The following is a 57,671-nucleotide window of genomic DNA, read 5'->3' on the forward strand; positions in this document are numbered from 1 at the left end:
GTTATCCATCTGAACCAGATATAAAAGGTTTGTTTGCCGATTTTGATACTACAAGCACACGACTGGGAAACACTGTTGAAAGCAAAAACAACACCTTGGCTAAAGTTTTAAAAGGAATTGCTGAACTAGATTTTGGCAATTTTGAAGACAATCAAATAGACCTTTTTGGTGATGCCTATGAGTTTTTGATTTCCAATTATGCCGCCAATGCAGGGAAATCGGGAGGTGAGTTTTTTACGCCACAACACGTTTCAAAACTCATTGCACAATTGGCAATGCACAAGCAAGACAAGGTAAACAAGATTTATGACCCAGCCGCAGGTTCAGGCTCTTTATTGTTACAAGCCAAAAAGCATTTCGACAATCATATTATTGAAGAAGGTTTTTATGGGCAGGAAGTAAACCACACCACTTATAACCTTGCTCGTATGAACATGTTTTTGCACAACATCAATTACGACAAGTTTAATATTGCCCTTGGCAATACACTTCGCAACCCACACTATGGCGATGAAAAACCATTTGATGCCATTGTTTCTAATCCTCCATACTCAATAAATTGGATTGGTGACGATGACCCAACACTAATTAATGACGACCGTTTTGCACCTGCTGGTGTATTGGCTCCTAAATCAAAAGCAGATTTTGCTTTTGTATTACATGCCCTAAGTTATCTATCAAGTAAAGGCAGGGCAGCTATTGTTTGTTTCCTGGTATCTTTTACCGTGGCGGTGCTGAACAGAAAATCAGAAAGTATTTAGTGGATAATAATTTTGTAGAAACCATAATCTCCGTAGCACCCAATTTGTTTTATGGCACTTCCATAGCTGTTACACTCTTGGTACTTTCCAAGCATAAAACTGAAAACAAAACCCAATTTATTGATGCTAGTGGTGAGGACTTCTTTAAAAAAGTAACCAACAATAATTTGCTTGAAGACAAACACATAGAGCGAATTATGGAAATTTTTGATAGCAAAGTCGATGTAGCACATATAGCTGCTTCAATAGACAATGCAAAAATTGCTGAAAATGATTATAACCTATCCGTTAGCTCATATGTAGCAGCCAAAGACAACAGAGAAAAAGTAGATATAAAAACCCTGAACGAAGAGATTGCTACAACAGTGAAAAAAATAAGTTTGCTTCGTGCTGATATTGATACTATCATAAAAGAAATTGAAGCATGAGCAATATAGAAAAACTATTAGAAGGTGTGGAGGTGGAGTGGAAGACTTTGGGGGAGGTGACAAATGTACTTCGTGGACGAAGATTGACTAGAGAACAACTTTCAGTTGATATGAAGTTTCCTGTTTTTCACGGAGGTTTAGAACCTCTGGGTTATTATGGGAAAAATAATAGACCAGCAAATTCAGTTATGATAATTAATGTAGGTGCATCTGCTGGAACTGTAGGATATAGTGATGTTGATTTTTGGTCTTCTGATGGATGCTATTGTCTTGAACATTCTGAATTGTTAAACAATAAATTTCTTTATTACTATTTAATTGGGAAACAAAATTTCTTACAATCCAGAGTTAGAAAGGCTGGCATACCAACTCTAGATGGTCTTGTAGTTGAAAAACTCCAAATCGCCATCCCACCACTTTCTATTCAAAATGAAATTGTTCGCATTTTAGATTCATTTACAGAGCTTACAGCGGAGCTTACAGCGGAGCTTACAGCTCGGAAGCAACAATATAATTATTATCGAGATAAATTATTACGCTTTGAAGATGGTGAAGTGGAATTAGTAGCATTGCAATATTTAGCTGAAAATTTGGACTCAATGCGAAAACCCGTTACAAGTGGATTAAGAGATGCAGGCGATATTCCATATTATGGAGCTTCCGGCATTGTGGATTACGTAAAAGATTACATATTCGATGGTGAGTTTTTATTAATTTCTGAAGATGGTGCAAATTTAATTGCAAGAAATACTCCTATTGCATTTAGTGTAAGTGGAAAGAGTTGGGTTAACAATCATGCTCATGTATTGAAATTCAACACATATGCAGAAAGAAGATTTGTAGAATATTATTTGAATAGTATTGATTTAACGTCATTTATTTCAGGTGCTGCTCAACCAAAATTAAATCAAAAAAATTTAAACAGTATTAAAATACCAAACCCATCTCCAAAGGAACAAGTACGCATCGTTTCTATCCTCGATACATTTGATACCTTAACCAACTCCATTACCGAGGGTTTGCCTAAAGAGATATCATTGAGGAAACAGCAGTATGAGTATTATAGAGATAAATTGCTAACATTTCCAAAGAACAATATAGAATTATAATATGGGACAATCCTTAACAGAAATAGCACAATCTCTTTTAGATGCCAATAAAAAAATACAGTTAATCTATGCTTTCAATGGCTCTGGCAAAACACGTTTATCACGTGAATTTAAAGAGTTGATAGCCCCTAAAAATCCTCATACCGAAGAAGAGGAAACAAAAATCAAAATAATGTACTACAATGCATTTACAGAAGATTTGTTTTATTGGAATAATGATTTGGTTTACGATACTGATAGAAAATTAATAATCCAACCGAATAATTATACCGATTGGGTACTTGTAGATGAAGGTCAAGAACCTAATATAACAAAGCATTTTCAACGTTATACAAACGATAAATTAACGCCTGAATTTAATTCAGAATATACGATTAAGGATAAGGATAATAATGATGTTACTATTCCTGCTTATTCTGAAGTTCGATTTTCTTTTCAACGTGGAAATGATGAGGTACCTGAGTTTGTTAAAATCTCAAAGGGAGAAGAAAGCAGTTTTATATGGAGTGTTTTTTACAGCTTATTAGAGCAAACTATTAGCGTAATAAATAAGGCAGAAGTAACAGAAAGAGATACGGACCAATTTAACGATTTGCAATATGTTTTTATAGATGACCCAGTTAGCTCATTAGATGATAATCATTTGATTGAACTAGCTGTGAATATTGCTGAATTGATAAAATCAAGCACTTCCGATTTGAAGTTCATAATCACTACACATAATCCATTATTCTACAATATACTTTTCAATGAATTTAATAGGGTTAAAAAAACTAAGAAGTGGATTTTGGAAAAGTTGAATGATGGTACTTTTTCAATGAATGAATTAGAAAGTGACTCTCCTTTCTCATATCACTTATTTTTATTATCAGAATTGGAGAAAGCAACACAGCCAACAGGTGAGATAAAAAAGTTTCATTTCAATTTTCTTCGGAATCTATTAGAAAAGACTTCCACTTTTTTGGGGTATAATAAATGGGAAGACCTTTTGCCTCAAGAATCACGTGAAGCTTATTACAGGCGGATTATAAATCTATCAAGTCATTCAAAACACAACGGAGAAGAAATTGCAATCGTTGAAGAAAATGACAAGAGAGTATTGGGCTTCCTAGTAAATGAAATCAAAAGAATGTACGGCTTCAAGCCAATTAATAACACAAGCACAACTGAAGAGAATGTCGCAATATAAAACCATAGCAGAATCAAATAACTTCATTGTACTTGATAAATTCACCAAGTATTTTGAAGTGAATGAGGCTCCTGCTGTTTATCAAACAGAGGCAGCACTGGAGAAGGAATTTATTCAAGACCTAATTAATCAAGGTTATGAAAATCCTACAAACTTAAATACGCTAGAAGCAATGCTGGCGAATGTAAGAGTACAAATTCAATCGCTAAATAATGTGGAATTTTTGGATGGAGAATGGACACGTTTTGTAGAAGAGTATTTAGACAAGCCAAGTGACAACCTTGTTGAGAAAACAAGAAAGATACACGACAATTATATTTACGATTTCGTTTTTGATGATGGTCATATTCAAAACATCTACTTAGTAGATAAAATAAATATTACACGTAATAAAATACAGGTAATTTCACAATTTGAGCAAACCGGAACAAATGCTAATCGCTATGATGTAACCATTCTAGTCAATGGATTGCCATTGGTTCAGGTTGAGTTAAAAAAACGTGGTGTTGCTATACGTGAAGCGTTTAACCAAGTTCACAGATACTCAAAGGAAAGTTTTAACAGTAAGAACTCCCTTTATAAATACATTCAAATTTTTGTCATCTCAAACGGTACTGACAGCCGATATTTTGCAAACACCGTTCAGAGAAACAAAAACAGTTTTGACTTTACAATGAATTGGGCAAAGGCCGACAATACATTGATTAAAGACCTTAAAGATTTTACAACTACCTTTTTTCAGAAAAAGACTCTCTTAGAAGTATTACTAAAGTATTCTGTTTTTGATACAAGTGATACGTTGCTTGTTATGAGACCGTATCAGATTGCAGCAACTGAAAGAATTTTATGGAAAATCGAAAGTTCTTTTAATTCAAAAAAATGGTCAACACAGAAGGAGGCGGTTATATTTGGCACACCACAGGTTCAGGAAAAACACTTACCAGTTTTAAAGCGGCACGTTTAGCAACTCAACTTGATTTTATTGATAAAGTATTCTTTGTAGTTGACCGTAAAGACCTGGACTTTCAAACGATGAAAGAATATCAGCGTTTCTCTCCCGATAGTGTTAATGGCTCTGACAGCACAGCAGGATTAAAGAGAAACATTGAGAAGGATGATAATAAAATTATTGTAACAACAATACAAAAACTAAATAACCTCATGAAAACTGAGGGTGATTTAGCTATATATCAAAAGCAAGTCGTTTTCATTTTTGATGAAGCACACCGTTCTCAATTTGGTGAAGCACAAAAGAATCTGATTAAGAAGTTTAAAAAATTCTATCAATTTGGTTTTACAGGAACGCCCATCTTTCCACAAAATGCTTTAGGTGCAGAAACAACTGCAAGTGTATTTGGTCGTGAGTTGCATTCATATGTAATTACGGATGCTATTAGAGATGAAAAAGTTCTAAAATTTAAAGTTGATTATAATGATGTTCGACCACAGTTTAAGAGTATTGAAACAGAAATTGATGAGAAAAAGTTAAGTGCAGCAGAAAACAAAAAAGCTTTGCTTCATCCAGAACGCATCAAAGAAATATCTCAATACATCTTACAGAATTTCAGGTTAAAAACCCATAGAAATCAAGGAAGCAACAAAGGCTTTAATGCCATGTTTGCAGTAAGTAGTGTTGATGCAGCCAAATGCTATTATGAGGAATTAAACAACTTACAAAAAGATAGTGATAAACCTTTGAAGATTGCAACAATCTTCTCTTTCGCAGCTAATGAAGAACAAAGTGCAATAGGTGAAATAGTTGATGAAAGTTTTGAACCTTCTGCAATGGATGTTAGTGCTAAAGAGTTTTTAACCAAAGCAATTAGTGACTATAACTCAATGTTCAAAACCAGTTATGGCGTTGATAGCAATGAGTTTCAGAATTACTATCGTGACCTTGCAAAACGTGTAAAGAACAAAGAGATTGACCTAGTAATTGTTGTCGGAATGTTCCTTACTGGTTTTGATGCTCCGACACTCAATACAATTTTTGTTGACAAGAATTTGCGTTATCATGGCTTAATACAAGCCTTCTCACGAACCAACCGTATTTATGATGCGACAAAAACTTTTGGCAATATTGTTACATTCAGAGATTTAGAAAAAGCAACGATAGATGCTATTACCCTTTTCGGTGACAGCAATACTAAAAATGTAGTTCTTGAAAAGAGCTACAAAGAATATTTAGAAGGCTTTACAGACATTGTTACAGGTGAAGCACGCAGAGGTTATGTTGAAGTAGTAAATGAGTTAAATGAGAAATTCCCTAAACCTGACGAAATTGTAAAAGAGAAAGACAAAAAGGAATTCGCAAAACTATTCGGAGAATATTTACGAGTTGAAAATATCCTCCAAAATTACGATGAATTTAACCACCTTAAAGCATTTCAGACGTTAGACAAAAATAACCCAGACGCCATTGAAGAATTTAAAAAAGCTCATTTTGTAACAGATGAGGATATTGCAGCAATGCAAAAAATTGAATTGCTCAAAGAAAGGACAGTTCAGGATTACCGTTCAACTTATAATGATATACGAGATTGGTTAAGACGTGAAAAAAGCGGAAAGGAAACAGAAGAATCCACAATTGATTGGGATGATGTAGTATTTGAAGTTGACTTGCTTAAATCACAAGAGATAAATCTTGACTACATTCTTGAATTAATTTTTGAGCATAACAAGAAGACAAAAGATAAGGAAACTTTAATTGCTGAAATACGCAGGGTTATTCGTGCAAGTGTTGGGAATAGAGCAAAAGAAAGTTTAGTTGTTGATTTCATAAATGAAACTAACCTTGATACTCTTCAGGACAAAGCAAATGTGATAGATTCATTCTTTGCATTTGCCCAAAGAAAGCAAAAAGAGGAAGCATTGGAATTAATCACAGAAGAAAATCTAAACGAAGAAGAAGCAAAGCGTTACATAACAACTTCTTTAAAGCGAGAATATGCAAGTGAAAACGGAACAGAATTGAATGCCCTTTTACCGAAAATGAGTCCTTTAAATCCTCATTATTTAACAAAGAAACAAAGTGTTTTTCAAAAGCTAGTTTCGTTCGTAGAGAAGTTTAAAGGAGTTGGTGGACAACTATAAATATTTACAAAAAGAAAAATGAATAGCCAGCCCAACAGCCACACACATTGCCAAGCCGCACAAGCCAACGCACAGACCAAAGCTTGGCAAAGAGTGTGTCTGTCCCACCCTGACAAAATTGAATTAAAAAAAATCTCCTCCCCTTCTGAAAATAAAAAATACCCAACCGCACAACCCGACACGACAACGACAGAGAAACGTAGTATTGACAATGGTTTGCAAGGACGGTGGACAGAAGGCCAGCTTATAACAGCACCTACAAAAAATTGGCGGTTCAGTGCTTCGTATGACAGTTTTGTGGTTAATCAAACATTCGTTCTTCGTATGAACATTTGTGGTAAAAATCGCCAACTTCTTGTAGCCGCAACACCGTTACCACAATTTGAAAAAAATCTTAAATCAATGAAAGTAAATTTATTAATCACTATTCTATTTTGTTCGACGATTTTTGCTTGCAGAAAAGAAACCGATGACCGATTTATTTTTTTCCTGCACAACAGATTTTTGGAAGAACACAAATTAAGTGAATTACACCCTGAATATGGACGCACTGAATATCATGAAATTATTGCCGAATTTGAAAATAGCGGATTTAAAGTAATTAGTGAAAAGCGAAACGGAAATGTTAACGCTAGAGATTACGCAGTCGGAATTGTAAATCAAATTGACAGTTTGTTAAAAACTGGAATTGAACCTCAAAAAATAACTATAGTCGGAACTTCAAAAGGTGGATATATCGCTCAATATGTTTCGACTTTGGCAAATAAACAAGATCTGAATTTTGTTTTTATTGCAAGTTTTAGGAATAGCGACATTCAAAATATACCTGATATCCATTATTGCGGAAATATTTTGACAATTTACGAGAAGTCCGACTCCTTTGGAGTTTCTTCATTGGAACGAAAGAAAACCTCGAATTGCGAAATAAAAAACTTTAAAGAAATCGAACTGAATACAGGAATGGGACACGGATTTTTATTCAAACCTTTAAAAGAATGGATTGAACCAACAATAAAATGGGCGCACGGAAACTACAATTTTGAATAAAAACTGTTGTTGACATCCTATTAACCTGTTGATTGGCATTTGCTGATTGTTAAAGTTACGATTTTCCCAAAGTTAGTTTATATTTGAGTCGCTTCATGCCAAAAGACTACAAATCTCATTTAAACCCAACGTTCAGCTTTCATAGTTACGCATCATACGGAAAAAGCCTTCAATATTTAGAATATTCCAATTTTAAATAATCCTAACTTAAATTAAACATCATTAGGAGTGCCCATAATAAAATCAAACAAAAATAAATTGTAACCATTTCATTTTTTATTTACTCTAAGGTAGTATAAGACAATTATTATTATCAATTTAAAGTAACAAAAAAATGAACACAAATTTAAGTTTTTCGAACAGTGTAAAAAGTATGTTTTTACTATTATTTATTGCAATTTCAACTATGTTGACCTTTTCAAGTTGCTCAAAGGATGACGACAACTTCAATTCATTAACTACAGAGAAGTATGTTAAGTATGATAATGCCATGCATAAGTTATGGGCAGATCACATGCAATGGACTTATGCAACCGTTGATGCTTATTTTAATAATCCTAATGCGCTAAATGCTCAATTAACAAGATTATTGAAAAACCAAGAAGATATTGGAGCAGCTATTGTACCTTATTATGGGCAAGCAGCAGGTGATCAATTGGCTGTATTACTAAAAGGCCACATCAATGGAGCGGTTCCTGTCTTAGAAGCAGCAAAGAATAATGACCAAGCAGCACTAGGTGTCGCGGTGACTAACTGGCGAGCTAACGCAAAAGAAATTGCAGACTTTCTCTCAGGAGCTAACCCACAATATTGGGAGCAATCTCATATGCGCGAACATATGGATTCACATATAACTCAAACTATAGCTTATTCGGTTGACCTACTTCAACAAAATTATAGCCAAGCCGTAATTGATTATGATGTAGCTTTTAATCATATGATGCACCAAGCTACCTATTTAGCTGAAGGAATAGCAAAACAATATCCAAATAAATTCTAAAATTGCTTTTAATTAGAATACAATACTGAGTTAATAAATTAATAATTTATTAACTCAGTATTGTATTTCTAAAAAACAAAAGGAATGGATATAAAAAACAATTCAACGAGTAAGCAATTGCTGCTTGGTAGCATTATGGAATTATGCATTTAATGAATGGTATGAAAGTCAGTCCGATAAATGTTTTCAATTACTTTTAGTTCCTTGAAATATTGACTGAAAATCTAGATTTTGGAAAAGAATATGTGATTATGATCGAGAATATCTGGGGATATAATACGAAACGGAATTATATAATAGACCGATATTTTGCCGTATAATACCGAGCTTTACAATACCGAGCTGCCTTCGTTTTGGGCTGCCATAGCAGGCCCATTAGGAAACCCTATTCGGTATGAAAGTCGTTTGACTAAATTTATTTGGGCTATTACGAATTTCCATTCGGTATAAATCGCAAGAACAAATCATATTGTTCAGAAAGATTGAGAAAGAAGAAATTGAAATAGTAAGAATACTTCACGTTCTGCTGGATTTATAGAGCAAGAGCTTCTGACAACAAAACTCGTTTTAATTTAATTAGCCTAGTACTTTACGAAACAAATTTGTTGAATTAAAAACGTTAAGAAACATTGAAGTCACGCTTTTAAATGCAATAAGTTAGTGGCAAAAGAAAAGCAGAATAAAGCAAAATATTATTTAGATTTTGTATTTTTGATAAAAAAGTAAATCATGAGAACGATTCATTTAAATATACCGGATTCTGTTGATTTGAAAGATTACGATTTTTCGATGATAATTGCGTCAAAACTATATGAAGATGCAAAATTAACGGCTGGACAATCTGCAGAAATTGTTGGGCTCTCTAAAAGAGCCTTTTTAGAAGTACTTGGAAAATACGGTGTTTCAGTCTTTAGTAATTCTATCGATGACTTACATTCAGAAATTGAAAATGCCTAGAATTGTAATTTCAGATACAAGTACATTAATTCTTCTTGATAAAATAGGCGAACTCAATCTACTTCAGAAAGTTTATGGCGAACTAGTTACTACTCCAGAAATTGCTGAAGAGTATGGGGTAACTTTACCTATCTGGATAAAGGTGCAGCCAGTTGGCGATAAAAAGTATAAAACATTCCTAGAAACACAGGTGGACTCTGGTGAGGCAAGCGCAATAGCATTAGCTACAGAATTCGAGCATGCAATATTAATATTGGACGACTTAAAAGCTCGGAAATTGGCTGTAAAATTAAAAATTCAAACAACAGGAACACTAGGAGTTATTCATAAAGCAAAACAGATGTCAATTATCCCAGAAGTAAAACCTTTAATTAATAAGTTATTATTGACAAATTTTCGAATATCAAATCATATTATTGTCGAACTTCTGAAGTTAAATAACGAATAATCTCTCAACCACTTTTCGTACTTTCACCCAATATATATACCAACAATGAAATCTAAACAAAAAGATTATTTTTCTGAAAAAGCAGCAGGTTTTGATGCAGAATCATCCATAACTCAAAATGTAGAAAGTATCGGATCGCATATATTACAGCAAATAAGCTTTACTAAGGACATGCATATCATGGATTTTGGTTCAGGTACCGGACTATTGTTATGTCAAATAGCACCATTTGTCGGCAAAATAACAGCGGTCGATATTTCAGCATCTATGAATGACGTTTTACAAACAAAACTGGCTGCAATAGATTGCACGGTTGAATTATTGGAGATGGATCTAACAAAAGAAACCTTGGATACAAAATTCGATGGCATTATTTCGTCTATGACCATCCATCATATAGAGTATGTGCAGGAATTATTCATCAAATTTTATTCCTTGCTTAAAGATAAAGGAATCATAGCCATCGCCGATCTGGATGAAGAGGACGGCTCTTTTCACACTGAAGATACCGGAGTATTTCATAATGGTTTTGATAGAAATGAATTGTTAAATTTTGCAAAAAATGCCGGATTTAAAAACCTGAAAATTCAAACTGCCAGCACAGTAATTAAGCCAACAGGTAATTATCCCGTTTTCTTATTAACAGGTGAAAAGTAACGATCAATAAAAAATCTTCTCTTGGCTGTTAAGATAAAAGAATTCAATACCCCTACGATAGTTCCATGCTATTCTGACTTACATGGAATTTTCCAATAATAGTGGGGTGGGGAAGTCTTTTTTCTCGATGAATTGCCCTCAGTCTAATATTTGAAATACTCTCTAAACCCATTGCGAAATCGCTGCTACAGCCTTATTTGATTCACTTTTGCAAATTTGTTAAATGTTGGATAAAAAATATTTTCACTAAAACATTAAAAATATTTAAGATAAAATTGTCCGATTAGGTTTTTTTATTAACTTCGTTCGAAATATTAACAATCCGTTTACAAAACCTATATATATGGATTAAAACTTACCATTCAACTACTGTTCAGACCGAACGCACAAAACCTATTAATTTTATAATCAAATAAAATAAACGATATGTTATCAAAAAGCATGGCTCGCGCATTTTTCTTAGGAGGTACGATTGTAACTTTTGCAATTTTCCTGGGACTTTCATGGAATACCTTAAGTAATGAAATTCCAAAAAACACACACCCAGAAAATATTACAAAAGAAGTTATTGCCGGAAAGCATTTGTGGGAGAAAAACAATTGTATGGGCTGCCATACTATAATGGGTGAAGGTGGCTATTACGCACCAGAATTGACAAAAGTAGTTGAGCGCAGAGGCGAAGGTTATATCAAAGCAGTATTGATGTCTAAAGCTCCTTGGCAGCCACGTGGCAGAAAAATGGTCGCCTATGGTTTTTCTGATAAAGAGGCCACAGACCTTTATGAATTTATGAAATGGGTAGGTAATACAGATTTAAATGGCTTTCCCAAAAAACCAGAATATAACACAACTATAAACCCTAAATAATATAAAAAATGAAATATAAAACACAAAAACTTGCATATTGGTTTTTTGCATTATCGATGTTGCTGCTTACATTACAGTTGGTTTATGGCTTTATAATGGGATTCGCCAGGATCGATATGCAAGGATTGCATGACATTATACCTTTTAACGTGGCCAGAGCTGTGCACACAAATTTATTAGTGATGTGGTTGCTTTCAGGGTTTATGGGTGCAGCCTATTATATTATTCCGGAAGAAGCAGAACATGAATTAGTTGCTGAGAAGTTAGGTTACATTCAACTCATTTCTTTTGCATTAGTTGGAGTTGCTGCTATTGTTGGATTTCATTTCAATATTTGGGAGGGAAGAAAATTTTTAGAAATTCCTAGACCATTAGATTGGCTGGTAGTAGTGAATGTGTTGACTTTCTTAGGCATTATTTTAACAACGCTATATAAAGGTAAGAAAAGGACTACCACTGCATTGGTACTCACTATGGGGCTGGTTTTCGCTGCGTTATTATATTTACCGGGAATGATTTGGTTCGACAATCAATCTATTGATTCATTCTTCAGATGGTGGGTTGTTCATCTTTGGGTTGAAGGCGTTTGGGAATTGATCATGGGTGGTATTTTGGCATTTCTACTTATAAAAATTACAGGAGTAGATAGAGAAGTAATTGAAAAATGGCTGTACGTAATTGTCGGTTTGACATTTATATCTGGAATTTTAGGAACCGGGCACCACTATTACTATATAGGTGCAGGTAAGATTTGGTTGATCGTCGGTGGTGTATTCTCTGCTTTAGAGCCGTTGGCATTTTTGGGAATGGCGCTATTTGCTGTTGCAATGTATAGAAAAGGCGAAAAAAGACATCCAAATAAAATAGCCTTAAGTTGGACATTAGGTACAGCAATTGTTTCATTTGTAGGTGCAGGGCTTTTAGGCTTTGCTCATACTATTCCGCAAGTAAATATGTACACACATGGCACATTAGTTACAGCGATGCATGGTCACCTGGCTTTCTGGGGAGCTTATGCAATGATAGTTCTGGCCATCATTAGTTATGCTATGCCTAATTTAACAGGTAGAAAACTATATGATACAAAAACGGGTGTTTTTGCTTTTTGGCTTTCAAATATTGGTATGGTCGGTATGACAGTTGCATTCGGTGTCGCCGGTGTTGCTCAGGTCTATTTGGAAAGAAAGATGGGTATGGAATTTGGAATAGTTCAACAAGAGATCAAACCTCACTTTGTTGTCCTATTGCTTTGTGCTACCATGTTTGCTTCAGGTATTTGTCTTTACCTATACGAGTTTATTCAATACGGCAGACCAAATGATGAAGCATTAGAAGTTAATACTGTTCATTAAGTATGTAGAGGATAAATTTTAGATTTTAGATTTTAGATAGTAAATAGTAAATGGCTGATTTTAGATGGTAGATTTTAGATGGTCGTTAGTTAATAGAATCTTCGTTTTTCTATAAATAGATATTAAAGAAAATATTTTATTGACATTTATCCATTTATAATTAAATATTCAAATAATAAAGGACTGACAGATCTGCGCTTCCCCTCTGGCAGATGCTTGCCCGCGAAAAAAGGCGGGGGTGCCGACAGGCGGGGTGTTGATTTACTCGAATAAGGCTACATTTATTCTAATATCCATAGACAAAAAAATAGAAAATTAATATATCTATTCTTTAACTTCTGTTAACCAAAACTATCTCTCAAAGCGCTTAGTTATGTCATTTAGTCCTACCTTAGACAAATGACTTAACTAAGCCTTTTTAATGAAGCTTAAATTATTTATCAAAATTGAAAATGAATTTTATTTTAAAAAATTATGAATGAATATTAGTCCATATTATCAGGCAACAGGTAAAGAAATTGAAGTATTTGAAAAGGCATATGAAAACAAACTTCCTGTGCTTTTAAAAGGTCCAACCGGAACCGGCAAAAGTAGATTTGTTGAATTTATAGCATACCATTTAAAGAAAGATTTAATTACGATTAGTTGTCATGAGGAAACGTCTTCTACAGATTTAATCGGTCGTTTTATTATTAAAGGTGCGGAAACTATTTGGTTGGATGGCCCTCTGATCACTGCCATGAAAGGTGGATCAATTATTTATTTGGATGAAATCGCCGAAGCAAGACCGGATGTTATTGTGGCGATACATCCCTTGACTGATCACCGCAGAGAATTGTACATTGACAAACTAGGTGAGACCATCAAAGCGCATGAAGATTTTATGTTGGTAGCATCTTTTAACCCCGGATATCAAAAAGGATTTAAGGAATTAAAGCCATCTACAAGACAAAGATTTGTTGCAATGAGCTTTGTGTATCCGGATGCAAAATTGGAAGCTGAGATATTGGTAAAAGAAACCATGGTGGAAGAATCAATCGCAAAACAGTTAGTTAGTATTGCGACAAAGATCAGAAATCTGAAGGAACTTGGGCTTACTGAAACTGCATCGACAAGATTATTGGTGGATGCAGCGAAATTAATTCGAAGTGGATTACCCAAACGATTGGCAGTGAAAGTGGCAATAATAGAGCCTTTGACAGACGATGAAGAAATCATTACAGCCTTAACAGATATGGCCAATTTGATGATATAATATGGCATTAGACGAATACTTATTTGGCAAAGTAGCTTCTTTTTTCAAGCAAAGAAATTTGAAAAACAATGAAGCCAGAGACAGGAAGGTTACTTTAGATGAACATAGACAGCGTTTCACGATTTTAGCGAGGGCTATTACTGGTCATTCTATTGAGTTATTTGCTGCCGAGAGAGAAGGAGGATATAAAGGAAATAGCTTTTTTTTGCCTAATTCTTTTGCTCAATTTCCGACTTTCGAGCAAAATTTAAGCTACTATTTCTTTCGTATTATTTATTTGTCTGTCCAAAAGAATTTGAAATTAAATTGGTTCCAGTCCGATGATATTCAAAATGATACTGCACAACAAATAGCCATTCAGAATGCGCCTATAGTCCTGCAAGGTATACGAGAAGAATTCCCTTTTGCAATTCAGATTCATGATGACTGTAGAGTTTTTTATCAGGATAATTTGCTACCAAAAAAAGCAGTAGATTATAGTTGGCTTTATGGCAAAGTGATGAAAGATAATCTTGAGGATGCTGCTTCCCAAAATCTTAAAAATTTTAACGATAAGTTTAAAACTATAGAAGATTCAGCACCTAAAACTACTCTAAAGTCAAAGCCTGTTGAGGAAATTGTGAGTATAGCGATTGATGAAAAGCAGCAGGAAGATTATGTCTTAAATCATAATTTTGAGAAAGTCGATACTGCGGAAGAATTTAGTGGTTCATGGCGAGATTTTGATGGGGATGACGAACTGGAAGATCATCAGGAAGCACTAGACGAGCTGAATATGAAATTTACAGTGAGAGTGGATGATGTGGCTCACAGTGTGTATCAATCTGACTTTATTGAGAATGCAACTGTTGCAGAAAGTGATGAACAAACAATGCTTGGGACACCAATCGCTTATCCTGAGTGGGATTATAAAAAACATCATTATAAAATAGATTTCTGCAAACTTTATCCGACGACTCAAGTAAAATCTGATGTTGATTATTACAAAAAAACCCTTTCAGAAAATGCTTCTACCTTGCTTGGTTTGCGAAAAATGTTGACCAATGTCAATAATAAAATGTTGCAACAAAGAAGGCAAACTCAAGGTGATACTTTTGATATCGATGCTTTGACCGATTTATTTGTAGATGTCCACACAGGCCATACGCCTTCCGAAAATATCTATATATCAAACAGGAAAAAGGAAAAGGATATTTCTATTTTATTACTATTGGACATTAGTCTTTCAAGCGATAGTTATGCAGCGGGCAATAGGGTATTAGATGTTGAAAAGCAAACAGCTATTTTATTTGGGGAGATCTTAAATGAATTTAATATTGATTTTTCGATCGATTGTTTTTATTCCAAAACCCGTAATTATTCCACTTATATGACGCTTAAAGGATTTGATGAAAGTTGGCAAAAAGCGAAGTATAAAGTTGGTTCTCCCGATCCAAGTGGTTATACGCGAATAGGTGTTGCTTTACGGCACTCCGGTTCAATAATTGAAACCCGAAAAACTAAAAATAAATGGATCATTTTATTGTCTGACGGCAAGCCAAATGATTTTGATAGATATGAAGGAAAGTATGGCATTCAAGATGTGAAGCAAGCGATTAGAGAATTGGGTGAAAAGCAGATCAACTCTTATGCATTGGCTATTGAAGCAAATGCTAAATATTATTTGCCACAGATGTTTGGGCAAAATCATTATCAGATTTTGTCGTCACCAAAAGAATTAATTACTTCGTTGGTGAAATTGTATGAAAAAATAAAAAATTGAAAATAATAAAAAGCCTGGAAGGAAAATGAATTTAGAGTTGATACAAAATAAAGAAATAGATAACCCTCCCGGAGGTATTCTAATGTGGATAGTTATATTTTTAGAACTCTTGACATTCGGCATAGCGCTGGTATTTATGATCATATTGAGCAAAGAAGAATCAGCAGTTTTTCACTCGAGTCGATTGATGTTAAATCCTGTGCTGGGTGCCACTAACTCTGTTGTGCTATTAACGAGTGGATATTTTATGGCGGAGTCGGTTCGGTATTTCAGAGCTAAAAATAATAGGAAAGCCAATACAACAATTAACATAGCCATGCTTTTAGGTGTGTTGTTTTTAATTATAAAGGGTGTTGAATATTATTTAAAGATAACTAGTGGTATTAGCCTTAGTACCAATACTTTCTTTTCATTTTATTGGTTGCTTACAGGATTTCATTATATACATGTTATCGTCGGTTTGATCATTTTACTTGTTATTAAAAGATATAATCAACAAGAATCAACAGAAATCAAATTTAGAATTTTACAGTGCAGGAGCCACCTTTTGGCACATGTGCGATTTGATATGGATCATCATTTTTCCAATTCTCTATCTACTTTTTTAATATGAAAAACAGCAATTTAATTACGATAATAGTGCTAATCATTTTAAGTGCATTAGTAGCTATATTTTCACAGAACGAGGCATTGAAATCTTTTCTATTAATAGTATTTGTTATTAAATTTTTTTTAGTGGTATTTAACTTTATGGAAATGAAATATGCGCATACCTTCTGGAAAGTTCTTATTATAATTTTCATTACAGGACTTTTTTCAACCATAATGATCATGAAAGGTGCTAACTAAAATTATTGATTTTCAGCAGACTGGACACCTTATAGAAATCCAATTTTGGAAAGAGTGAAAGAATTAAGTTGACAGACTTATTAAACTTAAAATATCCTCTTGCTTCACCTTCCTAATACTTTTTGGTACATCTATTCTTATATTTCTCCTCCTGCTTATACGTATACTATTACACATTGGTTCTTATGGCCTAATAAGTAGGTTGAAAATATTTCACCTTTTATGATATAAGTGCTGAATGAAAAGTATATTTTTATGTCCCGTTTATTTGGTTTTGATTTGACGCTAAGTGATGGAGAAGCTGGATGAACGTTTTTAACCTAGTTCTATTCTATTCTTCCAAAATTAAAATCAAATCAAATGAAAAGATTATTGAAAATTCTAACTTGGGTGATTATAATCTTTTTGATTGTAGTTGTTTCATCATTATCTTACATCAAGTTTATTTTACCGAATGTCAGTGAAGCTCCGGATTTAAAAGTGGAAATGACAACTAATCGTATTGCTCGAGGTGAATACCTAGCCAATCATGTCACAGTATGTATGGATTGTCATTCTGTGCGAGATTGGACAAGATTTTCAGGACCACCAACTGATGGAACCTTAGGGATGGGAGGAGATGTTTTTGATCAAAAATTCGGATTCCCCGGAAAATATTATGCAAAAAATATCACGCCTTATGGAATTGGCCGTTATTCTGATGGAGAGCTTTTTAGAGTTATAACTACCGGAGTCACCAAAGAAGACAAAGCATTATTTCCTATCATGCCATTTCATTATTATGGCCAAATGGATGAAGAAGATATCAAATCTATCATCTCCTATATTCGAACTTTGAAACCTATAAAGAATGATGTGCCAATTTCTTCCTCAGATTTCCCTATGAATTTTATTATTAACACCATTCCGCACGAGGCTAATTTTACCAAATTACCTCCAAAAAGTGATGTAGTGAATTATGGAAAATATTTGACGAATGCAGCTGGTTGTGTTGAATGCCATACAAAATTTGAAAAGGGAGGTTTAGTTGCCGGAACAGAATTCGGTGGTGGAAGAGAATTTACTTTTCCCAATGGTTCAATTGTTCGCTCAAGTAATATTTCTTCATACAACACAACTGGGTTAGGGGCATTATCAGAAGAAGAGTTTGTACATTTTTTTCGTTCCCGCACTGATTCTACATTGGTAAACAAAAAACTTAATCCAGGAGACTTTAACTCTGTGATGCCTTGGACCATGTATGGAAGCATGCATGAAGAAGATTTGAAAGCAATTTATGCATATTTAAAAACGGTTGTACCAATCAATAATTCGGTAGAGAAATTTACTTCTGCCCCTGAATGAAAGGAAGTTATTTAAAAAAGAATTGTTTAGTTCACTATTATTTATTTCCGTAATACTGAAATGATTGCCCTTTTGCAAGTACCTTATGGTTTATGAAGGTTCTTTGTCGTTTAATTTATTTCCACCAAACAATTACTTTAGGACTATGCATTTCATAGAAGTGTAAGGGGGGGGGGGGGGGGGGGGGGGGGGGGGGGGGGGGGGGGGGGGGGGGGGGGGGGGGGGGGGGGGGGGGGGGGGGGGGGTGGGCTTTCAACAAATTTTATGAGATATGCTTATGATTTTGTCTTGTTGGATAAGGAAAATAGAAAATATACCGGTGATGGAGCATCCGAATTGGACTATTACGGATTTAATAAAGACGTATATGCTGCAGGAAATGGAAAAGTAGTATATGCTTCTAATGATCATAAAGATGACAAAAGTTTCGATGTCACTAAACTTAAAAAAAATCCGCTTGAACTATATGGGAATTGTATAGGAATTCAACACAAAAATGGAGCAATAAGTATCTATGGACATCTTAAGCAAAATAGTTTAATGGTTAAAATGGGCGACAGCGTTGTTTCCGGTCAAAAGATCGCAGCTATTGGTGTGTCCGGAAGTTCGTTTTTCCCGCATTTGCATTTTGAAGTTCGCACATCCATTATGAACGCAGCTGAGGGTCTTCCATCTTATTTTTCTAATATATATGCGCTTGAGTCCAATATGAAAATTAAGTCGGGTTTTGTTGAAACAGGGAGTATAATGTTGACTAAATAAAGTTTGATAAACAATATTTTGACTTCCCTTATTCAAGTTTCGATTGTAAAGTTACTGGTATTTTGATATAAGGAATATTACAGAAGAATAAAATATAATGTTGTGATAATCGAAGCTTTTAATTAAATAAGGATTGACAACTGTAATTTTTTGTAGTTAATACCCAAAAAAGGGGCAATTACATTAATCGCCCCTTTTCAAAATTATTTTACTTCTTCAAATTCAACTAATTGACTTTGCTTGTTGTCTGTATTTTTGGATTCAACCTTACAGCCCCCTGCTGCGCAGCCGAAATTGAATAGGCCCATGGATGCGAAATAACCACCAAACATTATACCAAACCATTGTAAGTTTATAATTGAATCAATTATAAATACAAGTCCGATAACTAAATATATTGCACGGGTTAGTGTCCATCCAGTTAGCATTTTTTGTATCATATTAATTAATTTTGTTTTGCAAACTCATCCATCCACCACCATTATGTACTTCATTAAAACCCTTAGAGATTAAGATACTCTTTGCACTTGAAGACCGCATTCCTGATGCGCAGCAAGTTATGATAGCTTTATCTTTCTTCAATTTAGAAAGATTTCTTTCCAAAGTGTCCAATGGTATGTTGATTGAATTCTTCAGATGTCCACCCTTAAATTCTCCCGGACTGCGCACATCAATGATTTGTGCTCCATTATTTAATAACTCTTTAAAGTCAACTTTAGGGCCGAAGCCGAAAATATTTTTTAATAATTGTATCATTTGATTAATTTTTAATTTTTTTGAAAGTTGTAATTTACGTCCATCCAGCTGCCACCATTGTCGCAATCTATTCCGCAGCTTCTTAGATAATTCGTGGCTTGTCCGCTGCGTCCGCCACTGGCACAACAAAGAATTAGTTTTGGTCCCAATGATTTAATTTCTTCAAGCCTTTGTTCTATTTCCTGAAGTGGTATATTGATGCTGCCTGCTACATTACCACCCATGAACTCACCTGGAGTTCTAACATCTACTACTATAGTTTTGTTATTGTTCATTGTTTTTATTATTATTTAATTTTGAATTGTTTTCCTTTTTAAAGCTTCCTGAAAATAAGCCTCCCATCATTGCACCATATAAGGTGCTATTTAAAGGTTTTGAGGTAATAGCGCATGTTCCGCTTGAACAACCTACAAAATAATAGTAAGCATATCCCGCTAACGCACCTAATAAAATGCCTATGATGGTAAATTTATGGTTAATTAATATATTCATCTTATAACATGGTTGTTGGACATACGTAATCGGTAATTTTAAACTTTCCTGATACTTTAATAGCTTCGAAGCCTCCATCTACATCAATAAGATTGTCGTATCCTCTTGCTTTAAGTATAGATGCGAAAATCATGGAACGGTTGCCCCCGGCGCAATGCACATAGTATGTTTTACTTTTATCAATCATGCTCATACTACTGTTGATATAATCTAATGGCGCATTTTCTGCATTAGTTATATGTTCAGAATCATATTCACTTTTTTTGCGTACATCGAGAATATTGATTTCTGGATCATTGCTTTCAGCCTGCGCAAACTCTTCTGCAGTAATAGATTTGATTGCATCTACTTCCTTACCTGAAGATTTCCATGCATCAAAACCACCTTTCAAATATCCTATTGCATGATCATAGCCTACTCTTGCCAATCTGGTTATCACTTCTTCCTCCCGACCGAGCTCAGTGACAAGTAGTATTTCTTGTTTGATATCCGGAATTAATGTACCTACCCACACAGCGAAACTTCCATCTATGCTGATATTAATAGAGTTTGGAATAAATCCTTCTCCAAATATCCTGGGACTTCGTGTGTCTATCACTAATGCATTTGTTTCGTTGGCGATCAAATCAAATTCATTGGGAGATAATGAACGTGTACCGCGCTCGATTACATTATCAATACCATCATAGCCATTGATATTCATCAAAACATTCTTAGGAAAATATGCAGGAGGTGGCATTAAGCCAGTAAGTACCTCTTTTATAAATGCTTCCTTATCCAGATCAGGTCTCAATGCATAATTTGTCTTCTTTTGATTTCCAAGAGTGTCAGAAGTTTCTTTGCTGATGTTTTTGCCACAAGCACTTCCAGCACCATGAGCGGGGTAAACTATCAAATCATCGTTTAGCGGTAGAATCTTATTGTGTAAAGACTCGTATAGGTGGCCTGCTAATTTCTCTTCAGTTAAATCAGAAATTACATGCTGAGCCAGGTCTGGTCGACCTACATCCCCAATAAGAAGGGTATCACCTGTAAATATAGCGTGCTCCTTTCCAGATTCATCAATTAGCAGATAGCAACTACTTTCCATAGTATGTCCTGGCGTGTGAATCAATTTTATTTTGACTTGGCCCAATTCGAAAACTTGTCCGTCTGTGCCGACTATGATGTCAAAACCTGTTTTCATCGTCGTTGGACCATATATAATTGGAGCGCCGGTTTTCTTTGATAGATCAACATGACCAGACACGAAGTCAGCATGAAAGTGTGTTTCAAAAATGTATTTGATTTTTGCACCACGCTCTTCGGCCATTGAGATATATGGTTGGACTTCACGCAATGGATCGATTATGGCAGCTTCGCCATTACTTTCGATATAGTAAGCACCTTGGGCTAGACAACCGGTATAAATTTGTTCTACTTTCATTGTTGTTTGTTTATTATTTAATAGAACAAAGGTGAGGTCTTTAATTAACTTGGTGTGTGACTATTGTTACAATTTCTAATTTACTATTTTATGGGGGTTAAAGTTGAAAATGTGAAAAGTGAAATAAACGCAAAGCGTGTTGAGTAGATTTCTCCTTTTTGATAGCAGGATCAGTCACTTATATTTTTGGTTATGTGTATCGTATTGAATATCAATACATTAAAAAATAAGAAGAAAAAAGTCGCCCCTTACCGTCTGGCAGCTATGGCTTATACACATCTTTTTTGTTTTTTTCAAAGTAAACTTTGGTGACACCCCGACGTAGGTTAACCTACGCCGAGCCTCAAGATCTAAGTTTTAACTTTAAATTTTATGCTTCATTAGCTATGAAGTGCTGATCGTAGGTTAACCTACGTTCTGGTGTCTGCAAAATTAATTTTGCTTATAAGTACCTCAATAACAAACAATTATATTAATATTCTAATTAAGCCTTTTATTTAAAAAATACTTATCTATAAACCTTTGCTCTGGCAGAGGGAGTCTGCAAAGTGTATTTATTTATTGAGTTAAATAGTTCAACCCAATTCAGGGTTGTTTAAACGCCCTACTTCACCCCGGGTTTCACCCATGGCTATTATTATTCAACCCTTATCAGTGTTTTTGTGTTTTTTCATGGAAGAAAAAAATAACTGAATTGATAAGTTGTATGAAATAAAATTTTTCGATTAACAAGATGACATCTCCTAAAGTTTTTTAAGCAGCTTTATTTGATTGCGATAGAGTAAAAGCTTATCATCATTCTCTAATTTTTTTAGCAAACGAGAGATCACCACTCTGGATGTTCCCAATTCATTAGCGATTTGCTCGTGAGATAAGTTGATAAGGGTCGAATCAGTAACTTTTGATTTTTCTTTTAGATAATGAACTAAGCGCTCATCTAATTTTTGAAAAGCTATCTGATCAATTGTTTTCAATAGTTCATTAAATCGGAAATGAATAGTTTTCATTACAAAATTTTTCCATGTAGGAAATTTTACCATCCAATCATCCATCACAGAGATCGGAATGGTTATTAATTCAACATCTTCCTCCGCCACTGCTTTTATTTCACTTGGAAACTGTTGCATGCAGCATGTAAATGTCATCGCACAACTTTCATTTGGATTTACATAATAGAGTAATAGTTCTCTGCCTTCATCATCCATCCTGGTTATTTTGACAGATCCGGATAGCACCATAGGCATTACCCTGACCACCTGACCAAAATCTAGAATTGTTTCATTTGCTTTCACTGAAGTGTGTGTAGCTAACGCCTCCATTTCCTTTATGAGCTCCGGCTCAAATATATGTTTGTATTGTTCAGTTATATTCATGGATCGGATTCTATTTATTTCAGGGATGGTAAGACTTTCTTTTTAACGGCTAAATATAGACTCTATTTGAAAACAGTTGTTTAAAAGTTTATATTCTTTTTGAAAATTTAAGTGCAGTTATGGAATAATAGGTCTATTGACCATTAACATAATAAAAGTAAATTTAACATTTTTTATTCAAATTATTTCCATATTTGCTTTGGCAAGACTTGGAAGAAATTAATTAATTTCTCGGATATAGATTTTACTTTAACAGAAGGAAGGTAATTACCATCATTAAATTGGCAAAATTGATTAATAGTTATCGTTTTTAGCTGAATTATAAACTCAAAAGTATATCCTGATATGAATATAGAACACATAAGATCACTATTTCCTGTAACAAATAATGCTATTTATTTAAATAATGCTTCCCAATCTCCTCTTAATTTAAGAGTATTTGATAGATTGCAGAATCACTTAAATAGAGAATTAAATCCTGTTGATAAAAAGGGGTTTAATCGGGATTCCATACGTGTTCTACTTTCAAAAATACTGGGAGGCTCACCTGATGAGTATGCCCTCGTAACCAGCACTGGGTCAGGTATTGGGCTGGTGGCTCAAGGTGTAAATTTAAAAAAAGGCGACAATATTGTAGTTCCTGAACATGAACATTGGAATAATTCTTTTCCCTGGGTGCAATTAAAAATGAAGGGGGTTGAGATTAGATTCGCCAGACTTAATGAAGATAATAGCATTGATCTTGAAGCAATGGAGCATCTTATTGATCATAATACGCGTGTGTTGGCGATAGCTGCAGTAAGATTTAACAGTGGTTTTCGGCCGGATCTGGCTACAATCGGCAGAATGGCGCATGAGAAAGGAGCATTATTTGTTGTGGATGCAGCTCAGGCCGCTGGAATGATACCGATTGATGTTGAAAAAGATCAAATAGATGTTTTGGCAGGATGTGGCTTCAAATGGTTGCTGGGTATGCATGGAACAGGTTTCTTATATGTCAGTAAACGCGCAATAGGAATGATTGATCCTATATTACCGGGCATGTTTGCCGCAGAACATCGATATGATGAGTTGTCCTTGCATCATGATTCAAGAAAATTTGAGACTGGCACCATTGCATATGCGCTATTTGATGCATGGTCAGAGGGGTTGGAGCTTATACTAGAAGTTGGAGTAAATAATATTTATGAGAAAGCTCTTGCTAATACTGATATGTTGATCGATGGGCTCAGTGAAAAAGGTTATAAAATAGTTTCTCCGACTAAAAATAAACAAGAAAGATCAGCAATCCTTCATTTTACTACACCTTCCTTAGAAACTACTAAGCAGCTATACAAAAAACTTACAAAGGAAAAAGTTCTTGTTACTCAGCAGGCAGAGAATATCAGAGTTAGCCCTAATTTTTTTAATACAAAAGATGAAATAAGTACATTTCTTAGTTTAATATAAATTTGGTTTCTGAATTATGATAAATATAGTTTGATAATATATCTCCCCCTTGGCGCCTTCAGACGAGCGGGATACTCGTTTTACTGCAGACTTATTGTATTATTGTTGAGTGGTTACAGTATTGTTTGAAAAACCTAAAAATGAAATCATACGGATATCCCCTTCTGCAAGAGGGGGCCAAGGGGGAGTCTCTGGCAATGAAATTTTTTCAAATTCAGACCTCGGGTTTAAAGCTATTATTTTATATAAGTTATTTAGGATTTTTCTCCCCCTTGGCCCTCTTAAACGAGCGGGATACTCGTTTTACTGCAGACTTATTGTATTATTGTTGAGTGGTTTGGATGATGTTTGAAACCTCTAAAAATTATGTCAAACGGATATCTCCTCTGCAAGACGACATATTCATCATTAGTTTATAAAACAGATTTTACCGTATAAAGCTTATCATAATTCTAATTTAAGAATCTTGAAACGATGAAGGACTTATAGTGTTATATTATTAGAGTTATGATAATACTAATCCCCAAAAAACAATCTAATATTTTAGTAGTGAGTTCGTAAATTCTAAAAGCTATATTATTTATCTTCATCACTTATAAAGTATTATCTTGCTTAAAGTACGGATGGTTATGAGACAATGATGCTAAAATATTAAATGATGGGTAATTTAATAAAGAGCGAATGGAACTGCTAATATTTGAGTACGAATCAAAACAAAATTAACTTTTAAGCTTATGAATATTAAATCTATAATCTTATATTCTATTTTAATTACTTTAATAGTGTCTTGTGCTAAAAAGATTCCGTCAATAAAGCCGGAATTAAAAAGTATTACTGAAAGTGTCTATGCCTCAGGTTATATTAAGAGTATGATGCAATATGAAATATCAGGTAAGACGAATGGCATTATTGAAAAAATATATGTGACTGAAGGGATGCACGTAAAAAAAGACGACCCGATTTTTAAATTGGATAATAAAAATTCTAGAATTACCACTGAAAATGCAAGACTGGCTTCTACTGCAAATGATTACAAAGTAAATGCTGCCAAATTGCGGGATGCGAAGAAAGAAATAGACCTCGCTGATAAGAAGCTTCAAAATGCTTCATTGTTATTTCAGAGGCAGAAAAATCTATGGAATCAAAACATTGGAAGCAAAGTAGAATTGGAACAAAAAGAGTTGAATTATGAAAACTCAAAAGTTGCTTTAGCAAATGCTAAGTTAAATTATAATGACCTAAGCAGACAATTAAAATTGGCATCTGATCAAAGCAAAAATAATTTAAAAATTGCAAAAATAATGGAGGATGATTTCATTATTAGAAGTGAAGTAGATGGTGTGATTTACAAGATCAATAAAGAAATTGGTGAATTAATCAATGGGGGTGAACCTGCAGCAATAATAGGTACAGATGAATTTGTCATTGAATTAAACATAGATGAATTTGATATTGTAAAAATAAAAAAGGGTCAGCAGGTATTTATTAGAATGGACAGCTATAAGTCAGAAGTTTTTGAAGCGGAGATTATATCTATTGATCCAATGATGAACTTGCGAACAAGGTCTTTTCAGGCAAAGGCAAGTTTTACGAAAAAACCTGCTGAGCTTTATCCCAATCTTACAGTCGAGGCAAATATTGTAATTAGTACAAAACAAAATGTATTGACCATCCCTAGAAATTATTTGATAAACGATACGTCTGTTTTATTGGAGGGGGGAAAAGTTCAAACCGTAAAAACAGGCTTGATGGATTATGATCTGGTAGAAATAAAAAGTGGTTTAGATATTAACTCAATGCTACAACTGCCAAAAGAATGAAAGTAAAACATATCACAGAAATTGCTGCAGCCCTCATGCGTGCCCGATGGAAACAGACTCTTGTAGCAGCTGTCGGTGTTACTTTTAGCATAGCTTTTTTTATATCCCTTCTTGGTTTCATGGAAGGGTTAAATAAACTATTAGATGGTATTGTTTTAAATCGGACCCCTCATGTGCGTCTTTACAATGATATTATACCCTCCAAAATTCAACCTATTGATTTAAGTCAAAAATACAAGGACTTTCATAATTTTATTAGCTCAGTAAAACCAATCAATACCAGGAAGGAAATTTATAATGCGTCACAAATAATAAGTAAACTAGAAAAGGATAAACGAGTAAGAGGAGTAGCCCCAAAAGTAACTGCTCAGGTTTTTTATAATTTAGGAAATATTGATCTGAACGGAATTATAAATGGGGTAGATCCAGAGAAGGAAGCCAAGCTTTTTTCCTTCAATGATTATGTAACTGAAGGTAATTCACGTGACCTTAGAACCATTACGAATAGCATAATTCTTGGCCAGGGAGCAGCTAATACCATGAGGGCAAAAATAGGTGACATGATTACAATTACTTCAGCTGAAGGGGAACAGTTTTCTCTAAAAGTCATAGGTTTTTTCCAATCAGGTATCGCAGAGATAGATAAAGTTCAAAGTTTTGCCAGCTTATTAACAACTCAGAAAATACTGGGAAAGAATAGTAATTATATAAGTGATATTCAAATTAAATTATATGATTTAAATCTAGCCCCCACGCTTGCGAATGAGTATGAAGACTTTTTCAAAATAGACGCAGAAGATATTCAGACAGCGAATGCACAGTTTGAAACAGGAAGCAGTGTGCGATCGATTATTTCATATGCGGTGGGTATCACTTTATTAATAGTATCGGGATTTGGAATCTACAATATTCTGAATATGTTGATATATGAAAAGATGGATACCATTGCCATATTGAAGGCAACAGGTTTTGCAGGTGCAGATGTCAAGAAGATCTTCATCTCAATTTCGTTGAGTATTGGCATAGCGGGAGCAATAGCTGGAGTAATTTTTGGCCTTTTACTTTCATTAATTATTGATGCCATACCATTCCATGCACCCTCATTACCGGCAGTAGACAGCTATCCAATTGATTATGGAATACAATACTATCTGATAGCTGCAATTTTTGCTTTAATCACAACTTACTTAGCTGGGTGGTTTCCTGCCAGAAAGGCAAGTAAGGTTGATCCTGTAATTATAATTCGAGGAAAGTAGATGAGCAATGAAATAGTCTTAGGGGCGAAAAGTATTAATAAATCATTTTTCAATCCTGTTAAAGTGGAGGTGCTGAAAGATGTTTCTTTTAGTCTGTCTCGTGGAGAATATGTCTCAATTATTGGCAGATCAGGAAGTGGTAAATCAACTTTACTCTATATTCTTTCTACTATGGATACGGATTTTGAAGGAGAACTCTTGCTGGATGGAATTAGTATACATAATAAATCAGAAAAACAACTGGCAGCGATTCGAAACGAAAAGATAGGTTTTGTTTTTCAATTCCATTATTTATTGAATGAATTTACGACTTTAAAGAATGTCATGTTGCCGGGGTTTAAATTAGATAAGGTAAATGAAGAAGAGTTGGAAACTAATGCATACGAATTCTTAAAGGATTTAGGTATAGAAAAATTAGCTAACAAAATGGCGTATCAATTGTCTGGAGGAGAGAAGCAACGCGTTGCTATAGCGAGGGCGATGATCAACGATCCGCTTATAATCATGTGTGATGAGCCTACAGGGAATCTGGATAGTAAAAATGCCGATATTGTTTTTAATATTTTTAAAGAGCTTACCGAAACGTACAATAAAACATTATTGGTCGTGACGCACGATATGAGTTTTGCTGAAAAAACAGGACGGATCATAGAGCTGGATGATGGAAGAATAATAAGAGGTTGAGTGATTTAATTATTGAAATGATAACTACAATATAGCATAAGAATTATATTACTTCAAAACTAAATAATTTAGTTAAAAAATGGGTGCTAAATATTATATTATTTTAATAATCATGAGTATTGTTTCTAAGGTTTCTGCTCAAGATAGTCAGCAAATTGACTACATAAAAATGTCTCAAGACTTCTTATATGCAGTCAGAACAAATGAGAACGCTGCTCCCTATCTTGACAGTTTAGCTACTGCAAGTGAAGATTTAGTGGCGCAACAATTAGTTACTGACATTGACAAGAAGGCATTTTTTATAAATCTGTATAATGCTTATACTCAATATATTCTCAAGCAAGATCCCAATAAATATAAAGATAGAAATGAATTCTTTAAGTCAAACCAAATTCTGTTTGCATCCCACAAGGTCAGCCTCGATAAAATAGAGCATGGATTTCTCCGTCACTCCAGGGTAAAGTGGAGTCTGGGATATTTCGGCAAAATTTTTCCCGGAAAATTGGAAAAGAAATTTAGGGTCAAAAAAGTAGATTACCGCATACATTTCACGCTCAATTGCGGAGCTTCCAGTTGCCCATCGATAGCTTATTACAAACCAGAAGGATTAGATGAACAGTTGGACATGGCGACATTGGCATATTTGAAGGGTGAAGCAGAGTACCTTGAAAAAGAAAATACACTATACCTTCCGATGCTTATGAACTGGTTTCGGGGAGACTTTGGCGGCAAAAAAAATGAAATTAAACTGTGTAAAAAGCTGGGAATACTGCCTCAAGATGCAAAACAAAAAATAGCATTCAAGTCTTACGACTGGCAATTATATCTGGAAAACTATAAAGATAATTAGTATTTAGAAATTTAATTTATGACAGTTAAAACTCAAGCACTAATTATATTTGCACGCAGGCCAGAATCAGTAAAAGTAAAGACCAGACTTTCCGCTACTACATTATCGTTTCCCCCAAGATGCACCGCATTCATCACTCGGTCACCAGAACAGAAACAGACTCCAATTACAGTTCAGTGCTCCCTTACTGGGACATTTTGTTCGGAAGCTATATCCGAAAGGTTGAAGAACCTATAGAATTTGGTATAAACGACCGGGCTTGAAATTCATCAACTTATAAGCACGTCCTAAACCCTACACCTGGTATTTTAAAATAGTTGTAACTTTGCCGGAAGATGGCTTTAAATCAGCTACCAAGTTTTAATACCCACTCGGATGAGTGGATGCAACCATGATTGGTCAAATTAGAATTAATAGTTTTCATTGTTATTTTTAGCATAAAAACATATAGAACAGTTACTCGATGTCAAAAAAAGATACAAATGAAAAAGAAATTTCCGAGGAGAAAAATACATCCCCGTTTCTAAATAAATTTGGAATTACCGCCCTCAATCCAATGCAGAAAGAGGCAGGAAATACAATACGGTCGAAGTCGGATGTAGTTTTGCTTTCACCTACCGGGACCGGAAAAACACTTGCTTTTTTGTTGCCTTTGATTGAAAAATTAGATGCAAATTGTTCGGAAATACAAATTCTAATCCTTGTTCCATCTCGTGAATTGGCTCAACAAATAGAGCAAGTCGCCCGAAATATGGGTTCCGGTTTTAAAGTAAATGCCGTCTATGGCGGACGTGCCGGAGCGTTGGATAAAATCGACTTAAAACATCGTCCTGCCATCCTAATTGGAACGCCTGGTCGTGTCGCTGATAGAATAAGAAGGGATAATTTTTCTTTGAATGAAATTCATACTTTAGTGCTTGATGAATTCGATAAGTCATTAGAAGTTGGTTTTGAAGCAGAGATGACGGAGATCGTAGAAGCTATGCCACGTGTTAAACAAAGGATTCTGACTTCAGCTACCAGTGATGTTGGCATACCGAAATTTGTTGGGTTACAAAGGCCTGTTTTTATTAATTACCTTAGGGAAGGCACCTCTCAACTTACCATAAAAACTATCCTTACTTCAGAAAAGGATAAGTTACAATCTTTGAAAAAAGCATTGGCATTTATTGGTCATCAACCGGGCATTGTTTTTTGTAATTTCAAAGAAGCGTTAGAAAGGGTAAGTGTTTTTTTGACTGAAAATATTATCCATCACGAGCGATTTCATGGAGGCATGGAACAGGTAGATCGGGAGCGTGCTTTAGTGAAATTTAGAAATGGCACATGTCAATTGCTTCTGGCAACCGATCTTGCCTCCAGAGGATTGGACATTCCTGAAATCAGATTCATTCTGCACTATCATCTCCCCCCAAGCGAAAAAGAATTCACCCACAGAAATGGCCGTACGGCGCGTATGAACCGTGATGGTGTTGCTTACATTCTTCATTACAAGGATGAAAAATTACCTGAGTATATTCAGGAAATAGTTTCTGAAAGTTTACAAATAGAGGAATTACAAGAAGCAACAATTTCTCCTCCTATAAAATGGAAAACACTTTACATCACAGGAGGAAGGCGTGACAAAATATCTAAAGGAGACATCGCCGGATTATTCCTGAAGCAGGGCCAGATCAATAAAGACCAACTAGGTATCATTGAAGTCAAACAGGATAGCACCTATGTTGCCGTCCATGAAGAGATAGCAGATTTGGTCATTGAAAGGACTAATAATAATAAACTTAAGACGAAGAAGGTAAGAGTGAGTGGGATTTGATGGCGTTTTAACTACAAAAGCTCTCCTATAAATATTCTAAATATATCTCTCCAAAATTCAAGTTCAAAAGCAAATGTTTCATTATGACGAAACTTTGTTTATCTTTAACCGTTTAATGATTAATTAAAATGGACAAACATTTTGAGATCATATTGCTAGAAGAGGCATTTGAATATCTAAGTGGTTTGGAGCGAAAACATTATGAGAAAATATTGTACAACATTCGTATGTCTCAAATAGAACTCGACGGAGACCTCTTCAAAAAGTTGTCAAATGACATTTGGGAGTTTAGAACACTTTATCAAGGTCTTCAACATAGAATGCTTGCCTTTTGGGACAAGACTTCGGCGGTTGAAATATTAGTTGTTTCGACGCACGGATTTATCAAGAAAGGACACAAGGTTCCAGGTAAGGAAATTCAAAAGGCAGTTAACATAAGATCAAAATATTTTGAAGAAATGCAAATTAAAAAGAAAAAGAAATGAAATCATATACGCTAGACCAAGTTCAGGATAAACTTATTGGTAAAATTGGTACTCCTGATCGTGATATTTTTGAATATGAACTTCAAATGGATCTAATCGGAAAAGCAATAAAACAAACACGATTAGAAAGAAACTTAACACAGGAGGAACTTGGAAAATTAATTGGAGTTCAAAAGGCACAAATATCTCGACTGGAAAACAATGCTAGTAATGTAACTATGGACACATTAATTAGAGTTTTTACAGCTTTAAAAGCAAAAGTCAAATTTCAAATAGAACTTCCTAACCTATTTATTAATATCGGGCAATGAGCCATAAACTGAATTTAAATACTAAATAAAATGCCTGACAAGGTTAGAACTGAAATACTTCATTTTTTAAATTAATCAATCCATTTTTCTCGAATAAAATTATTATTTATGAAAACCTCAAAATTAATTACATTACTTTCTCTCCTTCTTTTAATCACCTATGGATTCACATGTGGAATATCTGAAGAAGAGGAGTATAATAATATATATGACTTAGAACTTCCACTGGAGATATTTCCGGTGCAAAAGGTATATCGAATAAATGATACAATTACCCTGGCTGCAACTATTAAAGACCATCGTCTCAAAGATTTAAGAACTCAAAATTTAATTGAGATTAGTTGCACCGGCATACCTATCGGAATTAACATTGGTGTCAGGCACGCCGATTTTAATTTACAGAAAGATGATGATTTATTTGAAATCATTGTTGACACCTCAAATTTTCCAATTTATGAATTGGAAAATAACGGACAAATTTCCTATTTTAAATCTTTTATAGAAGAAAGTATTATAGAAAAAGAGCAAATTTCTGTAATTAAAATAGTACTTAAAAGAAAAGGTGTTTTTAGGATCAGCCCGAATGGAAAAGCAATTTTTATCCATTATGATTTGGATTGTAATACATTCAACCCTATTTTAGATAAAGGCAATATGACACATCTTTTCAATGTGATAAATAATAATCCGGAATTATTGGACCAATCACCACTTCCTCCCAATGTATTTAGTTCAAATGATCAGACACAAAAATTTACAGATGAAAAAAGAATGTATTGGTTTCAGGTAGTAGATTAATAAATCTATGCAAAACAATAGTGAGTTGCAATTAGAAAAAAGTTAATTCACTATTTTTTGAAAGCAAATTACCACTCATGCCTATTGAATGATTTGATATACAGAAATCATGGTTTCGTCCTCCCTATAATGCTATATTTCGATCCTTCACACTTGGTATAAGATGTTTTGATTAATTTGGTGCATTAGATAAACCAGAATTAATAAAATATCCATTATGCCTCCACAAATAATGCTCAAAAACCTTTTATTCCTTTGTTTTTCATTATTCATACAATCTAGTGTATTCAGTCAAGGGACCAGACTTCTCCGCCAACCGGACATTAGTTCAACTCAAATCGTTTTCGAATATGGAGGGGACATTTGGACAGCGCAAAAAAATGGCGGATCTTCCCAAAGAATTACTAGCACCGCAGCCGTGGAATCGAATCCACACTTTTCTCCTGATGGTAAATGGATCGCCTTCAGCTCCAATCGCAGCGGTATCGCACAAGTATATGTCGTAGCATCCGTCGGAGGGGCACCAACTCAATTGACCTGGTATCCTTCCGCGGCATCAGCTCGTGGTTTTACGCCCGACGGAAAAGAAATTTTATTTTCTTCGGGACGGGAGAGTGCACCTACAGGTTATGGGCGTCTTTGGAAAGTTCCAGTAAAAGGGGGTCCTTCAGAATTGCTTCCGGCACCATGGGGCTTCGATGGAAGATATGCACCAGATGGGAAGAAATTAGTAATAGACAGAGTTAGTCGTTGGGATTCCGAATGGAGGCATTATCGTGGTGGACAAAATACTCCGCTTCAGATTTTGGATCTTAAGACTTTAGCAGAGGAGGATATTCCGACTGATGGCAGCGAAGACATACATCCTATTTGGTTGAGTAACGAGATCTTCTTTCTCTCTGACAGGGGATTTATAATGAATGTGTGGTCATATGATGTTTCAACAAAAGCCGTAAGACAGGTTACTAATTTTACAAATGGCGATGTGAAATGGCTGGAAGGAAATGGAAATGAGCTTATAATTGAACAAGACGGTTATCTCCATATTGTAGATCCCATCTACGGCAAAACTACCCAATTGAATATATCAGTAATCGGAGATTTCCCATGGGCTGAAACCCGATTGGAAAATGTGACAGACGAAATCGCCAGCGCCTCATTGTCGCCTACAGGTAAACGTATTTTGGTAGAAGCAAGAGGTGAAATCTTTACAATCCCTGTGGAAAATGGAGATGCGAGAAATCTTACTCAAAGTTCAGGAGCTGCTGATCGAAGACCGATCTGGTCACCCGACGGAAAACAAATTGCCTGGTTTTCTGATAAGGATGGTGAAGGGTATGCTATGTATATCTCTGATCAGGAAGGTACAAAAGCGCCAAAAAAGATCTCAATTGGTGAAAGTAAATTGGCCTGGGAAGCCGCTTGGTCTCCCGATGGAAAATTTATCGCCTTTGCTGACAATGCAGTGAGGGTAAAAGTTCTTGAAATTTCAAATGGTAAACTTTTGAATATAGATGTTGGTGGAACAAATCTTGAAAGAGGCAGTATGGGATTTACCTGGTCGCCTGATAGTAAGTGGCTTGCGTATTCAAAAACTGAAAGCAATAGCTTCAGAAGCATTATGGTCTGGAATGTTGACAGCAAAAAAGTCACATCCCTCAGTAATCCTATGGCCGATGCTATCTCTCCTGCCTGGGATTTGAATGGCAGGTACTTGTACTTTTTAGCGAGCACGAATGTGGCATTGGGTTCAGGTTGGGCCAATACCAGTTCTCAGCAGGCACAACCTACTTTTGGCGCCTACATCACCTTATTGAGAAATGATGAACCAAATCCTTTTCCCTTAAAAACGGATGAAGAACCGGATAGCACGAGCATAGCCAAAACAAAGGATTCAAAAGATACGATAGCCGCATCTAAAAATGTCCGTATCGATTGGAATAATTTGGATACGCGTATCATCGCCATGCCAATACCTACGGGAAATTATGATGGTTTGTTAACCGGACCGAAAGGCTCTGTCCTAATAATTTCGGGATCAAGTTTGAGCAAATATGTTATTGCAGATAAAAAAATGGAAGACCTTGTAAAAGGAGGCTCACAGTTTGCCGTTTCTGCCAATGCTGAGAAAATATTGTTTAAATCCGGGCCCGGATGGAGGGTTGTATCTACTGCCAAACCAGCAGGACCAGGCGAAGGTGGTGTGTCCATGACCTTGCGCATGGAATTGAACAGGATAGAAGAGTGGACACAGATATTCAGTGAAGCATGGAGATACCAGCGCGATTATTTTTATGACAGAAACATGCACGGCAGGGATTGGAAAGAAGTGTGGGATCAATATGCCCCTCTGATGCCATTCATCAGACATCGTGCAGACCTAACTTACATGTTGGATCAATTGGGCGGTGAAGTTTCTGTAGGACACAGTTTTGTGTTTGGAGGAGATTTTCCGGCATTGGATACATCAAGAGTAGGTGTGCTGGGTGCTGACCTTATCGTTGCCGATGGCTTTTGGAAGATCAACAGGATTTATACTGCTGAAAGTTGGAACCCGGAGTTGACTGCACCATTGTCACAACCAAATCTCAAGATAGAGCAGGGCAATTATATCCTTGCCGTCAATGGTAATGACCTAAAAGCATCAGATGATCCATATCAATTCCTGAATGGAAGTGCCGACATGCAAACAGTTTTATTGGTTAATAAAAAACCTTCCAATGATGGCGCCTGGACAGTAATTGTAAAGCCACTCAAGAATGAAAGTGCTCTGCGCCAGCGAGCCTGGGTTGAAGATAATCGCCGCAAAGTAGATGAATTGTCCAAAGGTAAATTGGGCTATGTCTGGGTTCCAAATACCGGCGGTCCTGGATTTAATAGTTTTAATAGATACTATTTTTCACAACAAGATAAACAAGGAGCGGTCATTGATGAAAGATTTAACGGTGGCGGATTATTGGATGATTATATGGTGGATCTGATGGTACGCAGGCTTCGTGCAGCTATTACCAATGAAGTACCTGATGGTAAACCACTCCGTTTACCTGCCGGAATCTTAGGTCCAAAAGTATTGCTGATCAATGAAATGGCCGGTTCCGGTGGAGATTTCTTCCCGTGGATATTCCGCCAGCAAAAAGTAGGACCACTGATCGGAACCCGCACCTGGGGTGGGCTTGTGAAATCTTCTACTCATTATTCCTTTGTAGATGGTGGAGCTATGACGGCACCTGATAATGGAGTTTTTGATCCGATAAATAATAAATGGGTTGGAGAAAATATGGGTATTGCACCGGACATCGAGCAAAAGATCTCAGCTATCGCTGTGTCAAAGGGCAGAGACCTCCAACTTGAAAAGGCAGTGGAAGAAACGTTGAAGCTCTTGGAGAAGGAACCATTTCCTGATGTGAAGAGACCGGCTTATTCTACTCCGGCGAAAAGGGAGAATTAAAATCGGAGATAGAAGTAAAAGAAAGGGTTAGGATTGAACCTTTCACCCTGCAACTGCTATGATTTAAATATAAATATCTCTTGAAAAGTATTTATATTTAAATCATAAAAGTTAATTTCTACTTCTGCAAATGATTAAAACAATTTTCTTCGTCGTTTCCGTCGTATTTTTTATCCAAGTCGATGCTCAACAGGTTATCCATAACAGAAACCATCAAGTAATTTTTAACCTCAAGATTACCGATATTGACAATCCGGATTCAGTGGCTGTCATGTGGTTTTTACAACCTTATATCGATGGTGTGACGGAGGATCATGTGGTTATGTTTCCACATAATCTTAATGATAAAGGGCTTTATCAACAAAGCATTTCTTTTCCGGATTCGATCATTGGTCGGACGATAGCTTATAGATATTTGGCCGCAAATGGTAAAACTGATTTTTGGCGACAAATAGTACTTGAGAAAAATGGAAATCAGAATATACTTGAAAGCTGGGGTTTTGTTGACGGTCTGGAAGGGAAAATAAGACCTACAAAAATGCTTTTTCCAACACCGAATTCACCGGCAGAAAATGATTTATTTGAAAAGCCCTATGTCGGCATTACTACTGATGGGAAGGCAATTGATAATCTTTTCCCAATCATAAAAACGGGATTTTCAACTGCGCCAATCAAAAATGCGGTTGTGACTTTTATCCAAACGCTAACAGAAGAACAAAAAACAAAGTCAATTTTTCCTATTGAATCGAAAGAGTGGAGAAGATGGCACAATATAGAATCCTGGCCAAGAGCAGGTCTTTGTTTGGAAGAAATGAATTCAAGACAAAAAGAATTAGTTTTTAACTTATTGGCAGAAAGTCTTAGTTCCCGAGGTCTTCAAAAAGTAAAAGATATAATGTCTATGGAAGCTTATCTGGCAGTTTTAGTACCGGAAGTGAAAGCCTTAGGCAGAGAAAAATATTGGTTTACATTTTACGGATCACCTTCAGATACTGAACCTTATGGATGGCAAATCGAGGGGCATCACATCGTAATTAATTATTTTGTATTAGGTGATCAGGTGGTCATGACGCCGATTTTTATGGGGTCCGAACCGAATTATATCGAATCCGGAGAAAATGAAGGTTTGCGCACATTCGTCGTAGAAGAAAAAAAAGGCCTCGACTTTTATAAATCTCTCACCAAAAAACAAAAAGTGGAAGCGACCATTTTGCACAAAAAGGAATATGACTTTAATCGTTCAGAGGCATTCAGAGACAATGAAATCATACCCATATCAGGAATTTCGGCTAGAAAATTATCTAAAAAACAACAAAAAGCTCTATTAGAATTAATTGCTGAGTATGTAAATAACCTAAGGGAGGGTCAGGCAATAATTAAAATGGAAGAAGTTCAACATTATTTAAAAGAAACAAATTTCTCCTGGGTTCAAGGAGATAATCCGGATGGTCCTTTTTATTATCGCATCCACAGTCCGGTTATTTTGATTGAATTTGATCATCAAACTCCGGTGTTTATTTACGACCCTTCAAATCCTTATCCCGGTCCTGTCAAAAGCCATATTCACACGGTAGTTCGTACTCCGAATGGCAATGATTATGGTAAGGACCTGTTGAGAGAGCATTTGGAAAAAGAGCATAAAAAGGATAATTATTAACTACCTCTTAAATTCTCGGATTACTAATTTATTAGGAATAGCTTGAAGGTAAAATATAGCACAATAGCATTAAGTTTCCTGGAATTTGAACTGAGTTTTTTTGCTAGTCCTTTTAAAAAAATTAAATAACAATCATGAAACCTTTATTAATTATAGTTTTATTTTTATCTGTCTTTCAGTTGTCCGCTCAGAACAATTATTATACTCAAGGAAAAAGTAATCGTGTGGCTGCAGAATGGGAACCGGCATTAGGTACCATGATTGTATGGCCCTTAAGCATACCGTACAAATTAGTAGTTGAGTTGGCAAATGACAATCATCTTTATACATTGGTGCAGAATGACTCCACAAAAGCAATTGCCTTAAAGTGGTACACAGCTTGGGGAATAGATCCATCAAAAAATACTTTTATTTACGCCCCGGCAGGCATTGATTCATGGTGGACAAGAGATTGGGGGCCAAGTGCCGTTTTTACACCGGATAAAAAAATGGAATTGGGTGATGGAAAATATACTTATTCTACACCGGTGTCTGATATTGGATGTGATGACAGTCTTGAATTTATTTATATGAATGCGGATAAAAAAATCATCAAAACCGAAACAGATGATAGTGCCAGTGTTTATGTAGGTGCTGCATTACATACTGAAGTTTTAGATCTTCCTTTTGCAAATACCGGTGGTAATGTATTGACTGACGGATTGGGATCGGCTTTTTCCACGTGTATCTTGTTACAAGAAAATAAATTCAGAGGATTAAGTGACGACCAATTCTTCCAACTCAACAAAAATCTTTTGGGCCTGAATAATTACCACATAATTTCAAATTTTGAGAAAAGAAGCATTCAGCATATTGACTGTTTCATGAAAGTATTAGATGAGGAACGCATCCTTGTAGCAGAGCCACCGTCAGATCATCCGGAATATGCCATTTATCAAAATATCGTTGACAATGAATTAGCAAAATTGAAAACACCTTATGGCCGCCCATATGAAATAATTAGAATTAAAACAGACCGATACAGTAAGGATCGACTGGCAGCTTACACCAATTCCCTCATACTAAATCAAACGATCTATGTTCCATTATTTCAGATATCTCAAGATAGTCTTGCACTTGAAAGATGGCGCGAGGTAATGCCGGGCTATACAGTTAAAGGTTTTTACTTTCTATTGGCACATGAACCTTTGGTGGATGCAAATGTGAAAGACCATTATAAAATATACGGATGGAATAGTGGCGATGCCCTTCATTGCAGAACAAGAGCAGTATGGGATCCTCAAATGATTTTTATTACAACAAAAAGAATTAAGAACATAGTTGATAGTAAACATAAAAATCATGTGTATTCAACAATTATTGATTATAGTGGAAAAGGACTTGATTTAAAGAAAACGATGCTCTTTTGGCGCGTATCAGGTCAGAAAGGCTGGAATCAAATCGCATTAAAACAAACAGATGCTGTCGATCATTTTTCTGTAGAAATACCATTTCACAAATCAGGGTGCACAATTGAATATTATATATCAGCTGTTTCGAAATCCGGGCAAAAAGAAACAGCACCTCGGACGGCACCGGGTGGATTGTTTAATTTTTTTATACAATAATAATAAATGCTATTTAGGAATTAAGATTCTCAAACTTAGTCTTTTAATTGACTAAGTTTTGCATGTTTTATACTTACGAGAAAATGTATTTTTTTTCATCGCAAAAACTATCTTTGACGAACGAAAAAAAAAGAAACATGTATATCAGGCTTAAATGTATTATCCTCCTTGTCTTTCTAAGTGCCTCATATGCAAATTCCCAATGTTGCACCTACACAATAATCATGCACGACTCATATGGTGATGGTTGGAACGGAGGCAGTCTAGAAGTGTATATTAATAATGTTTCGATTGGAGAATTTAAGGCAGAGAACTTTGTAAGTTCAGATACATTTACAGTTTGTAATGATGCATCAATCAGCTTTTTTTATAAGGGGGGAATGTATGAAAATGAAAATTCCTATCAATTATACGATCCTTCATGGAATCTTGTTTTTGCTGCCGGGCCGAATCCTCAAACAGGCAGCATATCATTGCCATCTGGTAATTGCTCAGGTATAACAGTTCCTGGTAATAATGCTTGCACAGCCATTGCAATTGATACTGGTGAATGTCTTATTAAGGATAACATTGGATTTATAGGTTCCGGATTAAACCCTGATTGCGCTGGATATAAAGGCGGTGATATTTGGTTTAAAACAGAGGTTCCTCCTTCGGGAAATGTTGGTTTTGAAACTGACAACGGCAGCTTGAATGATACTGGGATAGCTGTTTGGTCAGGTAGTTCATGCACCGATCTTCGATTACTGGGATGTGATGATGACGGTGGAAATGGTAGCTTTTCTTTTCTTAATGTATATGATTTATTGCCGGATCAAACACTTTACATTCAGGTCTTTGGATACGATGGCAGCAGTGGCAATTTTGAACTTTGTGTTGAAGATTTGGGTGTTGTTTCTCTCGACAGCTCTGAACTGCCTATCGTAATGATTAATACATTGGGGCAGACAATAGTGGAAGACACTAAAATAAATTGCTTAATGGAAGTTAAGTATAATGGAGTAGGCAATATTACTTATTTGACAGACAATGCCAATGTCTACGATGGAAATATTGGAATTGAAATACGGGGAGCAACTTCAGCCGGTTATCCACAACGCCCATATGGTATCGAAACTCAAGATGAAGTTGGAGAGAATAAGAATGTATCTCTTTTAGGAATGCCTGCTGAAAATGATTGGGTGTTGTTATCCAACTTTAATGATCTTTCCTTAATAAGGAATCCTCTGGCATATCATCTATTTGGGGCGATGGGCAATTATAGTGTAAGGACAAGTCTTTGTGAAGTACTAATTGACAGTTCGTATAAGGGAATTTATGTATTTGGAGAGAAAATTAAACGTGATAAAAACAGAGTTAATATAGCCAACTTAACTGAAGCGGATATTTCTGGAGATGATCTTACAGGTGGTTATATTCTTCAACAAAATCACTGGAATGCAGACAATAGTTTTCAATCCAACTATTCCCCTATTGATCATCCAGGATTTGATATCCATTTTTTATACCAGGATCCAAAACCGGAGAATCTTTTGCCAATTCAAAAGGCTTATATAGCATCCTATGTGGATAGTTTGGAGGCAGCACTTTATAGTTCAAACTTTACAGATACCACAAATGGATACAGAAAGTACATGGATGTAAAATCTTTTATTGATTATTTTCTTGTGAATGAATTGTCGCGAAATGGAGATGGATTTAAGAAGAGTGTTTTTTATAACAAAGACAAAAATTCAAAAGGAGGGAAGTTAAAAGCTGGCCCTGTATGGGATTTTGACTGGGCATGGAAAAATATTGGAGGATGTACTTCAGAAAACTTAGATGGTTCGGGTTGGGCGCATTATGTCAATGACTGCTCTCCGGATAATTATTCTACTGGTTGGTATATCCGTTTACTTCAGGATACATCATTTAGCAATGAATTGCGTTGCACCTATGAAAATTACAGGCAAACAATTTTAGATACCTCTTATATTTTCTCATATATAGATAGTGTCAAGAATCTAGTGCAAAACGCTCAGGCACGTCATTTTAAAAAATGGCCAATACTTGGTAAGAGTGGACCTGCCCCAGAAATCGGGGACATAGCCACCACGTATGATGGAGTGCTGGATACTTTGAAGGGATGGATTAGTTTGCGATTAGATTGGCTTGATAAGAATATTCCCGGGCTCTGCATACCTGCTATTAGCGGATCAAATCATCATGAATTTTCTGAAATACTTCAATGTTTTCCTAATCCCGCCTCTGACTTTGTTCAGATTGAATATACATTGTCAGCACCTATGAAAGTTAAGGTGAGTATGCATAATTATTTAGGTAATTCAGTTGCATCTGTAAAAGGGGAAATGCAGGATAGTGGAAGCCATGCGCTCAAATTTGATATTCGCAATTTTTCACCAGGGATTTATATTATTCGATTTGAATCTGGTTCAAATATTAAATATAAAAGGTTAGTAATCGTAAAATAGATTCTTTAATTGAATATTTTAGCCATTTGAATACTTTAAATTGATTAAATTGATTAAATTGATTGTTTGCCCACTATCAAAATTGAGAAGATGGGTAAATTAATAGCCATTCTTTTTATGAAAGAATGGAATCCTAGTGCGTCTATTAATTCAAGTTCTTATAGTTTAGCTGAGATCAATAAGGTGGTCTTAAATAGCATCATCCAGCGTTTAAGATAAGTAGGTATCCACAATAAAAATTTATGTATCGAATATTTGATATATAAAATACATTGTATAGTAAATGAATATACATATGTAATTATATATATGTCCCTAAAGTATTATTTATAATAAATCTAAAAACTAGTTTTCATATATTTAGGACAAATATGTCCTTAATTGTAAATCAATTAGGTTGACTGTATTTTCAGTTTTATATTTTATCCATTTTAAATTTATGTTACATGAAGTTTTTAGCAAATTACATAGTCATGGTGGCGATTATCTTATGGATAATTCCATCTTATGCCCAGTTAAATCGTACTATTGATGGCAAGGGCAACAATCTTCTCCATCAAGAGTGGGGGACGACGGGTTCAAATGAATTAGAATACGGTACCATCGGTTTTGGTGACGGCTATTCTTCACCGGCGGGTTCTGACAGACCTAACGCCCGTTACATCAGCAATATGCTTAATGTTCAAAATACACTTGAAAACGATCCACGTAATCTTAGTGCTTACTGCTGGGTTTGGGGCCAATTTATTGATCACGATATCACTCTTGTTACAGACAATCCTAATGAAGGTTTGGCAATTTCCATACCTAAAGGTGATGTTTATTTCGATCCACAGGCCACAGGCACTGCCAAAATGAATATATTACGCAATCTATTTGATCCTAACACGGGAACTGATCCTAGCAATCCAAGAAAGTATATCAACCATATAACATCTTTTGTAGATGCCTCGACTATATATGGATCAGATGAGTCACGTGCCAAATGGTTAAGAACATTCATAGGAGGTAAAATCAAAGTATCAAGTGGTAATCTTCTTCCATGGAACACCATTACCGGCGAGTATAATGACGTGATTGATCCATCTGCGCCCGAGATGGCAATGCCATTACCCAATGTAACTAAATTTTTTGTATCCGGTGATGTCCGAGCAAATGAGAATCCATTTCTTACAGCTATGCATACTTTATTTACCCGAGAGCATAACAGACTTTGTACAAAACTAGCTAATGAATTCCCATCATGGAATGATGAAGAATTATATCAGCGAGCCCGTAAACTTGTAGGTGCTGAAATCCAAGCTATTACTTACGAGGAATGGCTACCTGAACTAGGAATGGAGTTGGATACATACCTGGGCTACAATGCCTCAGTTGATCCTGGTATTATGAATGTATTTTCTGCAGCAGCTTACAGGTATGGTCATACCACTATCAATAGTGTGTTAGTGAGGATGGACAATGCGGGGAACTACATGGCTGAAGGTGATATCTTATTGAGAGATGCCTATTTTAATCCTGGAGCGACAAAAGATATTGGAGGTATAGAGCCATATTTGATTGGCATGTCAACGGTGATTCAACAAGATTTTGATTGCAAGATCATCGATGATCTTCGCAACTTCCTTTTTGGTGCTCCAGGAGCAGGTGGTATGGATTTGGCAGTCATTAATATTGAAAGGGGCAGAGAACGGGGACTTCCGGATTACAATACTGTGCGCAATGATTTTGGATTGGAGCGCCTTAACGATTTCAACCAAATGTCTTCGGATTTGATTATGAACCAAACATTGAAGTTTGTGTACAGCGATGTTAACAAAATTGATCCGTGGGTTGGTATGCTTGCTGAAAATCATATGCATAATGCACTTTTCGGTGAAACAGCAATGACAATCGTAAAACAGCAATTTATATCTTTAAGGGACGGAGATCGTTACTATTATCTCAATGATGATGCATTATCACCTTTAGACAAATTGTTAGCGAAAACCACAAGGCTTGCAGATGTAATCCGTCGTAACGCCCCGGTGACTATTATTAAAGATAATATTTTTGAGGTACATACGCTTACAAGTGCTACAAAAGATGTCAAAGAAGATAGATTTATCGATTTCGCATTGTATCCTAACCCTGTTCATCAAATGGTCTTCCTCCGCATTCCTTCCGAGACAAGTCGAAAAGCTACACTTCAAGTCGTTGATATGCAAGGAAAAGTGATACTGGAACGGGAGGCTAATTTATCTATAGGCAATAATACTATAACACTTACACTTCCTTTCACGTGCACACAGGGCTCATATGCAATGATAATTACCTCAGAAAATAAAACTGGTCAGAAACTTTTTATAAAAGTTGATTAGAATATAATTGAAAATTTTCATTGCCAGGAAGGATAATTTCTGACCTGGCATTTTTTATTAAACACGCCCCAAGTATTATCATTTGTAATCATAAATTGGTAATAATCGATGTCTTAGAATTCTTATTAAATGATATATTTCGTATGGTCAAGGTCAATAAAATAGAAGTATCATTTTATCCAATTTTTTTTAAAAAAAAGTCTGTCTCTTAAGTGTTAGTTTGTTGTATATCAGCAATTTAAGTTGTTATATTTTAGTTTGTAGTTTTTTAATTAAATAAAATTGTAACCTTTCTATATTTCATTTACTCCAATATAATAGAGCAATCAATTTTATTCAATTCAAATTTACAAACACATGGACAGTATAACACTACAACAATCAATTAAGCACCCATTTAATCTTCTAAAATTTACTTTTGTAATAGTACCCATTGTAGCTGGTCTTGATAAATTCACAAATTTACTAACAGATTGGACCCAATACATTAATCCGGCCTTTCTGGAGATGTTGCCGTTTTCCGGTTCAACATTTATGATGATATTAGGAATAATAGAAATTATTGCTGGTGTAATTGTGTTGATAAAGACAGAGTTAGGAGGATACATTGTTGCTGCATGGCTTACATTGATTGCACTCACACTTTTAGGAGAATTCAACTTTATTGATGTAGCAGTTCGTGATTTTGTAATGGCTATATCGGCTTTTTCAATGGGACGTTTTGCTAAATTTATCTCATAATTAATTTTTGAAAATATGACATCTTTTACACAATATACGGATGCAAAAATTATTGAGAATATTCTGAGTGGAGAAATTGCACAGTATGAAATATTTATTCGGAGGAATAATCCTTTCTTGTACAAGGTTGGAAGATCCTACAACTACAACCACGAAGATACCCAAGACTTGATGCAGGAATCATTCATTGATGCATATAAAAATTTATCAAAATTTGAAAATCGTTCAAGTTTTAAATCTTGGATAATAAAAATAATGCTCAATCATTGTTTCAGGAAGAAACAAAAATTTAGTTTTAAAAATGAAATCGTGGCGGAAATTATGGATAGCTCAGAACCAATGTTCAAACGCTCAGAAAATGATACTTATAAGATGGTAGCTAATAGAGAGTTACATTGTATTATTGAAAAGGCATTGGGAAGTGTGCCGTTTGATTACAGAATGGTTTTTTCATTGCGTGAAATGAATGGATTAAATGTTTCAGAGACTGCCAAAGCGTTAGAGATAAGTGAAGCCAATGTAAAAGTTAGACTTAATAGAGCAAAAACTATGCTGCGTAAAGAAATTGAAAAATCATATTCAGCAGAAGAAATTTTTGAATTTAATTTAATTTATTGTGATGCAATTGTTGACCATGTAATGCAAACAATTACGGAACTTTAATTGTTAAAATTATAAATATATGTAATGGCACAAGTAGTAAAAATTATTTCAATTGAACATCTTACGCATGATGTAATAAAAATTGTTGCAGAGAAACCTGAGCATCTGCTATATCAGCCAGGCCAGGCAGTAGATGTATCTATAAATAAAGAAGGTTGGGAAGAGAAATTGCGTGCATTTACATTTACTTCTTTACCAAATGAAGACCATATTGAATTTACGATTAAAACATACCCTTCTCACCATGGAGTTACAGAGCAATTACTTGTGCTTTCAGTAGGTGATGAACTTTTAATCCACGATCCCTTTGGTGATATAAGTTACAAAGGTGAAGGCATATTTATTGCAGGAGGAGCAGGGGTGACGCCTTTTATTGCCATTTTTAAGCAACTCGAAAAAGATCATAAAGTTGGAGATAATAAGCTAATTTTTGCAAATAAAACCAAAGCAGATATTATTCAAGCTGACAAATTTATTACACTTTTAGGCTGTAATTTCATAAATGTGCTATCAGCTGAAAGATTGGACCATTATGAGCATGGTTATATTACAGCAGAGTTAATAAAAAATCACATCAAAAGTGAGAATGACTACTTTTATATCTGTGGTCCCGAGCCAATGATGCAGGCTGTAGAAAATCATTTATCAGTCTTGGAAATTACTGATAGTCATATTGTAAGAGAAGCTTTCTAATTTTTTATTCAAGGTGATTTATAAACATTCAACCTATTAAATATTTTTACTCAGCGGTACTTTAGATAGTAATGATACATTAATTGCATTTTAACGTTCAAAAATGATACTGATACTTATATGAATCAGTATCATTTAGTTTTTTACCAAATCATTAATCTTTATTTTTAAATTCGAGTGATAATTTTTTCGTATAATTGAAGCTCAATAATCTTCTCTAAGATATTAGATTATAATTAATCTTGATGGAAGCATGAAAGTTTTGCATATGATTTCGAAATGTTAACAATTACTGTATTTACTTAAAATAGAAAAAATTACCATGAAGAGGGTTTCAATTTTATTATTAACTTTTTTAATTTCTTTTCACTCTTTTGGCCAAGATATTACTGGCCAATGGAATGGAGTTCTAAAAGTTCAAGGAACGCAATTAAGACTAGTTTTCCATGTCGCAAAGACCGATATAGGCTATATTTCAACGATGGATAGCCCTGATCAAGGCGCAAATGGTATTCCGGTTACAAACACAACTTTTGAAAATTCAAAAATAAAATTTGAAGTTTCAAATGCGCGAATTGAATATAATGGGGAATTAAAGGAAAATGAAATTAAAGGAACTTTTAAACAAGGCGGGCAAGAATTCCCGATGAATTTGTCAAGAAAAGACATTGAAAAAGTGGTCATTAATCGACCACAAGAACCCATAAAACCTTATCCTTATTATTCTGAAGATATAACTTTTCAAAATACAATAGAAAACATTTCATTAGCTGGAACATTGACTTTGCCAAAAAAGGATGGAATTTTTCCAGTTGTAATATTAATATCTGGAAGTGGGCCCCAAAATAGAGATGAGGAGATTCTTGGTCATAAACCATTTCTTGTAATTGCTGATTATTTAACTAGAAATGGCATTGCTGTATTTAGATATGATGACAGAGGAGTTGGGCAATCAAAGGGTGATTTTAAAACTGCAACTTCAGCTGATTTTGCAACTGATGTGCTGAGTGCTGTTGACTATCTAAAAACCAGAAACGAAATTAATAAAAAGAAAATTGGTTTAATCGGACATAGTGAAGGTGGCTTAATAGCACCCATGGTTGCCTCAAAATCAAAAGATGTAAGCTTTATTGTCTTATTGGCCGGCCCGGGAATTCAAGGAGGTAAATTACTATTGCTTCAACAAGAGCTAATTGCCAGAGCTTCAGGTACATCTGAAGCTGAAATTAATAAAACTATATTGACAAATTCAAAATTATTTGAAATTGTTAATAAGTCTGAGAATGACCTTAAGCTCAAAACAGCCTTGACAAATGAGTTAAACGATTTAATTAGCAAAGACACAATTTCTAAATTGCCAAATGGAATGACACAAGAAGAATTTGTTACTTACCAGGTTAATCAAATTTCTAGTCCCTGGATGCAGTATTTTATTAAATATGATCCGGCAGATGCTTTAAGAAAAGTATCATGTCCGGTTTTGGCAGTAAATGGTGAAAAAGACTTGCAAGTGCCACCAAAAGAAAATTTGACAGCAATAAAAAATATACTTAAAAACGCAGGAAATAAAAACTTAACGACAATGGAGTTTCCCAACTTGAATCATTTGTTTCAAGAATGCCAAACGGGCTTACCCGAAGAATATGCAAGTATTGAACAGACGTTTTCGCCAAAAGCTTTGGAAGAAATAACAAAATGGTTATTAACCCAAAATAAATAAAGTCTTTACTCATTGCCATTCAGCATTCTTCGTAATGGTTGAAACAATATTACTTATAACACGACCCATTAGTAAATAAGTAATTATGCATATTTTCGCACTTGTAAAAAGATTTAAATTGAAGATAGATAACATATTAAATACTTAAAATTATACAACATGAATGAGGAAAAGAAAAAGTTAACATCGGTTTCTGGTAGACCAATAGCTGAAAATCAAAATGTAAAGACAGCCGGGAAAAAAGGCCCGATGCTATTGGAAGATTTCTGGTTTCTTGAAAAGCTTGCTCATTTCGACAGAGAGGTAATTCCCGAGAGAAGAATGCATGCTAAAGGTTCAGGTGCTTTTGGGACATTTACTGTTACACATGATATTTCCCAATATACAAAGGCCAAAATATTTTCTGAAATTGGTAAAAAGACGGATTTATTTGTTCGTTTTTCAACTGTAGCCGGAGAGCGTGGAGCAGCGGATGCAGAAAGAGACATTCGTGGATTTGCTATAAAATTCTATACAGAGGAAGGAAACTGGGATTTGGCCGGAAATAATACTCCTGTTTTCTTTTTAAAAGATCCTTATAAATTTCCTGATCTTAACAAGGCAGTAAAGCGTGATCCTCAAACAAACTTGAGAAGTGCAAATCACAATTGGGATTTTTGGACACTTCTTCCAGAAGCACTGCATCAAGTAACTATTGTAATGAGTGAAAGAGGAATCCCTAAGACGTACAGACATATGCACGGTTTCGGTAGTCATACCTTTAGTTTTATCAATGCTAAAAATGAGCGTTATTGGGTGAAATTTCATTTTAGAACAGAGCAAGGCATCCAAAATTTGACTAATGCAGAGGCAACTGAAATAATCGGAAAGGATAGAGAAAGTAATCAGAGAGATTTATTTAATTCAATCGATAAAGGTGACTTCCCAAGATGGAAATTAAAAGTTCAGATCATGCCTGAAGCGGATGCTAAAACTTATCGTTTTGATGCATTCGATTTAACCAAAGTATGGCCACATGGTGATTATCCACTAATCGATGTTGGTGTAATGGAGCTGAATAGAAACCCTGAAAACTATTTTGCAGATGTTGAGCAAGCAGCTTTTAATCCTGCAAACGTGGTTCCCGGTATTGGCTTCTCTCCTGATAAAATGCTACAAGGCCGATTATTCTCTTATGGAGATGCACAGAGATATAGATTGGGAGTAAATCATTATCAGATCCCTGTAAATACACCTAAATGTCCTTTTCATAATTTTCATAGAGATGGAGCAATGCGTGTAGATGGAAATGAAGGTTCTACTATCCATTACGAACCAAATAGCTATGGACAATGGCAGGAGCAAAAGGAGTTTGTTGAACCATCTCTGGAATTACAAGGGGCTGCTTTTCATTATGACCATAGAGAGGATGAGGACTATTACACTCAGCCTGGCAATTTATTCAGATTGATGTCAGATGAGCAAAAACAAGTTTTGTTTAGTAATACAGCCGGTGAAGTTGGCGGTGCTGAGCGGTTTATTCAAGAAAGACATATTTCTAATTGTTACAAGGCGGATCCAGCTTATGGAACTGGTGTTGCCAACGCATTAGGGATAAATATTAGTGAATTAAAATTATAAGTGGTAAGCGCTTTCGAAAGTAATTTCTAAAAGTGGCGGGTAGGTCTATCTAAAAATCTCAGTGTATCCAGTAAATCCAGGTGCCTTAAGTAAGTTTTAGTTTCCTAAACCGCCACTTTTTTTTGCTTCAAATAGCATCCAAAAATTTCCAAAAACATACTGATTAAACTTAAGTTTTGGAGTTGCATATTGCATTGGTAAATTTATTAAGGTGGTTGGAATGCTTGACTTTGGTTAAGTCTGGAATTGGAAAATATTATCAAAAGAATTAATATATTTGACAAGTATTTATGATTTTTTGCTGTAATTATGATTGAAATATAGCTAAAATACATATTCTGCCTATTGATTTTATCCTTGATGCTATCTTAAAGATAACAGAGGATGGTGCAAATGAAATACGAATGAAATTAACAAAACTTTTTAACGAATTTTTTGAAAGCGAAAAAGCAAGTGGGCTGATATTAATTTTTGTAACAGTTCTTTCACTTGTCTTTGCAAATTCAGTATGGCAAACAAGCTATATTAACTTTTGGCAATTTGATCTGGGCGGACACAATTTAATACATTGGATTAATGATGGGTTGATGACCATTTTCTTTCTATTGATTGGTTTGGAATTAGAGAGAGAGGTGTATCACGGAGAAATGTCAAATTTAAAAAGTGCCTCATTACCTATAATAGGAGCACTAGGTGGGATCCTTGTCCCGGCAGGAATATATTTAATTCTTAATTATGGAACAAATACACAGTCAGGCGCCGGGATTCCTATGGCAACTGACATTGCATTTGCAATCGGTGTTTTATCTCTTCTGGGTAATAGAGTTCCGACATCATTAAAGGTATTTCTTACAGCACTTGCAGTAATGGATGATTTAGGAGCAATAATGATAATTGCAATTTTTTATACGAAATCAATCTCTTTTGTGGATCTATCCATAGCAATGGGAGTATTTGGAGCATTACTTGTCCTAAATAGATTGAAAGTGCATAACTTAATTCCTTATTTAGTTGGGGGTATTGTTATGTGGTACTTTATGTTACATTCCGGTGTTCACGCCACAATAACAGGCGTTTTATTAGCCTTTGCGATCCCTTTTGGTGATGGAGGAGATAAATCACCTTCTTATATCCTACAACATATTTTGCATAAACCGGTTGGGTTCTTTATAGTGCCTTTATTCGCTATCGCTAATACTTGTATTGCTATAGGTGACAATTGGCAGAGCGGCATGGCACATACAAGTAGTGTAGGAATCATGGCTGGACTGTTGATTGGTAAACCCCTGGGCATTTTTCTTTTTTCTTTTATTGGTGCTGGTTTAGGACTTTGTGCATTACCGACTGATTTAAAATGGAAAAATATTATCGGGGCTGGTATTTTAGCGGGTATAGGTTTTACAATGTCGATCTTTATTACTCTCCTTGCTTTTGATGATACATCCATAATAAACGATTCGAAAATTGCAATTCTTATATCTTCAGTTATAGCGGGAATAATCGGGTATTTATGGCTGAACTTCACACTTGATGGAGAGGTGGAGGAAAGCTAGGTCATTTGGAAATTTACATTTGCAAATCGGCAGCAAAACTCTGACTTTATATATGACTCGTTTATTTATGCTTGTGCTTTTTATTTATATACTCATTCCTGAATCGGGAAATGCACAATTAAATAATGACAAATTAGGTGCTTGGTATATGTATTTTATTACTACCAACTTTAATAATAGTCAATGGGGATTTCAAGGAGATGTGCAATATCGTAACTGGAATATTGGAGGTGATCTTGAACAGTTATTAATTTCAGGTGGGCTTACGTTCAGCCCCATAAGTACTAAATTAAATTTCGGACTAGGTTATACCAATGTCCATTCAGGAGCATATGGTAAAAATAATTTGACTACCATGGAAAGTAGAATTTATCAAGACGTAATGTTTCCTGTTCAGTTAGGAAGCCGTATATATGCAAATCATAGATTTCGATTTGAGCAAAGATTTGTTGAGAATCAAAACTTTCGAATCAGATATAGATACAAGGTGGGGATAAATGTTCCCTTAAATAAGACAAGGATGGAGAGGAAAACTATTTATCTGGCGTTTTACGATGAGTTATTCATCAATGGTCAGCAAAATATCGGAAATGGAAATCATGTAGAAATCTTCGATAGGAATAGATTATACATGGCAATCGGTTACTTCATACAAAATGGGGTGCAAGTCCGGCTCGGTGTTATGAATCAAACTACAAATTCATGGAAAAAGAATCAATTGCAGGTAAGTTTGCATCATAGACTATAATTTTATGAAAACAGTTGTGCGGTGATTTTGATTACAAACAAATGCTATGCATAAGTATTCAGTTTACCATTATTCCTTCCCATAGTATTTATCATATAGATGTTTTGATAAATTACAGTCCTTAATATTTCAATAAATCATCAAGACAGATCTTGACCTAGACTGCCTATTTATTTTTGCAAAAGTTTAAATATTTCCAAGTTCCAGACCTAGTTCTTTCAATTGCGCTTTATCTATAGCTGCGGGAGCTTCTATCATTACATCTCTTCCCTGATTGTTTTTTGGGAATGCAATAAAATCTCTGATACTATTACTGCCGCTCATTACTGCACACAATCTGTCAAGCCCGAAAGCAATACCTCCGTGAGGTGGCGCGCCAAATTCGAAGGCATTCATCAGAAACCCAAACTGTATATCTGCTTCTTCTTTAGTGAATCCGAGAAGATCAAAGTTTTTAGACTGTAGTTCCTTATCGAAGATTCTTATAGAACCACCTCCTATCTCTGAGCCATTAATAACCAAGTCATATGCATCTGCTCTCAGGCTGGTTAATGTGGCCCTGTCACCAGACTTCATTTTCTCAATATCTGATTTTTTCGGCGATGTAAATGGATGATGCATAGCATAGAACCTTTGAGAATCTTCATCCCATTCAAGTAGCGGAAAATCCACTACCCATAATGGTTTGAAATCTCCATCCTTTAAGAGACCGAGCCTGCGACCCATTTCAAGGCGTAATTCACTAAGCTGTTTTTGAGTTTTCTCTAACTCACCTGAAAGGATAAGTAACATATCGCCTTGCTCAGCTCCGAATAATTTGCCTATTGCCAAAAGGTCTTCATCTGAATAGAATTTTCCAACTGTAGATTTGATACCTTCAGCTCCAAACTTTATATAAACAAGCCCTTTAGCACCGATCTGAGGTCTTTGCAACCATTCAGTCAGCTCTTTCATGTCCTTGTTAGAAAAGTTAGCTTCGCAACTTTTGGCGCAAATTCCAATCACTGACTCTGCTTGATCAAATATTGCAAAATCTTTTCCACTCACTGCTTCTTTTACATTAATGAATTCCATACCGAATCTAAGGTCAGGCTTGTCTGAACCATATTTACTCATAGCTTCATCATAGGTCATTCTTGGGAAAGAGGGAAGTTCAATATTCAAAACGCTTTTAAATAAGTGTTTTGTTAGACCTTCGAAAGTGTTCAGGATATCCTCCTGAGTGATAAAGGCCATTTCGCAGTCTATCTGTGTAAATTCCGGTTGACGATCAGCGCGCAGGTCTTCATCTCTGAAACATTTTACAATCTGGAAATATTTGTCCAGACCACCTACCATCAATAATTGCTTGAAAGTCTGAGGTGATTGTGGAAGTGCATAGAAAGTACCAGGATTCATTCTGGAAGGAACGACAAAGTCGCGGGCACCTTCTGGTGTAGATTTTATTAAAAAAGGAGTTTCTACCTCTATAAATCCTTCTCCGGATAGATGCTTTCTGGTTTCTATAGTTATATTGGATCGAAAGATGATATTTTGCTGGACAGGATTTCTTCTTAAGTCGAGATACCTGTATTTCATCCGTAAGTCATCACCACCATCCGTATTGTCATCAATTGTAAAAGGGGGAGTTTTTGAAACATTAAGTATATCAAGTTCTTTTACATCTATTTCGACATCACCTGTAAGTCTGTTAGCATTTTTACTGGATCGTTCCCGTACAATTCCAGTAACTTTAATGACATATTCTCGTCCAAGTGTTTGAGCTTTTTCTCCTAAGCCCTTATTTGTTTCCGTGTCGAATACTAATTGAGTGATACCATATCTGTCTCTGAGGTCAATAAATGTCAGTCCTCCAAAGTCTCTACTAGTACTTACCCAACCACTCAGAGTCACTGTTTGACCAACATTTTCCTTTCTTAATTCACCACAATTATGCGTTCTATACATGATATTTCTTTTTTAGAAGCTGCAAAAGTAAGGAAATATATAATGACAAATTATAAATGATAAATATATACGTAGGATTGGGGGATTGTAATACTATCTACTTATGTTCTGCTTGGCGGACAAGGGCAAGCCTTATCCCTGAAAACACCTGTTATACTATAATACTATTCTACTCTAATACTATCGACTTATATTCTACTTGACGGACAAGGGCAAGCCTTATCCCTACAGTCAACTGTTATACTCTAATACTATCACACTCTCACACTACCGTCACATCTTGTTTCGTAAATGTATTAATAGCAGATCCTTGAATCTTGACTTCTACCTCTAATCTATATTGAGACTTAACTCCTTTAAGCATTTTAGCACCTTTGGCAAGGCCTTTGAAAAGAAAGTTTTTGCTGCCGAATTTGTCCATTGAGGACATTAAGTAATCTACCGGGATCTTAAAAGGAACTGTGATTAACTTGTTTGTAGTCATAGGAAGTGAAAATCCAGTTTTGATCGAACCAATGTCATATTCATCAGTTTTTTTAGTCCTAAAACGGCCTCTGGTGTATTTTTCAATAACTCTGACTTCAATTGATTCTATCACTAATTGATATTTAGAAAGGAGAATTAACTCACCATCGATATATTCTTTATCAGCATCATATATGTCCGATGCAATTATTTCTACTTTAAGTCCGTCTATGCCCAACATTTTTTTCAGTCTTCCGATCATCTTTACAGCGTATTTTTCATTACAACAAATCTAAACTACATTTAATTAAAGGCTTCTTCGTTTTTTCGATTAATGACATATAAAGACCTGACTAAGGTGCAACTTTATCCATTATCAGAATCTTCCTGGCCTTCTTAAAGTAAAATAAATTATCAATATACATTTAATAGTTAACGATACCCATACAAAAAATAGAAATCCGTTGAATGGCAATTAAAAACTGTTTTGAAAAGATCATTTATATCGTTGGAAAAATATCATCTAACCTTTCATCCAATAATTATAGTAATTTTGCAGCTACAAAAATAGTAAATGAATACACTGGAAGTTATTAAGCAAGGCAATCATCGTCAATTTTTCCTAATCGCAGGACCATGTGCTGTTGAAAGTAAAGATCTTTGTTTTGAAGTGGCAGAAAAAGTCAAAAAACTTACATTAGAACGTGATATCCCTTATATTTTTAAAGGTTCGTTTAAAAAGGCAAACAGATCGAAAGGTGATAGTTTTACGGGTATGGGAGATGAGTTTGGACTCGATATACTCCGCCAGGTTAGAGAACATTTTGATCTGCCAGTTACGACAGATATTCATGAATCTTATCAGGCCGAAATGGCTGCAAAATATGTCGACGTGCTTCAAATCCCTGCTTTCTTGTGTCGCCAAACTGACCTTTTGAAAGCTGCAGGAGTTACCGGAAAAGTAGTAAGCATTAAAAAAGGCCAATTTTTAAGTCCAGAAGGCATGAAGTTCGCTGTGGATAAAGTAAAAACTACCGGCAATGATAATGTCTGGCTAATAGAAAGAGGTACCACGTTTGGTTATCAGGATCTAGTAGTTGATTATAGAAGTATCCCGGTGATGAGGGGATTTGAAGTGCCTGTGGTCATGGATTGTACTCATGCATTGCAACAACCAAATCAATCGAGTGGGGTCACTGGTGGCAATCCTGCCATGATAGGAACGATTGCAAAAGCCGCTATTGCAGTTGGAGCAGATGGATTATTTATTGAAACTCACCCAAATCCGGCAGTTGCACTTTCCGATGGTGCCAATATGCTTAAATTAGACAAGTTGGAGGAATTGTTGGATCAATTAGTGAAAGTAAGAAATGCAGTAATTTAGGAAATGGAGGAAAACGAAGAAGCTTTTTACGAGATAAGTGTGGCGCCTCATCAGGTTGATAACGAATATGTTCACGAACAGATTCTTTACTCAAAATTTCCACAACTGAAAATTCCATTTGGAAAGTTAAGACTTACACGTCGTTCGATTGATGCACGAAAAGGAAAAGTTCAGTATGTTCTTCGTTTTCAATCGATTGATTTGATTCCAATAAAAAATGGATTCGAAAACTTGATACCGCTCAAGGAAGCAGCTGATCTAAAAAAAGTTTTGGTCGTAGGGGCCGGACCTGCAGGCTATTTCGCTGCTTTTCAGTTGATTCAATCTGGGGTGAAGCCAATAGTAGTAGAACGAGGAAAGGATGTCCAGGCCAGACGACGTGATATCCGCGCTATTATGCAGGAAAGTATCGTTAATGAGGATAGTAATTATTGTTTTGGGGAAGGTGGAGCTGGAACTTATTCTGACGGGAAATTATACACAAGATCTACTAAAAGAGGTGATGTAAGACAGATTCTACATACTTTTTGTTTCACGGTGCAGAACAGTCCATCTTGATAGATGCCAATCCACATATTGGTACCAACAAACTTCCCAAGATCATTGCATCTATGAGGGAAGCAATTCTTGAAGCTGGTGGTGAAATTCATTTTGGAAAGAAGCTCATTGACTTTGTAATAAAAAATGATTCAATAACTAAAGGCATATTTGAGGATGGATCAGAAATTCATTGTGATGCTATGATTCTTGCTACCGGGCACAGTGCAAGAGATATATATAGTTTATTGCACTCGAAAGATATACTACTTGAGGCTAAGCCTTTTGCCTTGGGTGTCCGGGTAGAGCATCCTCAAGTACTTATAGATCAGATTCAATATTCAAGTCCTGAAAGACCCGAAGGATTGCCGGCAGCTCCTTATAGTGTGGTAGCGCAAGAAGAGGGTAGGGGAGTATTTTCATTCTGTATGTGCCCGGGAGGTATGATTGTGCCTGCGGCGACTCAGGAAGGAGAGATCGTGGTCAATGGAATGTCACCTTCCAGAAGAGATAGTGCATTTGCCAATAGTGGTTTTGTTACTTCTGTTGAACTCGAAGACATACCTGAAAAATTCGGGAAAAGCACTTTTTCCGCTTTAGCTTTTCAGGCATCAATAGAAAAAACGATCTTCAACAATGGTGATGGTTCACAAAAGGCACCAGCTCAGAGGTTGATGGATTTTTTGGATAGAAAAGAAAGTTTGGATTTGCCGGCTTGCTCTTATATTCCTGGTATTTATGCGGCTAGATTAGATAAATTATTGCCTGGATTTATTACGGAAAGACTGATAAAAGGTTTTAGGACCATCGGAAAAAAACTTGGTGGATATTTGACGAATGATGCAGTAGTAGTCGGTGTTGAAAGTCGGACCAGCAGTCCTGTTAGAATACCCCGTGTAAAAGAATTATTGAATCATCCACAGATAATGAATCTTTATCCATGCGGAGAAGGTGCCGGATTCGCAGGAGGCATTGTTTCTGCAGGAATTGATGGGGTGAATGTGGCGAAGAAAGCAGCGGAGAAAGTGTTGAGTAATGAATAATGAGTAATTAGAAATGAGTAATGAGATCGAGCTGAACTACCTGATCAAAAATGAAATACGATTATTAAAGTCATAATGTCACCGCCTTCGGGGTTTCGAAAATTCTTACTGATTTTTTTCTAATATAATGTCACCACCTTCGGGGTTCTGTCAATGGTTTAAATCGGAATTTTTTTCTGCTAAAAATTTCTGATTTAAAAACTAGTATTTTGAACAATTCCTAATAACAAAGCGGCAGTAAAAATTATTAGTTTTAAAAATGGGTTAGATCTTCAGTACAATAACCAAATCAAGCTTGTCCGCTCAATCCATGCCATTACCCATTACTTATTATTTGCGTCGAGGAATAATAATTATCAATTAACAACTAACAATTATACTGCGAAACTCTCCCCACATGCACATTCCCTCGTAGCGTTTGGATTTTGAAAATAAAATCCTTTTCCCTCAAGGCCGCCTGAAAATTCGAGTGTGGTATTAAACAAATAAAGGAAACTCTTGAGGTCGGTGACGATTTTTACTCCATTGTCCTCAAATATTTGATCTTGAGGCTGATCAGAATTGTCAAAATCCATTTTGTAAGAAAGGCCGGAACAGCCACCACTGATCACAGTAACA

The 57,671-nt window shown here is 35.4% G+C and carries 49 protein-coding genes and 2 pseudogenes (2 of these 51 cut by a window edge); 42 read left to right on the forward strand and 9 right to left on the reverse strand.

All coding sequences use genetic code 11. The annotated features are described in order from the left end of the window. The 16 genes and pseudogenes from IPI15_RS00220 to IPI15_RS00300 all read left to right on the forward strand — a co-directional run. Positions 1–1,189, forward strand: a pseudogene (locus IPI15_RS00220) (type I restriction-modification system subunit M); it begins 358 nt to the left of the window's first position. Then, on the forward strand, positions 1,186–2,298 hold the full coding sequence (locus IPI15_RS00225; RefSeq protein WP_287418741.1) for a restriction endonuclease subunit S: 1,113 nt from the start codon (positions 1,186–1,188) through the stop codon (positions 2,296–2,298). The pseudogene IPI15_RS00220 and the gene IPI15_RS00225 overlap by 4 nt, the downstream one beginning before the upstream one ends. Position 2,299: 1 nt before the next feature. Beyond that, positions 2,300–3,487: an AAA family ATPase gene (locus IPI15_RS00230; protein ID WP_287418742.1), complete on the forward strand. Its 1,188-nt coding sequence runs from the start codon at positions 2,300–2,302 to the stop codon at positions 3,485–3,487. Then, a pseudogene (locus tag IPI15_RS00240) lies at positions 3,474–6,580 on the forward strand (type I restriction endonuclease subunit R). The gene IPI15_RS00230 and the pseudogene IPI15_RS00240 overlap by 14 nt, the downstream one beginning before the upstream one ends. Before the next feature lie 402 nt (positions 6,581–6,982). Further along, on the forward strand, positions 6,983–7,627 hold the full coding sequence (locus IPI15_RS19715) for an alpha/beta hydrolase (RefSeq protein ID WP_353845285.1): 645 nt from the start codon (positions 6,983–6,985) through the stop codon (positions 7,625–7,627). Positions 7,628–7,961: 334 nt separating this feature from the next. Continuing rightward, positions 7,962–8,627, forward strand: coding sequence for a hypothetical protein (locus IPI15_RS00250; protein ID WP_287418746.1), 666 nt, complete (start codon positions 7,962–7,964; stop codon positions 8,625–8,627). A 729-nt stretch (positions 8,628–9,356) separates the two neighbouring features. Then, positions 9,357–9,584 carry a UPF0175 family protein gene (locus tag IPI15_RS00255; RefSeq protein ID WP_287418747.1) on the forward strand — a complete coding sequence of 76 codons (228 nt, stop codon included), beginning with the start codon at positions 9,357–9,359 and terminating at the stop codon, positions 9,582–9,584. Next, positions 9,577–10,032 (forward strand): PIN domain-containing protein, encoded by a 456-nt coding sequence (locus IPI15_RS00260; RefSeq protein ID WP_287418748.1) that lies wholly within the window; start codon positions 9,577–9,579, stop codon positions 10,030–10,032. Before IPI15_RS00255 ends, IPI15_RS00260 begins: the two co-directional genes overlap by 8 nt. 45 nt (positions 10,033–10,077) lie before the next feature. Next, positions 10,078–10,689 (forward strand): class I SAM-dependent DNA methyltransferase, encoded by a 612-nt coding sequence (locus IPI15_RS00265; protein WP_287418750.1) that lies wholly within the window; start codon positions 10,078–10,080, stop codon positions 10,687–10,689. Between the two features lie 426 nt (positions 10,690–11,115). Beyond that, a complete protein-coding gene (locus IPI15_RS00270; RefSeq protein ID WP_287418751.1) occupies positions 11,116–11,556 on the forward strand; it encodes a c-type cytochrome in 441 nt (146 codons plus the stop codon). Between the two features lie 8 nt (positions 11,557–11,564). Then, complete coding sequence (locus tag IPI15_RS00275) at positions 11,565–12,908, forward strand: cbb3-type cytochrome c oxidase subunit I (RefSeq protein ID WP_287418753.1); 1,344 nt, start codon at positions 11,565–11,567, stop codon at positions 12,906–12,908. Positions 12,909–13,386: 478 nt separating this feature from the next. Further along, positions 13,387–14,163, forward strand: coding sequence for a CbbQ/NirQ/NorQ/GpvN family protein (locus tag IPI15_RS00280; RefSeq protein ID WP_287402330.1), 777 nt, complete (start codon positions 13,387–13,389; stop codon positions 14,161–14,163). 1 nt (position 14,164) lies between these two features. Continuing rightward, complete coding sequence (locus tag IPI15_RS00285) at positions 14,165–15,925, forward strand: nitric oxide reductase activation protein NorD (RefSeq protein ID WP_287418754.1); 1,761 nt, start codon at positions 14,165–14,167, stop codon at positions 15,923–15,925. Positions 15,926–15,950: 25 nt separating this feature from the next. Further along, complete coding sequence (locus IPI15_RS00290; protein WP_287418756.1) at positions 15,951–16,538, forward strand: cytochrome c oxidase subunit 3; 588 nt, start codon at positions 15,951–15,953, stop codon at positions 16,536–16,538. Positions 16,539–17,134: 596 nt separating this feature from the next. Beyond that, entirely contained in the window at positions 17,135–18,118 is a 984-nt protein-coding gene (locus tag IPI15_RS00295; RefSeq protein WP_287402335.1) for a c-type cytochrome, read from the forward strand. Between the two features lie 264 nt (positions 18,119–18,382). Further along, complete coding sequence (locus IPI15_RS00300; protein ID WP_287418757.1) at positions 18,383–18,880, forward strand: M23 family metallopeptidase; 498 nt, start codon at positions 18,383–18,385, stop codon at positions 18,878–18,880. Positions 18,881–19,083: 203 nt separating this feature from the next. On the opposite strand, the gene IPI15_RS00305 is transcribed toward IPI15_RS00300, so the two are convergent. The 6 genes from IPI15_RS00305 to IPI15_RS00330 form a co-directional block, all read right to left on the reverse strand. Further along, the gene (locus IPI15_RS00305; RefSeq protein WP_287402339.1) at positions 19,084–19,320 is read right to left on the reverse strand and encodes a hypothetical protein; all 237 of its coding nucleotides are present in this window, start codon (positions 19,318–19,320) and stop codon (positions 19,084–19,086) included. Between the two features lies 1 nt (position 19,321). Beyond that, the gene (locus IPI15_RS00310; RefSeq protein ID WP_287402340.1) at positions 19,322–19,636 is read right to left on the reverse strand and encodes a rhodanese-like domain-containing protein; all 315 of its coding nucleotides are present in this window, start codon (positions 19,634–19,636) and stop codon (positions 19,322–19,324) included. Positions 19,637–19,647: 11 nt separating this feature from the next. Beyond that, positions 19,648–19,911 (reverse strand): rhodanese-like domain-containing protein, encoded by a 264-nt coding sequence (locus IPI15_RS00315; RefSeq protein WP_287402342.1) that lies wholly within the window; start codon positions 19,909–19,911, stop codon positions 19,648–19,650. Next, positions 19,901–20,128, reverse strand: coding sequence for a DUF6132 family protein (locus IPI15_RS00320; protein WP_287402344.1), 228 nt, complete (start codon positions 20,126–20,128; stop codon positions 19,901–19,903). The genes IPI15_RS00315 and IPI15_RS00320 overlap by 11 nt, the downstream gene beginning before the upstream one ends. Position 20,129: 1 nt before the next feature. Continuing rightward, positions 20,130–21,554, reverse strand: a complete 1,425-nt coding sequence (locus tag IPI15_RS00325; protein WP_287402346.1) for an MBL fold metallo-hydrolase — start codon at positions 21,552–21,554, stop codon at positions 20,130–20,132. A 743-nt stretch (positions 21,555–22,297) separates the two neighbouring features. Beyond that, positions 22,298–22,927, reverse strand: a complete 630-nt coding sequence (locus IPI15_RS00330) for a Crp/Fnr family transcriptional regulator (RefSeq protein ID WP_287402348.1) — start codon at positions 22,925–22,927, stop codon at positions 22,298–22,300. Positions 22,928–23,272: 345 nt separating this feature from the next. Between IPI15_RS00330 and IPI15_RS00335 the strand changes: the two genes are divergently transcribed. The 23 genes from IPI15_RS00335 (at position 23,273) to IPI15_RS00440 (ending at position 51,677) form a co-directional block, all read left to right on the forward strand. Next, positions 23,273–24,376 (forward strand): aminotransferase class V-fold PLP-dependent enzyme, encoded by a 1,104-nt coding sequence (locus IPI15_RS00335; protein ID WP_287402350.1) that lies wholly within the window; start codon positions 23,273–23,275, stop codon positions 24,374–24,376. A 782-nt stretch (positions 24,377–25,158) separates the two neighbouring features. Beyond that, positions 25,159–26,196, forward strand: a complete 1,038-nt coding sequence (locus IPI15_RS00340; RefSeq protein ID WP_287402352.1) for an efflux RND transporter periplasmic adaptor subunit — start codon at positions 25,159–25,161, stop codon at positions 26,194–26,196. After that, positions 26,193–27,452, forward strand: coding sequence for an ABC transporter permease (locus IPI15_RS00345; RefSeq protein ID WP_287402354.1), 1,260 nt, complete (start codon positions 26,193–26,195; stop codon positions 27,450–27,452). The genes IPI15_RS00340 and IPI15_RS00345 overlap by 4 nt, the downstream gene beginning before the upstream one ends. Further along, positions 27,453–28,136, forward strand: coding sequence for an ABC transporter ATP-binding protein (locus IPI15_RS00350; RefSeq protein WP_287402356.1), 684 nt, complete (start codon positions 27,453–27,455; stop codon positions 28,134–28,136). It abuts the gene before it with no gap. 112 nt (positions 28,137–28,248) lie between these two features. Next, positions 28,249–28,986 (forward strand): DUF547 domain-containing protein, encoded by a 738-nt coding sequence (locus IPI15_RS00355; RefSeq protein WP_287402357.1) that lies wholly within the window; start codon positions 28,249–28,251, stop codon positions 28,984–28,986. 65 nt (positions 28,987–29,051) lie between these two features. Next, complete coding sequence (locus IPI15_RS19720) at positions 29,052–29,249, forward strand: sterol desaturase family protein (RefSeq protein ID WP_353738757.1); 198 nt, start codon at positions 29,052–29,054, stop codon at positions 29,247–29,249. 200 nt (positions 29,250–29,449) lie between these two features. Beyond that, complete coding sequence (locus IPI15_RS00360) at positions 29,450–30,802, forward strand: DEAD/DEAH box helicase (RefSeq protein WP_287402359.1); 1,353 nt, start codon at positions 29,450–29,452, stop codon at positions 30,800–30,802. A gap of 128 nt (positions 30,803–30,930) precedes the next feature. After that, positions 30,931–31,287, forward strand: a complete 357-nt coding sequence (locus IPI15_RS00365) for a type II toxin-antitoxin system RelE/ParE family toxin (protein ID WP_287402361.1) — start codon at positions 30,931–30,933, stop codon at positions 31,285–31,287. Then, positions 31,284–31,598 carry a helix-turn-helix domain-containing protein gene (locus IPI15_RS00370; RefSeq protein WP_287402363.1) on the forward strand — a complete coding sequence of 105 codons (315 nt, stop codon included), beginning with the start codon at positions 31,284–31,286 and terminating at the stop codon, positions 31,596–31,598. Before IPI15_RS00365 ends, IPI15_RS00370 begins: the two co-directional genes overlap by 4 nt. Positions 31,599–31,706: 108 nt before the next feature. Then, a complete protein-coding gene (locus IPI15_RS00375; protein ID WP_287402365.1) occupies positions 31,707–32,396 on the forward strand; it encodes a hypothetical protein in 690 nt (229 codons plus the stop codon). Positions 32,397–32,613: 217 nt separating this feature from the next. Continuing rightward, positions 32,614–35,844 (forward strand): S41 family peptidase, encoded by a 3,231-nt coding sequence (locus IPI15_RS00380; protein WP_287418758.1) that lies wholly within the window; start codon positions 32,614–32,616, stop codon positions 35,842–35,844. A gap of 130 nt (positions 35,845–35,974) precedes the next feature. Beyond that, positions 35,975–37,501 carry a DUF3500 domain-containing protein gene (locus IPI15_RS00385; RefSeq protein ID WP_287402369.1) on the forward strand — a complete coding sequence of 509 codons (1,527 nt, stop codon included), beginning with the start codon at positions 35,975–35,977 and terminating at the stop codon, positions 37,499–37,501. 134 nt (positions 37,502–37,635) lie between these two features. Beyond that, positions 37,636–39,108 carry an agmatine deiminase family protein gene (locus IPI15_RS00390; RefSeq protein ID WP_287402371.1) on the forward strand — a complete coding sequence of 491 codons (1,473 nt, stop codon included), beginning with the start codon at positions 37,636–37,638 and terminating at the stop codon, positions 39,106–39,108. A 137-nt stretch (positions 39,109–39,245) separates the two neighbouring features. Beyond that, positions 39,246–41,579 carry a CotH family protein gene (locus IPI15_RS00395; protein WP_287402373.1) on the forward strand — a complete coding sequence of 778 codons (2,334 nt, stop codon included), beginning with the start codon at positions 39,246–39,248 and terminating at the stop codon, positions 41,577–41,579. A gap of 90 nt (positions 41,580–41,669) precedes the next feature. Then, complete coding sequence (locus IPI15_RS00400; protein WP_287402375.1) at positions 41,670–41,798, forward strand: hypothetical protein; 129 nt, start codon at positions 41,670–41,672, stop codon at positions 41,796–41,798. A gap of 227 nt (positions 41,799–42,025) precedes the next feature. Then, complete coding sequence (locus IPI15_RS00405; protein WP_287402377.1) at positions 42,026–43,939, forward strand: peroxidase family protein; 1,914 nt, start codon at positions 42,026–42,028, stop codon at positions 43,937–43,939. A 357-nt stretch (positions 43,940–44,296) separates the two neighbouring features. Beyond that, a complete protein-coding gene (locus IPI15_RS00410; RefSeq protein WP_287418760.1) occupies positions 44,297–44,680 on the forward strand; it encodes a hypothetical protein in 384 nt (127 codons plus the stop codon). A gap of 15 nt (positions 44,681–44,695) precedes the next feature. After that, positions 44,696–45,343 carry a sigma-70 family RNA polymerase sigma factor gene (locus IPI15_RS00415; RefSeq protein ID WP_287402380.1) on the forward strand — a complete coding sequence of 216 codons (648 nt, stop codon included), beginning with the start codon at positions 44,696–44,698 and terminating at the stop codon, positions 45,341–45,343. A gap of 24 nt (positions 45,344–45,367) precedes the next feature. Beyond that, positions 45,368–46,036 carry an FAD-binding oxidoreductase gene (locus tag IPI15_RS00420; RefSeq protein WP_287418762.1) on the forward strand — a complete coding sequence of 223 codons (669 nt, stop codon included), beginning with the start codon at positions 45,368–45,370 and terminating at the stop codon, positions 46,034–46,036. 322 nt (positions 46,037–46,358) lie between these two features. Continuing rightward, complete coding sequence (locus IPI15_RS00425; protein ID WP_287418764.1) at positions 46,359–47,756, forward strand: alpha/beta hydrolase family protein; 1,398 nt, start codon at positions 46,359–46,361, stop codon at positions 47,754–47,756. 159 nt (positions 47,757–47,915) lie between these two features. Further along, positions 47,916–49,376: a catalase gene (locus IPI15_RS00430; protein ID WP_287402385.1), complete on the forward strand. Its 1,461-nt coding sequence runs from the start codon at positions 47,916–47,918 to the stop codon at positions 49,374–49,376. 404 nt (positions 49,377–49,780) lie between these two features. Next, complete coding sequence (gene nhaA / locus IPI15_RS00435) at positions 49,781–50,929, forward strand: Na+/H+ antiporter NhaA (RefSeq protein WP_287418766.1); 1,149 nt, start codon at positions 49,781–49,783, stop codon at positions 50,927–50,929. Between the two features lie 52 nt (positions 50,930–50,981). Continuing rightward, positions 50,982–51,677 carry a DUF2490 domain-containing protein gene (locus IPI15_RS00440; protein ID WP_287418768.1) on the forward strand — a complete coding sequence of 232 codons (696 nt, stop codon included), beginning with the start codon at positions 50,982–50,984 and terminating at the stop codon, positions 51,675–51,677. Between the two features lie 186 nt (positions 51,678–51,863). On the opposite strand, the gene aspS is transcribed toward IPI15_RS00440, so the two are convergent. Both aspS and IPI15_RS00450 read right to left on the reverse strand, forming a co-directional pair. Next, complete coding sequence (gene aspS / locus IPI15_RS00445; protein ID WP_287418770.1) at positions 51,864–53,624, reverse strand: aspartate--tRNA ligase; 1,761 nt, start codon at positions 53,622–53,624, stop codon at positions 51,864–51,866. Positions 53,625–53,886: 262 nt separating this feature from the next. Beyond that, complete coding sequence (locus IPI15_RS00450; RefSeq protein WP_287402392.1) at positions 53,887–54,351, reverse strand: hypothetical protein; 465 nt, start codon at positions 54,349–54,351, stop codon at positions 53,887–53,889. 312 nt (positions 54,352–54,663) lie between these two features. Between IPI15_RS00450 and kdsA the strand changes: the two genes are divergently transcribed. Genes kdsA through IPI15_RS00465 form a run of 3 tightly spaced genes read left to right on the forward strand, consistent with a single transcriptional unit; the run spans position 54,664 to position 57,053 of the window. After that, entirely contained in the window at positions 54,664–55,473 is an 810-nt protein-coding gene (gene kdsA, locus IPI15_RS00455) for a 3-deoxy-8-phosphooctulonate synthase (protein WP_287418772.1), read from the forward strand. Between the two features lie 3 nt (positions 55,474–55,476). Further along, positions 55,477–56,031, forward strand: a complete 555-nt coding sequence (locus IPI15_RS00460; RefSeq protein WP_287418774.1) for an FAD-dependent monooxygenase — start codon at positions 55,477–55,479, stop codon at positions 56,029–56,031. Beyond that, the gene (locus tag IPI15_RS00465) at positions 56,001–57,053 is read left to right on the forward strand and encodes an NAD(P)/FAD-dependent oxidoreductase (protein ID WP_287418776.1); all 1,053 of its coding nucleotides are present in this window, start codon (positions 56,001–56,003) and stop codon (positions 57,051–57,053) included. The genes IPI15_RS00460 and IPI15_RS00465 overlap by 31 nt, the downstream gene beginning before the upstream one ends. 374 nt (positions 57,054–57,427) lie before the next feature. Here IPI15_RS00465 and IPI15_RS00470 read toward each other — a convergent pair whose 3' ends face one another. Continuing rightward, positions 57,428–57,671: the 3' portion of a HesB/IscA family protein gene (locus tag IPI15_RS00470; protein WP_287402400.1), read on the reverse strand. It continues 83 nt past the right edge of the window; the window shows 244 of its 327 coding nt (coding positions 84–327); the start codon falls outside the window, past its right edge; the stop codon is at positions 57,428–57,430.

Origin of the sequence: Candidatus Brachybacter algidus (genome assembly GCF_016707225.1) — a bacterium.
GTDB lineage: Bacteria > Bacteroidota > Bacteroidia > Chitinophagales > Saprospiraceae > Parvibacillus > Parvibacillus algidus.

What these genes read in the sequence shown, in the direction of transcription:
- IPI15_RS00225 (WP_287418741.1), top strand. Translation starts at nt 1,186, where the DNA reads ATGAGCAATATAGAAAAACTATTAGAAGGTGTGGAGGTGGAGTGGAAG.
- IPI15_RS00310 (WP_287402340.1), bottom strand. Translation starts at nt 19,636, where the DNA reads ATGATACAATTATTAAAAAATATTTTCGGCTTCGGCCCTAAAGTTGAC.
- IPI15_RS00395 (WP_287402373.1), top strand. Translation starts at nt 39,246, where the DNA reads ATGTATATCAGGCTTAAATGTATTATCCTCCTTGTCTTTCTAAGTGCC.
- IPI15_RS00365 (WP_287402361.1), top strand. Translation starts at nt 30,931, where the DNA reads ATGGACAAACATTTTGAGATCATATTGCTAGAAGAGGCATTTGAATAT.
- IPI15_RS00305 (WP_287402339.1), bottom strand. Translation starts at nt 19,320, where the DNA reads ATGATACAAAAAATGCTAACTGGATGGACACTAACCCGTGCAATATAT.
- IPI15_RS00370 (WP_287402363.1), top strand. Translation starts at nt 31,284, where the DNA reads ATGAAATCATATACGCTAGACCAAGTTCAGGATAAACTTATTGGTAAA.
- IPI15_RS00270 (WP_287418751.1), top strand. Translation starts at nt 11,116, where the DNA reads ATGTTATCAAAAAGCATGGCTCGCGCATTTTTCTTAGGAGGTACGATT.
- IPI15_RS00400 (WP_287402375.1), top strand. Translation starts at nt 41,670, where the DNA reads ATGGGTAAATTAATAGCCATTCTTTTTATGAAAGAATGGAATCCTAGT.
- IPI15_RS00430 (WP_287402385.1), top strand. Translation starts at nt 47,916, where the DNA reads ATGAATGAGGAAAAGAAAAAGTTAACATCGGTTTCTGGTAGACCAATA.
- IPI15_RS00390 (WP_287402371.1), top strand. Translation starts at nt 37,636, where the DNA reads ATGAAACCTTTATTAATTATAGTTTTATTTTTATCTGTCTTTCAGTTG.
- IPI15_RS00230 (WP_287418742.1), top strand. Translation starts at nt 2,300, where the DNA reads ATGGGACAATCCTTAACAGAAATAGCACAATCTCTTTTAGATGCCAAT.
- IPI15_RS19715 (WP_353845285.1), top strand. Translation starts at nt 6,983, where the DNA reads ATGAAAGTAAATTTATTAATCACTATTCTATTTTGTTCGACGATTTTT.
- IPI15_RS00420 (WP_287418762.1), top strand. Translation starts at nt 45,368, where the DNA reads ATGGCACAAGTAGTAAAAATTATTTCAATTGAACATCTTACGCATGAT.
- IPI15_RS00380 (WP_287418758.1), top strand. Translation starts at nt 32,614, where the DNA reads ATGCCTCCACAAATAATGCTCAAAAACCTTTTATTCCTTTGTTTTTCA.
- IPI15_RS00440 (WP_287418768.1), top strand. Translation starts at nt 50,982, where the DNA reads ATGACTCGTTTATTTATGCTTGTGCTTTTTATTTATATACTCATTCCT.
- IPI15_RS00265 (WP_287418750.1), top strand. Translation starts at nt 10,078, where the DNA reads ATGAAATCTAAACAAAAAGATTATTTTTCTGAAAAAGCAGCAGGTTTT.
- IPI15_RS00450 (WP_287402392.1), bottom strand. Translation starts at nt 54,351, where the DNA reads ATGATCGGAAGACTGAAAAAAATGTTGGGCATAGACGGACTTAAAGTA.
- IPI15_RS00325 (WP_287402346.1), bottom strand. Translation starts at nt 21,554, where the DNA reads ATGAAAGTAGAACAAATTTATACCGGTTGTCTAGCCCAAGGTGCTTAC.
- IPI15_RS00405 (WP_287402377.1), top strand. Translation starts at nt 42,026, where the DNA reads ATGAAGTTTTTAGCAAATTACATAGTCATGGTGGCGATTATCTTATGG.
- IPI15_RS00335 (WP_287402350.1), top strand. Translation starts at nt 23,273, where the DNA reads ATGAATATAGAACACATAAGATCACTATTTCCTGTAACAAATAATGCT.
- nhaA (WP_287418766.1), top strand. Translation starts at nt 49,781, where the DNA reads ATGAAATTAACAAAACTTTTTAACGAATTTTTTGAAAGCGAAAAAGCA.
- IPI15_RS00355 (WP_287402357.1), top strand. Translation starts at nt 28,249, where the DNA reads ATGAGTATTGTTTCTAAGGTTTCTGCTCAAGATAGTCAGCAAATTGAC.
- IPI15_RS00285 (WP_287418754.1), top strand. Translation starts at nt 14,165, where the DNA reads ATGGCATTAGACGAATACTTATTTGGCAAAGTAGCTTCTTTTTTCAAG.
- IPI15_RS00330 (WP_287402348.1), bottom strand. Translation starts at nt 22,927, where the DNA reads ATGAATATAACTGAACAATACAAACATATATTTGAGCCGGAGCTCATA.
- IPI15_RS00315 (WP_287402342.1), bottom strand. Translation starts at nt 19,911, where the DNA reads ATGAACAATAACAAAACTATAGTAGTAGATGTTAGAACTCCAGGTGAG.
- IPI15_RS00460 (WP_287418774.1), top strand. Translation starts at nt 55,477, where the DNA reads ATGGAGGAAAACGAAGAAGCTTTTTACGAGATAAGTGTGGCGCCTCAT.
- IPI15_RS00320 (WP_287402344.1), bottom strand. Translation starts at nt 20,128, where the DNA reads ATGAATATATTAATTAACCATAAATTTACCATCATAGGCATTTTATTA.
- IPI15_RS00345 (WP_287402354.1), top strand. Translation starts at nt 26,193, where the DNA reads ATGAAAGTAAAACATATCACAGAAATTGCTGCAGCCCTCATGCGTGCC.
- kdsA (WP_287418772.1), top strand. Translation starts at nt 54,664, where the DNA reads ATGAATACACTGGAAGTTATTAAGCAAGGCAATCATCGTCAATTTTTC.
- IPI15_RS00290 (WP_287418756.1), top strand. Translation starts at nt 15,951, where the DNA reads ATGAATTTAGAGTTGATACAAAATAAAGAAATAGATAACCCTCCCGGA.
- IPI15_RS00375 (WP_287402365.1), top strand. Translation starts at nt 31,707, where the DNA reads ATGAAAACCTCAAAATTAATTACATTACTTTCTCTCCTTCTTTTAATC.
- IPI15_RS00300 (WP_287418757.1), top strand. Translation starts at nt 18,383, where the DNA reads ATGAGATATGCTTATGATTTTGTCTTGTTGGATAAGGAAAATAGAAAA.
- IPI15_RS00250 (WP_287418746.1), top strand. Translation starts at nt 7,962, where the DNA reads ATGAACACAAATTTAAGTTTTTCGAACAGTGTAAAAAGTATGTTTTTA.
- IPI15_RS00350 (WP_287402356.1), top strand. Translation starts at nt 27,453, where the DNA reads ATGAGCAATGAAATAGTCTTAGGGGCGAAAAGTATTAATAAATCATTT.
- aspS (WP_287418770.1), bottom strand. Translation starts at nt 53,624, where the DNA reads ATGTATAGAACGCATAATTGTGGTGAATTAAGAAAGGAAAATGTTGGT.
- IPI15_RS00295 (WP_287402335.1), top strand. Translation starts at nt 17,135, where the DNA reads ATGAAAAGATTATTGAAAATTCTAACTTGGGTGATTATAATCTTTTTG.
- IPI15_RS00360 (WP_287402359.1), top strand. Translation starts at nt 29,450, where the DNA reads ATGTCAAAAAAAGATACAAATGAAAAAGAAATTTCCGAGGAGAAAAAT.
- IPI15_RS00255 (WP_287418747.1), top strand. Translation starts at nt 9,357, where the DNA reads ATGAGAACGATTCATTTAAATATACCGGATTCTGTTGATTTGAAAGAT.
- IPI15_RS00425 (WP_287418764.1), top strand. Translation starts at nt 46,359, where the DNA reads ATGAAGAGGGTTTCAATTTTATTATTAACTTTTTTAATTTCTTTTCAC.
- IPI15_RS00410 (WP_287418760.1), top strand. Translation starts at nt 44,297, where the DNA reads ATGGACAGTATAACACTACAACAATCAATTAAGCACCCATTTAATCTT.
- IPI15_RS00275 (WP_287418753.1), top strand. Translation starts at nt 11,565, where the DNA reads ATGAAATATAAAACACAAAAACTTGCATATTGGTTTTTTGCATTATCG.
- IPI15_RS00280 (WP_287402330.1), top strand. Translation starts at nt 13,387, where the DNA reads ATGAATATTAGTCCATATTATCAGGCAACAGGTAAAGAAATTGAAGTA.
- IPI15_RS00385 (WP_287402369.1), top strand. Translation starts at nt 35,975, where the DNA reads ATGATTAAAACAATTTTCTTCGTCGTTTCCGTCGTATTTTTTATCCAA.
- IPI15_RS00415 (WP_287402380.1), top strand. Translation starts at nt 44,696, where the DNA reads ATGACATCTTTTACACAATATACGGATGCAAAAATTATTGAGAATATT.
- IPI15_RS00260 (WP_287418748.1), top strand. Translation starts at nt 9,577, where the DNA reads ATGCCTAGAATTGTAATTTCAGATACAAGTACATTAATTCTTCTTGAT.